This window comes from Sinomonas humi (genome assembly GCF_000802235.1).
Taxonomy (GTDB): Bacteria; Actinomycetota; Actinomycetes; order Actinomycetales; family Micrococcaceae; genus Sinomonas; species Sinomonas humi.
Genome location: NZ_JTDL01000113.1, coordinates 1 through 49,469 on the forward strand (window position 1 = coordinate 1; position 49,469 = coordinate 49,469).

The window sequence follows — 49,469 nt, forward strand, 5'->3', positions numbered from 1 at the left end:
AACGTGGACACGGGCGCCGCCGTCGCCGTCGTTCCCGTCTGGGAGGACGACTCTTCGGCGCGTTCCTTCGCGGTCTTCTATCTGCCGCCGAATGGCGGAATCTGGGTCCTCAGGCCGCCTGGGCTTTCGAGCTACGTCGAGGCCGTGGCGAATGGGACCTCGACGAACGAAGAGGCTGTCGCCCTGCGCAACGATTCCTTCCGCAAAGCGGTCGCCCACGCAGAGGCCTTCATCTACGGCACTTAGCCGCCCATCAGTTCAGCCTGTACCGCTCAATCTGCTTGAGCCGCCGCTGGAGGCTGTCTCGGCGGGGGTGAACGGGAGACTCGGCGGGTTCGGCGGTCAGCTCGATGTGGTCGCGGCCGAACCGCCAGAGCAGGAGGTCGTCGAGGAGCCGGTCGGGGCCGGGGGAGTAGCGGTGGTCGAGCGCCTTGCGCACCTCCGTGATGCGTTCGGCGTCGAGCAGTTCGACGAGCTGCCACGTGTGCGTGAAACCGTGCGCGGCAACGAGCTCCGCCGCCCAACCCCAGTCGTCGTCGACCTTGCGGTCCACGTGCGGGAGGAGTGTCTGCCACACGTCTCGGATGCGGTCGGGAGTGAGCGGCTGCCCGCCCTCACCTGCCTCGTTCCAGAAGCTGCGGACCTTCTCGTACCGCTCGTGCAGCTCGGCGAACTCCTTCTCGACGACCTCGAGCATCGCCGCCGTCGCCGTGAACTGCCGGTCGAACTGCGGACTCCAGGCACGCGGGTCACTGCTCTTGAACCGGATATCGTGCTCAATCTCGCTCCAGGCGTGGGCGAAGATCGTGCGGATCTGGCATTCGAAGAAGTAGCTGCCGTTCGAGGGCAGCTCCGGGTTGAAGACAGCTTGGTAGGCCTTGACGGCGTCGTTCTGGAGGGTGCGGAGGATCAGGTGCCGGCTCGAATAGCCGTAGGTCCCCGATTCGATCGAGCCGATGGCCTTCTCCCTGTCGCCACGGCAGTCGAAGATGTCGCGCTGGCGCTTGATGAGGTTCGCGGCGATCGCGTTGTCGCGCGGCAGCCGCGTGATGACCCGGACACCGACCATGTCATTGAGGATCCGGAAGGGGTCCGGGAACTTGAGGGTCGGGCTGCCCCCGGGCTCCGCGGGCGGATCGAGACGTGAGATCTTCTCCTTGAACGATTCCACGGTCTTGGTACGGCCCGTGATGAAGAGGGGATCAGCCTCGTCGCTGTCCTTGAACATGTCCCGCAGGGTGTGCAGGACGTCGTTCGTGACCGCCTTGAGGGCCGGGCGCACCCGTGCATAGGTCTCGACGGACGCATCGACGATGGCGCGCTGCCCCGCGTCCAAACGGTCATAGTTGGTGGCCATGGCATCACGGTAGCAATCGGCACCGACACGGACACGGCAGCGCAACGTAGGGTGGGGCCGTGGCCAAGCGCGAACGCATTCCGTATGGACCCCATCGCGACCAATGGGGCGAACTCTTCCTGCCGGCCGCCCAGAACGCACCGGCGCGCGGCACCGTCGTCGTGATCCACGGGGGCTACTGGCGCGACCGATGGACGGCGGAGCTCGGCCTCCCAGCCTCTCTGGATCTCGTCGACCACGGCTATGCGGTGTGGAACTTGGAGTACCGGCGTGCGGGCAGCGAGGGAAAGGCGGGCGACGGCGGCTGGCCGGCGACGTTCCGGGACGTCGCCATGGGCATCGACCACCTCGCCAACCTCGCGGAGCTCGTAGGGGGCGCCGTCGACCCACGACGGGTCGCTGCGCTCGGGCACTCCGCCGGGGGCCACCTCGCGGTCTGGGCAGCGGGGAGGGCCGCCCACGCAGCCCGGACGGGCGGCGAGTCTCCGGCGGTCCGGCTCACCGGCGTCGTCAGCCAGGCCGGCGTCCTCGATCTCTCAGCCGCGCATCGCCTGCGCCTGAGCAACGACGCCGCCGCGAACCTCATGGGCGGCCCCGAAACGGTGCTTCCCGAGGAGTACGCTCTCGCTGACCCCATGCGTCGGCTGCCAACCGGCGTCCCGGTGCTCGCGGTCCACTCGCGGGACGACGAGGCCGTGCCGTTCGAACTGTCCGAGGCGTACGTCGCGGCCGCCCAAGCGGCAGGCGATCCGGCTGAGCTCCACGAGACGGTCGGCGACCATTCGGCCCTCATCACCCCGGGCGAGGAGGCGTACGAAACGTGCCGCGCCCTCCTCGGCAGACTGCTACCGTAGGCCCCATGCTCACTGTCATCGGCGAGGGCCTCATCGACGTCGTCCGGAAGCCGACGGGCACAGAGTCGCACCCGGGCGGGAGCCCGCTCAACGTCGCGATCGGGCTTGCGAGACTCGACCATCCGGTGCAGTTCATCGGCCGCTACGGCGACGACGCGAACGGCCGCCTCCTCACCGAGCACCTCAAGTCCTCTGGAGTGCTCGTCCCCCTTCCTCCGGACGAGACTCCGACCTCCACCGCGATCGCCGAGCTAGACCACAAGGGCGCCGCGACCTACATGTTCGACCTCGACTGGCACCTCCCCGATTTGCGGGACCGCCTCTCGACGCTCCTCGGCGCCACGACCCTCCTGCACACCGGTTCGATAGCGACCGTGCTCGAGCCCGGGGCCGCCCAGGTCCTTTCCGCCGTCGAGCACGCCCGGCCGCGCGCCACTATTGGCTTCGACCCCAACTGCCGCCCCACCATCACGACCGATCGTGAGGCCGTCCGCCCGCTCGTCGAACGGTTCGTGGCGCTCGCCGACGTCGTGAAGGCCTCCGACGAGGACCTCGCGTGGCTGTATCCCGGCGTCGAGCCGCTCGATTCCGCGCGCCGCTGGAAGTCTCTCGGCGCGCCTGAGGGGCCTTCGATCGTCGTCGTCACCCGCGGCGGTGACGGTCCTTGGGGCATCTGTGCGGACGGGGAGGCAGAGGTTCCAGCCGCGAAGGTCCGGGTCGCGGACACCGTCGGGGCAGGCGACTCGTTCATGTCGGCGCTCCTCAGCGGCGTCGTCGACCGGGAGCTCGACGGCGCGCAGCGGCGTTCGGAGCTGCGCCGGGTCGACGCCGCCGAGCTGCGGCGCATCTTGGATTTCGCGGCGCGAGCCGCCGCGGTCACCGTCTCCCGGCCGGGCGCCAACCCGCCCAGCCGGGCCGAAGTGAGGGACATCCTCCCGCTGTAGCGGGGCAAACGCGAGCAAGGAGTGTTCATGGCCAAGCACAATCCGTACGACGACCTGCCTCAGGTCGAGTCCTTCAGCGTCACCTCCGAGGACATCGAGGACGGCGGGACGCTCGCACCGAATCAGGTGAGCGGTGTCTTCCAGGTGCCAGGCGGGAAGGACCTCTCGCCCCAGCTCACCTGGTCTGGGGCACCCGAGGGCACGAAGAGCTACTGCGTCACTGTCTTCGACCCCGACGCCCCCACCGCGAGTGGGTTCTGGCACTGGGCTGTCGCGAACATCCCCGCGACCGTCGACGAGCTCCCCGAGGGAGCGGGCGGCAGCGCGGACGCAATGGGGCCGTCCGACTCCGATGCGAGCCTCCCTGAGGGCGCAGTCGAGCTCAAGAACGACGCCGGCTACGCGGGCTTTGTGGGAGCTGCCCCGCCGAAGGGGCACGGCCCGCACCGCTACATCGTCACAGTTCACGCGGTGGACGTCGATCGGCTCGACGTCGGCCCGGACGCGACCCCCGCGTTCCTCGGCTTCAACCTCTTCTTCCACACTCTCGGCCGGGCGCAGCTGACCGGCTACTTCGAGGTCCAGTGAGGCTTGTAGCAAGCGATATCGACGGTACGATCCTGAGCCGGGAGGGCCGGATCTCCGAGCGGACGATCCGCGCGCTGCAGGGGTGCGAGGCGGCCGGGGTCGCCGTGGTCTTCGTGACCGGGCGCCCGGCCCGCTGGCTAACTCCGCTGAGCGAGCAGCTCCGGCACACGGGCACCGTGATCTGCTCGAACGGTGCCCTCGTCTACGACCTCTCGAGTATGTCGGTGGTATCGTCCCAAGGCATTCCCCGCCATACGATGCTCGAGGTACGGGATATCGTCCGTGGGCTGTTCCCGGAGACGACTTTCGCCGCGGAGACGGCAGAAGAGTTCGTCATGGAGACGGGATTCGCCGAGCCTCGCCACCGCCATCTCCTCGGAGAGGTGCGGCACGGCAAGCTCGAAGACCTCGTGACTGGGGACGAGGTCGTGAAGTTCATGGCCAAGATCGAGGACATGTCCGCCGAGGACTACTTCCGCGCCGTTGCTCCCCACGTCGGGCATCTCGTGTCGGTCACGCATTCCGCGCTCGACCTGACAATGCTCGAAATGGCGCCCCTCGGCGTCAACAAGGCCGTGACGCTGGCCGAGTACGCCCACGCACTAGGGGTTTCGGCGGAGGACGTCGTTGCGTTCGGGGACATGCCGAACGACGTCGAGATGCTCACCTGGGCGGGCGAGGGCTACGCGATGTCCTCGGGCCACCCCCGCGCCCTCGCCGCCACGGAGCTTCACGCCCCGGGCATCGAGGACGACGGCGTGGCCCAAGTTCTCGAGCGCAAGCTCGCAGGGCTGCGCAAGGTGGGGTAGCGGCTTACTTCCGAAGCTCCCGAGCCGGGTGCGTGCCCCGCTCGCCGACGGCGGGCTGGGTCGTCACCGCGGTGTGCTCGACTTCTTCGTACCGGTGTGCGCCGGCCCGCTTCATGGCCCAGACGATGAAAAAGCCGATGGCCACGAAGACCACGATGTTGACTCCGACGCCGATATTTCCGATGACGCCGAGGAGCCAGATGACAAAAAGCACGATAGCGATCCAGAGCAAGGTGAAACCTCCTGTGCGGGACTTACTGAAACTGCGGAACCAACCACCACTTTAGGCCGCGTTCCGGCAGAATGGTCCCGAACACGGCAACGCCGAGGTGCGGTCCCCGGAACCTTCAATGCGACGGTCCGGAAACAGCACCTCGGCGAGGCGATCTGGCTGGGGCAGTCAGCGTGCCGCTGCTAGACCGCGCGCCGGCCCCTCACCAAATGGACGATGAGTGCGATCACGGCGAGCACGATCAGGATGTGCACCCATCCGCCCAGCGTCGGAAGGGCGATAAAGCCCAGTAGCCAGAGGACGAAAAGGATAATAGCGATCCACAGCAGCACGGTGGCCTCCTCAGTTCGGTTAGTGGATACGTGTTGAACTGATACCCCGATCGTTTTTACTCAAACGTGGAATCGGCCGAAGATTGCGGTTCGCCTGCGGCGATCAAGGGAATCGGTTCCGGCATCCCGAGCGTTTTCCTCACGTGAGTGATGACGAAGTCCTTGACGCTTATTCCGAGGTGGTCACCGGTGTCGCACGGCATCTGACGCCACGCGTCGCCTCGGTCCGGACCGTTCGCGGCTCGGGCTCCGCCGTCGTCATGAGCAAGGAGGGCCATCTCGTCACGAACGCCCACGTGGTGGGTCGGCTCTCAGAGGGCGAAGTCGCGTTCGCCGATGGCTCGTCCGGCCGCTTCTACGTGGTCGGCCGCGACCCCCTCTCGGACCTCGCCGTCCTGCGCACCACGATTGCCATTCCGGCCCCGCCCGAATTCGGGGACGCGGACCGTCTCCTCGTGGGATCGCTCGTCGTCGCCGTGGGAAGCCCGCTGGGCCTCGAGGGCAGCGTGACTGCTGGCGTCGTGAGCGCGCTAGGCCGCTCGATGCCAGCCCAAGGCCGCACCGCCTCTCGTCTCATTGAGGACGTCATCCAGACCGACGCCGCTCTCAACCCCGGGAATTCCGGCGGCGCGCTAGCCGACTCCAGGGGCCGGGTGGTTGGGATCAACACGGCGGTGGCGGGCGTCGGCCTCGGACTTGCTGTCCCGATCAACGCGACCACGCGTCGCATCCTCCGGGCCCTGCGAGAGGACGGCCGCGTCCGGCGAGCCTACCTCGGGCTCGTGAGTGTCCCGACCCCGCTCGACGATCGCTGGGCAGCGCGGACGGGGCGCAGGCGAGCGCTCCGCGTCGCGGAGGTCGTCGCCGGAAGCCCGGCGGCGTTGAGCGGCATCCGGCGGGGTGATCTGTTGCTCGCCATCAACGGCGCGCCGCTCGCGGATGCCCAGTCGCTCCAGAAGCACATGTTCGAGGACGCGATCGGTCGTCGGACGGAGATCACGGTCCTGCGCGGCGAGGCGATGGTCGATGTGGTCGCGGAGCCAGCCGAGCTCGCCGACTGACCCCACCCCACAGTTAGAGCTCGACCAGTTAGAGCTCGACCGTCCCGCGGATCCCCGCCACTGTGTCTCCGCCGACCCAGATCTCCCCATCGCCTCCGGCCAAGCCGTCCGCGCTGACATGGACGCGACCGCGCCGCCCGAGCGCCGTTCCCTGCTGTGCGATGTACGACGACGGTGCGCGCCCGCTCCCGATGAGCCACTGGGCGAGCCCCGCGTTGAGGCTGCCGGTCACCGGGTCCTCGGGAACGGCGAGGTCGGGGCAGAAGGCGCGGACTTCGAAGGCCACGCTGGGATCCTCGCCCGTGTTGTCGTAGGGGCCGATCACGCCGACCTTGTAGCCGCCCATCGCGGCGAAGTCGGGCCGCAGCTCGAGGACAGTCGTTGCGTCGCGCAGCAGGAGCCCGACCCAGCCGGGCCCGTTGTCAACCCACGCCGCGTCCACGACGTCGTCCGCGGCAAGCCCTAGCGAACGCACGACCAGGGCGAGCTCGGACGGGTCGACAGGGCCCGAACGCAGCAGCGGGGGCGCCGCGAAGGCGAGCCGCCCGCCGTCGTCCGCTAGGGTCACGAGGCCCACGCCGCACTCCTGGACGAGCCGCCCCGAAGCGGCGGGCACGCCGCCCGCTTCGAGCCACGCCCTCGCTGAGCCGAGCGTCGGGTGGCCCGCGAACGGCAGCTCACCGCCGGGCGTGAAGATGCGGAGCCGGTAGTCGGCGCCGGACTGTGTCGGTGGGAGGAGGAAGGTTGTCTCCGAGAGGTTTGTCCAGCGCGCGAACGCGGCCATGTCCTGGTCGGAGACCCCTTCGGCGTCATGGACCACGGCGACGGGGTTCCCGCGCAGGAACTCAGAAGTGAAAACGTCGACCTGGCTGAAGGTGCGGTTCATACGAGCTCGACCCCATCCTCGAGTTCGAGCGTCCGGCCTTCGGCCAGCCCTGTGAGCGCAGAGCCCACGTGCACCGCGCCGTGCGAGCCGAAGTACTCTTCGAACTCGCTCGGCGCCACGAACTTCCACTCGGTCAGCTCCTCCTCTTGGAGGATGATCCGGGCGTCGTCGGGGAGGCTTCTGCCGTCGTACAGGAAGACCAGTCCGTCGCCGACCGGGTCGGGGAAGGCCGAATGCGCGATGAGCAGCAGGGCGCCCGGTTCGATGTCGAGCCCGAGCTCCTCGCGGCCCTCTCGCCGTGCGGCCGTGCGCGGCGCCTCTCCAGGGTCGACGGTGCCGCCGGGCAGCAGCCACCCTTCCTTGTAGTTGGGCTTCACGGCGAGGACGCACCCCTCGTTGTTGCGAATCACGAGGCCGGCAGCCACGCGGCGGCGCGGCAGGGTGCGGAAGTACTCGCGGCTCACCGGGCTGAGATCCTCCAGCTTTTCCATGGTTTTGAGCCTACCCGCGCTACGGTGAGGCGCGTGAGCTATCTGGATTCGCCTCCACTCGCGTTCGCCCACCGAGGCTTCTCGCGCGAGGGGCTCGAGAACACGCTCACAGCCTTCCGCACGGCATGGGACCTCGGCTTCACTCACCTCGAGACGGACGTGCACGCGACGGCAGACGGGGTCCTCGCCGTCTTCCACGATGACACTCTCGACCGAGTGACGGACCGGAGCGGCCCGATAGCGGGCCTCACGTGGTCGCAGGTCTCGCGGGCCCGGATCGGCGCACGCGAGGGGGTTCCTCGCTTCGAGGAACTCGCCGAGGAACTCCCCGGCGCCTATCTGAACGTGGACGTCAAGAGCGCGGGCGCCATAGCCCCGCTCGCCGCGGCCATCGAGCGGATGCGCCTCCATGATCGGGTCCTCGTCGCTTCCTCCTCGGACGCCAGGCGCCGCGCTGTCCTCGCGCGGCTCTCACGCCGTGTCCCGTCGTCGGCCGGCATGCGGACGGTTGCGCTCGTTGCCTACGGCGGCCCGGCCTTCCCGCCCGGGCTTCTCCGCTGGGCCCTGCGCGACGTCGACTGCTTCCAGGTTCCCGAGCACCAGGGGCGCCTCCCCGTCATGACCCCGCGGTTCCTTGCGCGAGCCCACGCCTTAGGGCGTCAGGTCCACGTGTGGACGGTCAACGAGGCGACGGACATGATTCGATTGCTCGACCTCGGCGTCGATGGCCTCATGAGCGATCGGGCGGACGTGCTGCGCGACGTCCTCACCGGGCGGGGAGCCTGGCCGCCAGCGCGGTAAGCCTCTGCGGCCAATGCCGCCCAAAAGGGGAAACTGCTCCGAATTTCCTCACAGTTCTCTGGGAGAACGGCAAAACGAAACCGAAGTCTCGGAGAACTCTCCCGACTGAGCCGTCTTGCGCCGTCGTCCGTTCGTTTGGGGCTGGCACGATCTCTCCGGGTCCCTCCTGAGGGCCGTCAGGCATGAGGCGCCGCGTGCGCCGGAATGGAGAATCATGAAGAGCACTAAGAAACGTGCCGCCGCGGCCGTGCTCGGCGCGGCCCTCACGGCGACGACAGTCGTAGGCGGCGCCGCCACGGCGGCTGTCGCGGCACCTGCGGGCGCCACGGCGCAGGGTGCCAACTCAGGCAAGCACGTCCTCCTCCTCTCGGTGGACGGCCTGCACCAGTCGGACCTCGACTGGTACGTCAAGACACACCCGACCTCTGCGCTCGCCGCTCTCGTGGGCCACGGGACGAGCTACACCAACGCGCAGACGCCCATCCCGTCGGACTCCTTCCCCGGCATGGTCGCCCAGGTCACGGGCGGCAACCCGGGCACCACGGGCGTCTACTACGACGACACGTACAACCGGGCCCTCCTCCCGGCCGGCACCACCAACTGCGCTGGTGCCACTCCCGGCGCCGAGGTCGCCTACACCGAGGCCGCTGACCTCAACCAGAACGCTCTCGACGCCGGCCAGGGCCTCGCCGGGCTGCCGAACAGCATCCTCCAGATGACGGGCAACGCGAAGTCGCTCATCAACCCGGCGGCGCTGCCCGTGGACCCGACCACGTGCAAGCCGGTGTACCCGAACCAGTACCTCAAGGTGAACACGGTCTTCGAGGTAGCCAAGCAGGCCGGGCTGAACACGGCTTGGTCGGACAAGCACGTCGCCTACGACATCCTTAGCGGCCCCTCGGGCACGGGGATCGACGACCTGTTCGCGCCGGAGATCAACTCGGACGCGTCGATCGCCGGCTTCTCGGGCGACTGGACGACGGACAACGCGGCGACCCAGCAGTACGACACGTACAAGGTCCAGGCAGTGCTCAACGAGATCGCGGGCAAGGACCACTCCGGCGCGCAGACCGTGGGCGAGCCCGGCATCTTCGGCATGAACTTCCAGACCGTCTCCACGGCACAGAAGCTCCCGACTTCCGACGGCCTCGTCGGTGGCTACCTCGCCGACGGCGTCACCCCGGGCCCGCTCCTGACGCGCGCGCTCGACTACATCAACACCGAGGTCGGCCAGATGACCGCGGCCATCGCGAAGACCCCGGACGCCAAGAAGACGACCGTGATCCTCTCGGCGAAGCACGGCCAGTCCCCGACGGATTCGGCGTCGCTCAAGCGCGTGGACGACGGCCCCATCATCGACGGCCTCAACGCGGCCTGGCAGGCGGCAGGCCACTCGGGCAACCTCGTCTCCTTCTCCACGGACGACGATGTCATGCAGCTCTGGCTGACCCAGCACACGCAGGCGGCCGCTGACTTCGCGAAGCAGTACCTGCTCTCGCACTCCGCCGCAGGCAACAACGTCAGCGGGTCCTCGCTGACCGTCCAGAACTCTGGCCTCACGACCGTCTACGCCGGTTCGCAGGTCGCGAACTTCTTCCACACGGCTGCCGATGATTCGCGCATTCCGGACATCTTCGGCATCGTGCAGCACGGCGTGGTCTACACGGGCGGCCAGGGCAAGATCGCGGAGCACGGGGGCGCCGACCCCGAGGACCGCCACGTGCCGATCGTGGTCTCACAGGGCACCGATTCGAGCGCATCGACCGTGACGAGCACCGTCGAGACCACCCAGATCGCCCCGACCATCCTCCGCGAGCTCGGTCTCAACGTGAACGCGCTCCAGGCGGTAAAGATCGAGGGGACGAAGGTTCTCCCGCAGCACTGAGATCACTGACGGTCCGCGCTCCCGCCCGGTTGTGTTTTCCCAATCGGTCGGGAGCGCGGCGCGTCGGGGCAGACACCGAAATCGGGCCTCCAGAAATGGGACGGAGCGCGGCGCGGTTGGCAAAGTCAGTCCCCGTCCGCCACTGCCCGCTCGATGCGCCTGTCTGGGATGATCCACATGGCCGCCACCCCCACATAGGCAGCCGCACTGATCCATACCGACACGTACGCTCCGAGACACCCAACCGCGTAGAGAACGAGGGACCACTTGCCCTTCGCATCGCTCTGGATGGCGCGAGCGAGGCGGCTTTCGGCGCCTTGAAGCCTTATGAGCCGAGTCTGGAGGATCGTGTAGGCGACGGCCGCTAGCAAGAGGTTGATTCCGTACACGAGGACGGGCAGCGGGCTGAGGCTGCTCTCGTCCATCCACCTCGTGGTGAACGGCACGATCGAGAGCCAGAACAGCAGGTTGAGGTTCGCCCACAGCGCGCCGCCGTCCACCTTGTCGCTCAGGTGCATGAGGTGATGGTGGTTGCTCCAGTAGATACCGATGTACACGAAGCTCAGGACGTACGTGAGGAACGTCGGCAGAACCTGGGCGACGCCGTGCAGGTCCGGCGTGTCGGGTGTCTTGAGCTCGAGCACCATGATGGTGATTGCAATGGCCATGACGCCGTCGCTGAAGGCCTCGACGCGGTTGGTCTCCACGCAGACGATTGAATCACCAGCTGGCAGGATGATGGAATGCGCATTCTGATCGCCCCCGACAAGTTCAAGGGCTCCCTCACAGCGGCTGAGGCTGCCGACGCGATGGCGGAAGGGGCCCTGAGCGTCTACCCGGACGCGGAGATCACAAGGGTCCCGATTGCCGACGGCGGCGAGGGCACGCTCGAGGCGGCCGTCGCCGCGGGCTTCGAGGAACGGAACAACGCTGTCGTTGGCCCCATCCTCCGGCCCGTCGGCGCTTCCTGGGCTCTCAAGGGAACAACCGCTGTGATCGAGACCGCCCAGTCCTCGGGCCTCGCTGCCCTCGACGGCGAACCCACTGCGGAAACAGCCCGCCGGGCCCATTCGTACGGCGCCGGCCAGCTCATCGCCGCGGCCCTCGACGCCGGAGCGACCGAAATCGTCATCGGGCTCGGCGGTTCGGCGATGACGGATGGCGGCTCCGGGGCGGTTCGAGCGCTCGGCCTCACGCCCCTCGACGCCTCGGGAAACGTTGTACCGCTCGGGGGAGCGGCGCTCGCCGACGTCGTTGCCCTCGACGCCTCAGCCCTCGACCCCCGGCTGGCCCGGACGCGGTTCCGTATCGCCGTGGACGTCCGCAACCCGCTTTACGGCCCGGAGGGCGCGGCCCACATCTTCGGCCCGCAGAAGGGGGCGGACGCCGAAACGGCCCAAGCGCTCGACGCTGGCCTCCGCATCTGGGCCAAAGCGCTCGCCGAAGCGACGGGCCGCGACGTCGACGTCCCCGGCTCGGGCGCGGCCGGCGGCTTCCCCGCCGCCTTCCTCGCATACACGGAGGCCGAGCTCGAGAGCGGGTTCGAACTCGTGGCAGACCTCGTCGGCCTCGATGCCCAGCTCGAGGGAGCCGACCTCGTCATCACGGGCGAGGGCTCGCTGGACGGGCAGTCGCTGACGGGCAAGGCGCCGATCGCGCTCGCTGATCGGGCTCGGGAGCGGGGCATTCCCGTGGTCGCCGTCGCCGGCCGGATCCTCGCTTCGCCGGAGGAGCTTGCGGAGCATGGGATCGAGGTCGCGGGCGCGCTGGTCGACCTCGCCCCAAGCCCGGCCGAAGCAATAGCCGAGGCCGGCGCCTACGTCCGCCGGGCGGTGGCGGAGCTCCTCGCGGGCGTCTAGTCCACCCGCCCTCCGACGAGTGGCCACTTCTCGCCTGACGAGTGGCCACTTGCGGCGTCGGTCAGTCCGCCAGATCGCCCGCCGTCGTCGTATGCCGCGGGCTCTCGGGGTTGAGCAGCGAGTTGCGCCGCGAGTAGCCGAAGTAGATCGCGAGCCCGATCACGAGCCAGACGCCGAAGCGCACCCAGGTTTCCCAAGGCAGGGAGATGATCAGCCAGAGCGAGAACAGGACGCCGACGGCGGGCACGACTGGCATCCACGGCGTCCGGAATGTGCGCGGGATTTCGGGGCTGCGGTAACGCAGGACGATCACCGCCACGCAGACCACAACGAACGCGGACAGGATCCCGATGTTCGTGAGCTCGGCGACCGTGTTGATGGGCAGCACTCCGGCGAGTACGGCGGACCCGATGCCGACGATCCACGTGAGACGAGTCGGGACATGCCGCTCCGGGTGGGTCTTTGCGAACCACTTCGGGAGGAGTCCGTCCCGGCTCATCGAGAACCATACGCGGGTGACGCCGAGCATGAACGTCAGCATCACGGTGATGATCGAGATGATCGCCCCGACCGCGATGACGTCCGCGACGGCCGGCAAGCCCACCGCAGAGAAGGCGCTCGCGAAGCCGGACTTCGGATCGATCTCGGTGTACTTCTGCATCCCCGTCAGTACGAGGGTTGCGAGCACGTAGAGCGCCATCGCGATCGCGAGCGAGTAGATGATCGCCTTCGGCATGTGCTTCGTCGCATCGCGCGACTCTTCAGCGGCCGTGCTCATCGCGTCGTAGCCGAATACGGCGAAGAAGACCGTCGCCGCGCCCGTCATCACGCCGCCGAAGCCGAATGGGAAGTAGGGGGTGTAGTTGGCGCTGTTGATGTGGAACACGCCGAGCACCACGATGACGACGACGAGCAGCACCTTGAGCGCGACGATCACGAGCTCGAAGCGGCCCGTGCTGCGGATTCCCCGCGTGAGGATCCACGCCGTGACGAGGCACAGGATGATGGCGAAGACATCGACGACGTGACCGGGCCCCGTGCCGGCCGCGCCAAGCATCCAGGCGGGCAGGTTGATTCCGAGCTGCCCGACGAGGAAGCCGAAGTAGCCCGAGATGCCGATGGCGACGACGGCGACGATCGCCGTGTACTCGAGGAGCAGGTCCCAGCCGATGAACCAGCCGACGATCTCGCCGAGCGACGCGTAGCCATAGGTGTACGCCGAACCCGCTTTGGGGATCATGCCCGCGAATTCGGCGTAGGAGAGGGCGGCCGCGGCGCTCGCGACGCCCGCCACGAGGAAGGAGATGAGGACGGCGGGGCCGGCGGTCGCGTGGGCAACCGCCCCGGCGAGCGAGAAGATGCCCGCCCCGATGATGCCGCCGACGCCGATCGCGGTGAGCTGCCACAGCCCGAGTGACCTCGAGAGCTGGCCGACCCCCTGCTCCTCCTCGATCTCGCCGATCGGCTTCCGCCGGAGTATGGACTGCTGCCAGCTCGTCATCAGGCTCCCCCTGCTCGCGTTCGGTCTTGCCTCGGTGCGGCGCCAGTCTACGCCGCGAGCGGGCGAAGGCAGCTAGACGCTCTCGCTCTCGGGCTCTCGCACGGTTCCGCGCCACCGCGCGAGCCCGGTCATGCCGTGGTAGATCAGCAGAGCCGCCGCAGAACCGAGCGCGATTCCGGCGAAGCCCAGCTGGCCGACGTTCCACGTGTAATCGGCGACGCCGACGATGAGGGCGACCGCCGCCGTCGTGATGTTGATTTGGTTCGAGAAGTTGACCCTGCCCTGGACCCAGATCTTGACGCCGAGCACGCCGATCATCCCGTAGAGCATGGTCGCTGCGCCGCCGAGCACGCCCGCCGGGACTGTGGCGATGAGCTCGCCGAACTTCGGCGAGAAGCTGAGCGCGAGAGCGCATAGGCCCGCAACCCAGTAGGCCGCGGTCGAGTAAACCTTGGTCGCTGCCATGACGCCGATGTTCTCGGCGTACGTCGTCGTGCCGGAGCCCCCGCCGAAGCCCGCGAGGGTCGTGGCGATTCCGTCGGCGATGAGCGCGCGGCCGGCCACGCCGTCGAGGTTCTGGCCCGTCATCGCGGCGACGCTCTTGACGTGCCCCACGTTCTCCGCGACCAGCACGAGCACAACGGGGACGAACAAGCCGAGGACCCCGACATGGAAGGCGGGCGTCTGGAAATGCGGGAGTCCGATCCAAGCCGCCGAGCCAACCCCCGAGAAGTTGACCTCGCCGCGCGCGATCGCCACGAGATACCCCACCACGACGCCGATGAGGATGCTCAGGCGGCCCAGGATCCCGCGGAACAGGACGCTCGCGAGGATGATCGCGAGGAGCGTCACGAAAGCCGTGATTGGTGCGGCGACGAAGTTCTGCTTGGCGGACGGCGCGAGGTTCAGGCCGATGAGCGCCACGATCGAGCCAGTCACGACCGGCGGCATGACGACGTTGATCCAATGCGCACCGAACGCCTGGACCACTGCACCGACGAGCGCGAGGACGATCCCGGCCGCGACCACCCCGCCGAGCGCCCCCGCGACGCCGAACTGCTGCTGCGAGGCGAGGATCGGTGCGATGAATGCGAAGGAAGAACCGAGGTAGCTCGGCACCCGCCCCCGCGTGATGAGCAGGAACAGCACGGTGCCGATTCCGGAGAAGAAGAGGGTCGTAGCCGGGGGCATGTGGGTGAGGATCGGCACGAGGAACGTCGAGCCGAACATTGCCACCACGTGCTGGAGGCCGATCCCGATCGTCAGCGGCCACGCGAGCCGCTCCTGAGGGGCGACGACCTCGCCCGGGCGGACGGAACGGCCGTCTCCGTGAAGCTTCCAGCCGGTTCCGAGCATGCTCATGGGGGTCGCCTTCCGGTGAGGGTGGGGGTGCGTGCCAGAGAGAAATCTTACGTGTGCGTACGACGGCGGGCCGCGCACCCGTGTGGTCAATCTCACCGCGCATTGCGGAAGGGGAGCGGACGACGGCGGGTTTCACCCTTTGAGAGGGCGGCCGGCTCGGCCGCCGTCGGATCGTGGAGAAGGAGATTCAATGAGCATCGCCCATCAGGAAGCCGCTCTGGACGCCGCCGCCGTCGACGCCCTGTTCGTCGAGGCGCGCACGGCGAACTCGTTCACTGGCGAGGTGACCGAGGAGCAGGCGCAGGCGATCTACGAGCTCACGAAGTTCGGCCCCACCGCCTTCAACAACCAGCCGCTCCGCGTCACGTACGTCCGTTCAGCGGAGGCCCGCGAGCGGCTCGTCGCGCACATGATGCCCGGAAATCAGGAGAAGACGCGCAACGCTCCGCTCGTCGCCGTCCTCTCGTTCGACACCGAGTGGCACGAGAAGTGGGATCAGTTCCTCCCGGCTGCTCTCCGGGCCAAGGCGATGTTCGATGCCGATGAGTCGCTCCGCTACGGCACCGGCCGGGACAACGCCCACCTTCAGGCGGGCTACTTCATCCTCGCCGTGCGCGCGCTCGGCTTCGCGGCCGGCCCGATGACCGGCGCCAACTTCGATGGGATCGACGCCGAGTTCTTCCCGGAGGGCGGCCGCAAGAGCTTCCTCGTGGTGAACATCGGCCTCCCGGGCGTCGACGCCTTCGGTCCCGTGAAGACGAAGTTCGCGTACGAGGACGTCGTCGAGACCCTCTGACCCCTCGAGCTGACCCCTCGAGACAAGTGGCCCCTCGTTGCAGCAGCAACGAGGGGCCATTTCTTTCCCCGCACGTGGCCACTTCTTAGGGCTTCGGCACCCGGTCCCCGCGGTCGCGCGGGCCCGACACGCGCGGAATGCTTCCGGTGGCAGCGCGCTGAGCGGCCGGACGAGGGCGTCCTGCGGGGGGAGTCTTGCACTCAGGGCGCCCACCGCGGGAACTCTGGCCAGTCGTGGGAGCTGTTGCGGTGAGCACCGGAGAAGGTCCCGTGACCGCCGGGGCCAACGCGCCGCCGTCGTCCGCGCCGTCGTCCGCGCCGTCGTTCGCGTCCTCGTCTCGCCGCGCGGCCCAAACCGCACGCAGCTGCTCGCGGATCGTTCCCTCGCCCCACCGGGTGAGCGCCACGATGCCGAGAATGCCCGCCACGAGCGCGGCCGCGCCACCTATGAGCAGCGACCAGCGAGCTCCACCTGTGTTGGCGACCCACCCGATGATCGGCGCCCCAATCGGCGTTCCGCCTTGGATGACCGCCATGTAGAGCGCGAGAACACGCCCTCGGTACTGAGAATCGGTGCTGAGCTGCACGATGGTGTTGCAGAGGTTGAGGAACGTCATCGACGTGAGACCCACCGGGACGAGCATGACGGCAAACCACACGTAGGCGGGCATGATCGCGGCGACGATTGTGGCGAGCCCAAGCAGGACGGCCGCTGCAACGAGGAGGCTCATGCGCGGGTTCCGCCGTCGTGCGGAGAGCAGCGCGCCCCCGAGGGTGCCGACTGCCATGACGGAGCCGAGGAGGCCATAGGCATCAGGGCCGGTGTGGAAGACGTTCGCAGCCATGAGGGCGTTGGTCACCTGGAAATTCAGAGTGAACATCCCGACGACTCCGGCCATCGCCATGATGAGCAGCGTCCGCGGTTGGCTCCGCACGTAGCGGAGGCCCTCGACGATCTGGTGCTTCCCCCGCGGAACCGGGGCGGAACGGTGCAGAAGATCCACACGGAGCTTGATAAGCGAGGCGATGACGGCCGCGAAGGAGGCCGCATTGATCAGGAACACCCAACCGGTGCCGACGACGCTGATGAGGACACCCGCAACGCCGGGCCCCGCGAGGCGGGCGAGGTTGAAGGACGCGCTGTTGAGTGCCACGGCGTTCGGCACATCCTGCCGCCCGACGAGCTCGGAGACGAAGGCTTGCCGCGCTGGCGCGTCGAAGGCGCTCGCGACGCCGAGGAGCAGGGCGATCGCGTAGATGTGCCAGAGCTGGGCAACGCCCGAGAGCACGAGGACAGCCTGCAGGAGGGCGAGCGCCCCCATGGCGGCCTGCGTGCCGATGAGCAGCTTCCGCTTGTCGAGCCTGTCGCCGACCACGCCTGCGTAGGGTCCGAGGACGAGGATGGGGAGGAACTGGAGCCCGGTCGTGACGCCTACGGCAGCGCCGTCGTGGTTGGTCAGGGCGGTCAGGACAAGCCAGTCCTGAGCGACGCGCTGCATCCAGGTTCCGACGTTCGAGACGACGGCGCCGCTGGCCCAGAGGCGGTAGTTGGGGTGACGGAGTGCACTGAACATCTTGCTCATCGGGCAGACATCTCCACGAGAATCTCCGCGGCGCGGTGCATGACGGCTCTGTCGCGTTCAGGCAGTCCCTCGAGACGGCTGGCGAGCCATTCGGACCGCAGGCTGCGAGACTCCTCGAGGACGGCGGCGCCCTGCGGCGTGAGGGAGACGACGACTTGGCGGCCGTCCGTCGGATTCTCAGTTCGTTCAACGAGGTTCTGCGCGGAGAGCGCGTTGACCGTGCGGGTCATGCTCGGTGCCTGGACGCGCTCTGCATCGGCGAGCTGGCGCATGGTCTGCGGTCCGCGCTTTGCGAGGAGTCCGAGCACAGTCGTCTGGCCCGGGGTGACGACGTCGCTGCCCGCCTGAGTCCGTAGCACGCGAGACGTGCGCATGATCGCGACGCGCAGTTCGACGGCGAGCTCGCCGAGATCTGGGACGGCTTCGGTATCTGAAGTGGTTGCTGGAGTGGTCATCGTTACTTAGCATAGCTCATTACCTTTGCTAAGCATATGATCTCGCTCACCCGGTGGCAGGAGTCACCTCGAGCGGACCCGGCTGCGCCGTCAGGCGATGACCGAGTCGACGAGCGCCTTCGCCTCAGCCTGCACCTGCTTGAGGTGCTCCTCGCCCTTGAAGGACTCCGCGTAGATCTTGTAGACGTCCTCGGTCCCCGAGGGACGCGCTGCGAACCAGGCGTTCTCCGTCGTGACCTTGAGCCCGCCGATCTTGGCACCGTTGCCTGGCGCCTCGGTCAGTTTCGCGGTGATGGTTTCGCCTGCGAGTTCCGTTGCCGTGACGTCCGCGGCGGAAAGCTTCCCGAGCTTTGCCTTCTGCTCCCGGTTGGCGGCGGCATCGATTCGAGCGTACGACGGCGACCCGTACTTCGCGGCGAGGTCGGCGTAGCGCTGGGAGGGGCTCTGCCCGGTCACGGCTTGGATCTCCGAGGCGAGGAGGCACAGGAGGATGCCGTCCTTGTCGGTCGTCCACACTCCGCCGTCGAGCTTGACGAAGCTCGCGCCGGCGCTTTCCTCACCCCCGAACGCGCCCTCGCCGCTCAGCAGGCCCGGCACGAACCACTTGAAGCCGACCGGAACCTCGACAAGCTTCCGGCCAAGGCCCTCCGCAACGCGGTCGATCATGGATGAGCTCACGAGCGTCTTGCCGACGACGGCGTCCGGGCGCCATCCAGATCGGTTGCGGTAGAGGTAGTCGATCGCTACCGAGAGGTAGTGGTTCGGGTTCATGAGGCCAGCATCGGGCGTGACGATGCCGTGCCGGTCGGCGTCGGCGTCATTGCCAGTGGCGATGTCGAACTTCGTATCTCCCGAGTTGACCTTCGAGATGAGGCCGGCCATGGCAGACGGGGAAGAGCAGTCCATCCGGATCTTCTCGTCCCAGTCCAGCGTCATGAAGGCCCACCGCGGGTCGACGGTCGGGTTCACCACAGTGAGGTTGAGGTGATGGCGCTCGCCGATCTCGCCCCAGTAGTCCACCGAAGCTCCGCCCATCGGGTCGGCCCCGATCCGGACTCCAGCGTCCCTGATCGCCGCAATGTCGAGCACGAGGGGCAGGTCGTCGACGTAGCTTGAGAGGAAGTCGTACTGGCCCGTCGTCTCCGCCGAGAGCGCCTCCTGGAGCTGGACGCGCCGGACGCCTTCAAGGTTCGCCTCGAGGAGGGCGTTGGCGCGGTCCGCGATCCAGCTCGTCGCGTCAGTGTCCGCGGGACCGCCGTGCGGCGGGTTGTACTTGAAGCCGCCGTCCGCGGGAGGGTTGTGGCTCGGGGTCACGACGATGCCGTCTGCCCTCCCAGGATCGTCCTGAGAGCGGCCGGCGTTGTACTTGAGGATGGCGTGGCTCAGCGAAGGCGTTGGCGTGTAGCCGTGGCGCGCATCTACGAGGACTGTCACCCCGTTCGCCGCGAGCACCTCGAGTGCGGTGTTCGTCGCCGGCTCGCTCAGTCCATGGGTGTCCTTCGCGAGGAAAAGCGGACCGCGGATGCCTTGGCCCGCCCGGTACTCGACGATCGCCTGGGTGATTGCGGCAATGTGCTTCTCGTTGAAGGAGGCCCTGAGGCTTGAGCCCCGGTGCCCCGAGGTGCCGAACGCCACACGCTGACCCGGGTCGCTGAGATCCGGGGAGATGTCGTAATAGGCATCGAGAAGTGCCGTGATGTCGACAAGGTCACTGGGAAGGGCAACGGTGCCTGCTCGGTTAGCCATGCCCATAGCTTGGCAGAGAACACCGACAGTACGTGCCGTCCGCCTGAAGATTTCCGGCAGTGACCTCCGCGATTTTTTGCCATTCCAGGCCCACAGCGCCCTGACGGGCGGCGCGAGTAGGCTGGTGCCAGCATCCCGTCGGAAGTATTTCGAGGCAGAGGGGGAGACGTGTCCGAGACCAACGAGGGCCGCCATGAGGGCGAGCCGCCGCTCGAGCCGGCGGACGAGCGCCCGACCGAACCGATCGCGCGCGAGCACCGCCACGCGACTCGTCCGATCCCTCCTGTTCCCCAGGCGCCGACTGTTCCCGGTGCCTCCGCCTCTCCCTACGGCACGCACCAGAGCCCCTACGGGCAGGGCCAGTTCGGGCAGAGCCCATACTCTCAGGGCCCGTATTCCGAGGGCCCATACTCTGAGAGCCCCTACTCCCAGCAGAACGCCTACTCCCAGAACCCCTACGGGCCGGGCGCGCCCCAGCAGTACCCGCCGTCGTACGGCTATCAGCAGCCCCAGTATCCGCAGCCCTATTCCTATGCCCAACCCGAGCCGCGGACTCTGAGCATCGTCTCGATGGTCTGCGGCATCGCGTCGTTGCTCGGCTTCGGCTTCCTGCTCCTGCCCCAGCTCGCGGCGATCGTGCTCGGCCACCTCGCGCTCTCCCGCGAGCCGGCCGGCCGCGGTTTCGCGATCGCGGGCCTCGCGACCGGCTACTTCTGCCTGCTCGTCAGTGTGGTGGTCATTGCGTTCCTCGTGATCGGGATCGCTTCGATCAGCCAGTACAGCTACAACTACTGACCCGTACGGGCCGCCGCCCCCGCCTTCGCCGTCTCAAGGATCCGCGCGAGCTGGAGGAGCCGCGCCTCCGACCCCATCGGCCCCACAAGCTGCACCGCCATCGGCAGTCCGAGTTCGGTCCACACCGTGGGCACGCTGACCGCGGGAAGGCCGCAGACGTTGACCATCGACGACCACGGCGCGAACTCGCATTGCCTCGCGTAGTCGTCGTCCGCCGTCGTCTGCCATTCCGGCCCGGAAAACCAGCCGATGGGGCGCGGGGTCTGCGCAAGCGCGGGCATGAGGATGGCGTCCCACCGCCCGTACTGTGCGACCGTGTCCCGTTCGAAGCCGTGCAGGAACCGGAGCGATTCGTCGAGCTTGGCGCGGCTCCTCTGCTGCGCGCGGCGCCGGAACGCTCGGGTGAGTGGCGTCAGGAGCGGTTCGCGGGAAGGGGAGAGGCGGAGCGTTCCTACTCCCGCTGTCCAGACGGCCGTGAACGCGTCGGGGTACCGGTTGTCGTATCGCACCTCCGCCTCGCCCACTCGGTGACCCTCGGCCGCCAACCGCGTGGCCGCGGAGTCGAGCGCTGCGAGGGCCTCCGGCTCGGGCTCAATGCGGTACCGATGGTCCCAAGGGCTCGCGAGTGCCACGCCGATGCGGAGTCTCGCTGGGTCACGCATCACGGCGTCCGCGTACGACGCCGTGTGGCGGCCCTGGTGGTCCCCGTCGACAAGCGCATCGAGCAGCACGGCGGCGTCTTCCGCGCTCCGAGCGAGCGGGCCCGCGACAACGAGCCGTCCCGGATCGCCAGTGCTCTCACCCTGGGGGACGAGTCCGCGCCCGGGCTTGAGCCCCACGATTCCACAGGCGGCCGCGGGGATCCGGATCGATCCGCCGCCGTCGCTCCCAGGCGCGAAGGGCAGCAGGCCAGCCGCCACCGCCGCCGCCGAGCCTCCCGATGACCCGCCGGAGCTGAGCGCCGGCGCATGGGGGTTGCGGGAGGGCGGGGCGATGCGGTTCTCGGAATATGCCGTGAGCCCGAACTCGGGCACCTGCGTCTTTCCGAGGGAGATCACGCCCGCCGTCCTCAGGGCGGTCACGAGCGGCGCGTTGTGTGGAGCGGGTCGGGGCTCGACGGCGGCGCTCCCAAAAGTTGTCGGCACCCCGCTCACATCGACGAGGTCCTTGAATGCCGTCGGCATCCCATGGAGCGGCGGCAGCGCGTCGAGGGCGCCAGCGCGGCGAGCGGCTGCGTGCGCCTCGTCCGCCGCCGAGGCCTCCGCCAGCGCGGACTCGGCGGTGACCGTCACGAACGCCCCGAGGTGGGGGTTGCGGGTGCCGATCGCGTCGAGGAAATGCACGACGGCGTCCCTCGCCGAGAGCTCGCCGGTGCGCAGCGCGTCGCGGAGGCCGCGCGCGGAAAGCCGGGCTACGCCGTCGTCCATGCCGCCTCCCTCCCGGCATCGCCACCGGCCTTCCCACTATAGGCTGGAAGGAGAATCCAACTTCTGCGCCTGTTAAGTGGAGGAACCGCAATGGCGAACTTCGAATCCGTCCGCGTCGAGACCCTGCCCGCTGGCACGCTGCTCGACGTCCGCGAGGACTACGAATGGGAGGCCGGGCACGCCGAGGGCGCCGTGCACATCCCAATGGACCAGTTGCCCGCCCGCCTCGGCGAGCTCGATCCGGACGAGGACCTCCTCGTCGTCTGCCGTACGGGTGGCCGCTCCGCGCGGGTGACAGGCTGGCTTGTGGACCAGGGCTATTCGGCAATGAATGTCGCCGGAGGCATGGATGCGTGGCTTGAGTCCGGGCGGCCCCTCGTCTCCGAAAACGGGCAGCAGCCCACGGTTCTCTAGTGCTCTATACGTTCCTCGGGCCCGCCGGGACGTTCACCGAGGCTGCGCTTCTCAAGGTGCCGGGCGCCCGCGACGCAGAGCGCGTTCCATCTCCGAGCGTGCCCGAGGCGCTCGACCTCGTACGTTCGCATCGCGCAGACGCTGCGATGGTCCCGATCGAGAATTCAGTCGAAGGCGGCGTCACCGCAACCCTCGACGCGATCTCGACAGGGCCCGAGTTGCGGATCGTGCGCGAGGAACTCGTGCCCATCACGTTCGTGCTCGTGGCTCGGCCTGGGACGAGGCTTGAGGACGTGCGCCGGGTTTGCACTCACGGCCACGCATGGGCGCAGTGCCGCCGCTGGGCGCGAGAGAATATTCCTCTCGCGGAATACGAACCTGCCTCCTCGACGGTAGCCGGAGCGCTCGCCCTTCTCGGGGCTTCCTCCCGCCCCGGGGACGCCGCCATCTGCGGCCCGATCGTGGCCGAGGAGCACCCTGAGCTCGAGGTTCTCGGTGCAGGCATCGGCGACAATCCGGGCGCCGTGACGCGCTTCATCCTCGTCTCGCGGCCGGGCTCCCTCCCGCCGCGCACAGGGGCCGACAAGACGACGGTCGCTGTGCCGTTGCCGCAGGACCGTCCGGGGGCGCTCATGGAGATCCTCGAGCAGTTCGCTTCGCGCGGCGTGAATCTCTCCCGCATCGAATCGCGGCCCACCGGAGAATACCTGGGCCACTACTTCTTCAGCATTGACGCCGAGGGCCACGCGGGGGACGCCCGCGTTGCCGACGCGTTGGCCGGCCTGCACCGCCTCAGCCCCCAGACCCGCTTCCTTGGCTCGTACCGCCGCGCCGACGGCGTGGAGCCGGTGGTTAGTCCCCACAACAGCGACACCGCGTTCAACGCCGGCGCCGCATGGGTGAGGACGATTCTCGGCGACTGATTGGCCCGGATTACGCTCTCAGTGCGTGACCCGCACGAGGAGCGAGAGCGGATGCACCTCGACCTCGATGTCGGTGGCCGGCCCCGTGGGGTCGCCGTCTGCCTGGGTCTCGAGCGGCTCGGCGCTCCGGAGGCGCACCTTCTGCGCGCCGTAGAAGGACATGACGGGGAGCGGGTGGTTGTGCTGGAACAGGATCTTGATGTACATCGCGACCCAGCCGATGAGGCTGCGCGGGCTCATGACGACGATGTCGAGCACGCCGTCGTCGATGTACGCCTCAGGGATGAAGTCGACACCACCGGGGAGCTTGCTGCAGTTCGCGAAGAGCACGCTGCGGACACGCCGGGTCTGGAAGTCGCCGTCGTTCAGCGAAATCTCCACGCGTTTGCGCCTCCGGCCCGGCATATGGCGGATTCCCGCCTCCGTGTAGGCGATCCAGCCCACGGCACGCTTGAGGTCCTCGTTGGTGTCGCTCAGGATCTCTGCGTCCATCCCCATGCCCGCAATGACGAGGAAAGTGTGGGTGGACTTCCGGCCGGTCGTCCGATCCTCGAGGGACATCGTGGCTGTGTCGATGCGCCGCTGCCTGCCGAACAGGGCCGTGTGCACGCACTGCGAGATGCGTGTGATGTCGAGGTCGATGTTGCGCGCGAGCAGGTTTCCCGTGCCGAGAGGCACGAGACCAAGGGCAACGTCGCTCCCGGCGAGGGCTTCCGCGACGACGCGCACCGTTCCATCGCCGCCGCACGGGATGACGACGTCGGCCCCCGCCTCGAGCGCTCGCTGGGTCATCGAATGGCCCGGGTCCTCGGCTGTCGTCTCGAAGACAAGGGGCCTGGGCCAGCCGGCCCCGCGGCAGGCCGCCTCGATGAGCATCTCGGCCTCGGCCGCCCGCGCCTTCGTCGGATTCAGAATGACGGCCACCTGTTGGTGGCCCGGTGGGGGCGCCTGCGCGGGTTCCCCCACAGCGCTCCGGCTGTGCTGCTCACGGAGTCTGCGCACTCCCCACCAGCTGGTGACCGCGACGGCCCCAGCCGTCGTGACGGCTCCAGCGATGATCCAATTGCGCATGGTTTCCTCACTCTATCCCGCGGCGGCGGGACGGACGGGCGCCTCCCGCTAGGCTAGGGGGCGTGATCGACGTTCGAGAGCTCAGCGAGAACCCCGAGAAGTTCCGGGCCAGCCAGCGTGCGCGCGGCGCGGACGAGTCCCTCGTAGACCGGCTTCTTGCTGCTGATTCCCGCCGGCGGGCGGCCCTAACCCAGTACGAGACGCTTCGCGCCGAGCAGAACGCCTTCGGCAAGAAGGTTGCAGCGGCCAAAGGCGAGGAGAAGCAGGCACTGCTCGCCGAGGTGAAGGAGCTCGCCGCGAAGGTGAAGTCCTCCTCAGCGGACGCTGACGCGGCCCAGGCCGAGCAGGACGAGCTGCTTCGGGTGTTCCCGAACCTCGTGATCGACGGCGTTCCGGCCGGAGGCGAGGACGACTACGAGGTCGTCAAGACTGTGGGCACGCCCCGCGATTTCGCTGCGGAGGGCTTCGAGCCCCGCGATCACCTCGAGATCGGCGAGCTGCTCGGTGCCATCGACATGGAGCGCGGGGCGAAGGTCTCGGGCGCCCGCTTCTACTTCCTCAAGGGAGTCGGCGCGCGCCTCGAGCTCGCACTCCTCCAGATGGCGCTCGACCAGGCGATCGCTGCCGGTTTCACGCCGATGATCACCCCGACTCTCGTTCGTCCCGAGACAATGCAGGGCACGGGATTCGACGTCAAGCACGACGCCGAGATCTACCGCCTCGCCGAGGATGACCTCTATCTTGTGGGAACCTCGGAGGTCCCGCTCGCCGGCTACCACTCCGACGAGATCCTCGACCTCTCGGGTGGTCCCGTCCGCTACGCCGGTTGGTCGTCCTGCTATCGGCGTGAGGCCGGTTCGCATGGCAAGGACACCCGCGGCATCATCCGCGTGCACCAGTTCAACAAGGTCGAGATGTTCTCCTACGTCCCGCTCGATGAGGCCCAGGCCGAACATGCCCGTCTCCTTGCGTGGGAGGAGGAGATGCTCGCCAAGGTGGAGCTTCCCTACCGCGTGATCGACACGGCCGCTGGTGATCTGGGGATGAGCGCGGCCCGCAAGTTCGACTGCGAGGCCTGGGTCCCTACTCAGGGCCGCTACCGCGAGCTGACGTCGACGTCGAACTGCACGGGCTTCCAGGCACGGCGGCTCAACATCCGGGAGCGGATGTTCGACGGCGACGGCGCATCGAAGGGCACGCGCAGCGTCGCGACGCTCAACGGCACCCTCGCGACGACGCGGTGGCTCGTGGCCATCCTCGAGCACCATCAGAACCCGGACGGCTCCGTCACGGTGCCCGCAGCGCTCCGCCCCTACCTCGGCGGACTCGAGGTGCTCCCGGTCCTCTGACCGGCCGGTCTCGTTCTTCCCGCGTCCGCGGGGCTCCGCCCCCGGGCTGCGCCCTGGGACGCCCTCGCTCCCGGGCCGTCCTCGGCCCTTAAGACGCCTTGTGGCGGAGAAGACGCACTCAAGCGATCTTCTCCGCCGTAACGGGTCTCTGCGCCGAGCGTAACCCCACCGCGAGAAGCTTCGCTCGCAACCGCATTGGCTGCTCCAAGTCCGCCCAATCCCATCGGATCACCGGATGGCCAAGAGCGAGAAGGCGATTCTCGCGGCGCTTCTCGTTGCGAATGATCTCGCGAGGGTCTTGGCCTCCGGTGAGCTCTTTCTCGAAGTACTTGCCCCAACCATCGAACTCCCCCACGGGGCTGGGTTCGAGGTCCCAGAAGAAATCCGTGCGGCCCACGAAACCGAGGGCGTCGAAGTGCTGCTTCTGGAGAATCGGCTCAGGGAACCCGAATTGATGCATGAGGGCGCGGCTCACAGATTCTCCAGGAGACTCGGCTCCCGCCCGCGCAAGCGACCCAATGAGTTCGGCGCGTCGGCGGTGGGACTTGGCCTTGAGACAAGCGATCGCGGACCTGACATCCTCTTGGTCGAGGAGCAAACCACAAGCACGTTCGCGGAGCACGCCGTCGGCCACGGCGAGAGCTCGGGGAAACTTCCCCGTAGCGAGAACCTCCACGAGGGCCTCGGCGAGGGGCACGGTGAGGTGTTCGCCGGCGTCGTCGGCATTGAGGCTGCTGTGAAGGTGTCGTCGGACCCGGGGAGGCGGGCACCGGCGAGCCCGCTCGGCGGCCTCGCCTTCTCCACACACCGAGAAGGTACTGGACCCGACTCCGAGCCGCCCCTTGGTGGTGGTCGCAACGTCGATGGCCGGCGGCGCCTTGACGGTCGGAATTCCTCTCAGGAACAGGGCGGTCTCCCCGCAGAACACCGCTTTCGGATTCGCCCGCGCGAACGCTGCGACGGCCATCCGGAATCGTTGGTCGGGACGGGCGCCGACCCATACTTGGGTCGGAACGTAGAAACCTCGACGGAGCCGGACGAGTTGCCCCGACGCAAAACCGCGGCGGGGGTCTTGGGCTGGAACGAGGAGATCGCGCCGCGAGGTGTCGAGGAGATAGCCGAGCATGTCCACGGTCTCAGTCTCGCCCGTCCGGAGGCCCCGCCAGCAGGACTCCAGGCCCTATGTGGAGAACCTCCTGCAAGAGGACGCCTTGTCGGGAGGAGGACGCACTAAGCGCGTCTTTCCGGCGGTAGCCCGTCTCCCACAGCACAAAGTCCGGGACCGTCCCGGAAGGTTGTCGGCGCGGAGTGGTTCACTAGATGCATGACAACAACGATCAGGGCTGGCATCGATGACCAGCCGATTCCAGCACTTCCCAAGCTCGTCGCTCTCGATGTGGACGGCACTCTCGTGGATCACGACGGCCACATGAGCCAAGCTGTCCGTGCGGCTGGGCAAGCTCTCGTAGCCGCCGGTCACGAGGTGGTCGTGGCCACAGGTCGCTCCCTCGGCGCCACCCTCCCGATTGTCGAACTGCTCGGGATCGAGCGCGGATACGCCGTCTCCTCCAATGGCGGCGTCGTGGCGCGTATCGAAGCCGGTGCGAATGGCGGGTACACCATCATCGACCGGCGCGTCTTCGACCCTTCCGTCGCGCTCCTCGCACTGCGCCACCGGCTCCCCGGCGCGAAGTATGCGATCGAGGATGACCAGGGGAACTTCTACTCGACCGAGCGGTTCCAGGATCCGAGTTTTGGCGTCGAGGCCAAGGGCGTCTCCTTCGAAGAGCTCCTCGAACTCACGGCCGTGCGCCTCGTGGTGTTCTCGACCGACGCGACCGCCGAAGAGTTCGGCGACGCCGTCGAGGCGATCGGCCTGCATGGCGTCACCTATTCGGTCGGCTGGACGCCATGGCTCGACATCGCGGCGCAAGGGGTCACGAAGGCGAGCGGCCTGGAACTCGTCCGGCACCACGTTGGGATCGGCGCGGCAGATACCGTCGCCGTCGGCGACGGGCGCAACGATATCGAAATGCTCCAGTGGGCCGAGCGGGGCGTCGCGATGGGCCAGGCCCCCGAGGAGGTCAAGGCTGCCGCCAACGAGGTAACGTCAGCAGTCGAGGATGACGGACTGGTTGCGGTGCTGCGATCGCTCGTGTGACCGCGCTGACCGACGAGTTCGGTCAGCGCGGTTCGAGCATGAGTCGCATCAGGTGCGCAACGGCTGGCCGCGCGTCGAACTCCTCGTTCAAGTGGGCTCGGGCGATCGCCTTCGAAACGGCCTGGGTGGTGATGCCCAGCGCCTCCGCGACCGCCTTCTGTTGCCCCCGCACCCCAGGTGTGAGGAGCTCGAGGACCCGCCATTCCGCCGTCGTGCGCCGCGCTACCGTGAGCGCCAGCAGCCGGAGGACGGCCCCGGCCTCGGCGGCGAGGCCGCGGTCCGGACCGTCGACGGCTACCGCCGCCTCGTCCTTGATGTGCTGGGCGCGTTCGACGGCGCGGCGCGAGTAGACGAGCCCGAGGCCGGTGACGTCCTGCATTTCCTTGGGCAGCGGTTCCCCGAGAGGGCCGACGCCGATGCCGACGTTCCAGCGGACGCCGCCGCACGCGTCGGCTCGCATGGCGGAAAGGGCGGCGTCGAGCGCGGCTTCGGGGGTCGAGAAGACGCCTTGGACTTCGTCGCCGATCGTCCGCGCCAGAGGGACGTCGGGAGTGAGTCGGGCAAGCGCACGGAGGAGCTGGGGCACGCGGTCGCCCGGTGCGCGGTCGCGCTGGTTGATCGTGACCGTGTACATGGCCCTGAGCCTATCGACGTAGGTGGGCTTGGAAGCCTGTCAAGGAACGAGAAGCGGCCCCGTGTCGAGCGGTCAGTGGCCCTGTTCCCCGAAGCGCTTGATCGACGCCTCGAGCTCGGCCTCGGCCGCCGCGCGGTCCGCCCAGCCAGCCGGCTTGACCCACTTGCCCGGCTCGAGGTCCTTGTAACGGCTGAAGAAGTGCTCGATCTCCTTGACGAGCCACTCATCGAGGTCCGACGCCTCCTGGATGTGGTCGAAGCGCTTGTCCGCGGGGACGCAGACGAGCTTGGCGTCTCCGCCGGACTCGTCCTCCATGTTGAAGATCGCGATCGGGCGCGCCTCGAGCAGGATGCCGGGGAAGAGGTCGACGTCCGGGTACCACACGAGCGCGTCGAGCGGATCGCCGTCCTCGCCGAGCGTGTTCTCGAAGTATCCGTAGTGCGTCGGGTACTGCATCGAGGTGAAGAGGACGCGGTCCAGGCGGACGCGGCCGGTCTCGTGGTCCACCTCGTACTTCACGCGGGAACCACGCGGGATCTCGATGGTGACGTCGTGCTTCATGTTGCTCCTTGAGGTCGTGCCGGTGGCGGCATTCAGTGTCTTGGGCGGCAATTAGTATTGAGGATATCTGCACTGGGGGTGCGCACCTCCCTCCGCACAAGCCCGAACCCCAGGACCACTACGCATGATTTCGTCGCCCGACCGCGCCCATCAAGCCGTGACGTGGGGCCTCGTCTCCTTCCTCGTGGTGGTGGTCGCCGCGCTCGTCGGCGCGGTGCTCGGGCCCGTATTCCCGGGCCCGCTCGTGCCTCACCCGACCCCCGCGGTGAGCACGCCGCCGTGGCTGGCGCCGTCGTCGTCGGATGCGTCTCTCGCCGGGGCAAGTCCGCTCACGAGTTCGGCGGCGGAGCCGGCCCCCGCGGCCGTCGCGAAGCAGCTCGACGGCCTTCTTGTCTCGGACGGGGGAAGCTTCAGCGGCGAGGTCGCCGATGGGCTGACCGGGCAGACCCTCTACAGCCGGACCGGCGACCAGCCTGTTGCCCCGGCGTCGAACCTCAAGCTCCTCACCGCCGCGGCAGTTCTCACGAGTCTGGGCCCGGATGCCGTCCTCCAGACGCGAGTGGTGCGGGGGAGCACCCCGGGAAGCGTCGTGCTCGTGGGTGGCGGCGACGTCTTCCTCGGCGCCGGCGAATCCCAGCCGGGGCAGGTTGTGGGGCACGCGGGCCTCGCGACGCTCGCGCGCGAGACGGCCGCTGCGCTCGGGCCCGTGCACGGGCAGGTCTCGGTCCAGCTTGATACATCCCTCTTCACCGGCCCCGCGATCAACCCCGCGTGGGCCCCCGAGGATGTTGAAGCCGGGCAGATCGCGCCTATCGCACCGATTGCCCTCAACGTCGCCCGCACGCAGCCCGGCGACGATTCCGGTCCGCGCCCCGCAGACCCAGCGATGGCCGCCGGGACCGCCTTCCGCGACGCACTCGCCGCCGCGCTCGGGCCCGGGGAGAGCGTGGCCGACGGCGTCACACTCGCCTCCGCATCGAAGGGCGCGCAGCAGCTCGCGAGCGTCGCCTCGTCTCCCATCGCAGACCAGCTCGACTACACGCTGCAGGAGTCGGACAATTACGCGGCGGAGACGCTCGCTCGCCTCGCGGCAGCAGCGAGCGGCAAGGAGGCGAGCATCGCGGGCGCCCGCGCAATGCTCGAGGCTACCGCGCAGCGGATCATCGGCACGACGGCGGGACTGCAGCTCGACGACGCGTCCGGACTCGCGATTACTGACCGCATTTCGCCTGCCGACCTCGTCACGCTCATGCGCGCCATGACGACGGGCGACGACGCGCGGCTCCGGAGCGCGCTCGACGGCCTCCCGATCGCGGGCCTCAGCGGGACCCTGGCCAAGCGGTATCCCGCCAATTCGCCGGGAGCGGGCTTCGTTCGGGCCAAGACGGGCACGCTCAACACGGTGATCGGCCTCACCGGCTACGTGGTCGACGCGGACGGCAGGCTCCTCGTCTTCTCGTTCGTGGGGAACGGGCTGACGCCGGGAATTCCAGCCAACGTGACGGCCGTAGACGCCGCCGCCTCGGCGCTCGCGGGCTGCGGCTGCAGGTAAGCACCAGCGGGATCCCCGTGTGCTGCGCGCCCGCGTGTGGTCTGATGGGGTGTATGGATGTCCATGAGACGGCCCCGCAGCTCATCAACTGGGACCTCGCGGCCGCCACGGCGGCGCGCCTGAGCCCTCCCGGACCGCAGCTCGAGCCGTGGGAGGCCGCCGACGCCGTAGCGAGCCTCCGCCGGCTCGCGGACGCCGCCGTGCCCCACGTGCACCGCATTACCGGCCTCGCCGCGGCCGAGGACCTTCGCGACTCCCAGGTGCTCGTCGTCGACCGCGCTTCCTGGGCCAAGGCGAACACCCAGGGGTTCCAGGTCATGCTCGGACCGGTCCTCACGCAGCTCGTCGAGAAGAAGGCGAGTGAGATCACCCCGTCCGCGGCACGCATGGGCGGCGCAGTCACGGGCGCTCAGCTCGGGGCGGTTCTCGCGTTCCTCTCGAACAAGGTCCTCGGCCAGTACGAGCCCTACTCCGCGCTCGCCCCGGGTTCGACCGCCCCTGAGGCTGGCCGCCTGCTCCTCGTCGCGCCGAATATCGTCCAGATCGAGCGCGAACTCAATGTCGACCCGGAGGACTTCCGGCTCTGGGTATGCCTCCACGAGCAGACCCACCGGGTCCAGTTCGCCTCGGCCCCGTGGCTCCGGAGCCACATCCTCGAGCAGGTCGCGCAGCTCTCCGACAGCCTCATCGGCAACATGGATTCGCTCATGGAGCGCGCCACGGCCGCGGCCAAGTCACTCCGGGATCGCCCTTGGGCGGGCGTGAGCCAGCCGGTTCCGAGTCGGGGAGCCATCCTCGATCTGCTCCAGGACCCTTCGGAGAAGGCCGCAATCTCGCACCTGACCGCGATCATGAGCCTGCTCGAAGGACACGCGAGCGTCGTGATGGATGCGATCGACGCCGCCGTGGTCCCGAGCGTCAAGACGATTCGCCAGCGGTACAACGCGCGCAGCGAGAACCGCGGCGTGCTCGAATCGTTTGTGCGGCGGCTCCTCGGGCTCGACGCGAAGATGCGCCAGTACACGGACGGCGCGAAGTTCGTGAACGCGGTCGTCGACCGCATCGGCATGGACGGCTTCAATCAGATCTGGGATCGGCCCGAGAACCTGCCGACCGAGGAGGAGATCCACGCCCCCGAAGCGTGGGTCGCGAGGATGGGGTGAGCTCGCGAGACTCTGCCTCGCCCTCACGTCGCCGGCTCAATCCCGCTGTCGGGCGCGCCCGGAATGCCGTCAAGGCCGCTCTCGAGGAGGCTGGCTGGCCGCACCGCGTCCTCGTCGGCTGCTCGGGCGGCGCTGACTCGCTCGCACTCGCGGCCGCCGTCGCCCATTTCGCCCGCCGTGGCGGCGTGGAGGGGCACCCGCTCGAGGTGGGCGCCGTCGTCGTCGACCACGGGCTTCAAGAGGCAACGGCGGAAGTTGCGCGCACGACGGCGGGAGTCCTCGTTGAGCTCGGGCTCTCACCCGTGCGCGTGGTCGCCGTGGAGGTGCGCCGCTCGGGCGAGGGCCCGGAGGCCGAGGCCCGCGCTGCACGGCTCGCGGCCTTCGAGGCTGAGGCCGCCGAGTGGGGCGCCCAGAGGGTATTGCTCGGGCACACGCTCGACGATCAGGCCGAGCAGGTCCTGCTTGGGCTCGCCCGCGGCTCCGGCACCCGCTCGCTCGGCGGGATGCGTCGAGTCCGCGGACCGTACGTGCGCCCGTTTCTCGGACTTCGGCGCGCGGACACGGTCGAGGTGTGCAAGGCCGAGGGCCTCGAGCCGTGGTTCGATCCGACGAACTCGGACCCGCGCTACATGCGCTCGCGGGCGCGCGCCGTCATCATGCCGTTCCTCGAGGCAGAGCTCGGTCCGGGCGTCGCCGAGGGCCTTGCCCGGACGGCTGCGATCCTCGGCCGGGACGCCGACTACCTCGACTCCGAGGCCGCCCGGGTCTATGGCTCCCTCGTGGAGCGAGGGGAGCGAGGGGAGCGCGGCACATTGCTCCTGCCCGACCGGGAGGTCCGCGACCTGCCGGGCGCCATCCGCAGCCGGGTCCTCGCGCTCGCCCTCGTTGAGCTGGGCGGGCAGCCGACATTCGAGCGGCTCGCCGCCGTCGAACGCCTCCTCGACCGCCGCGGATCGGCGGGGCCGATCGAGGTCCCCGGGCACGTGAGCGTCCACCGGCAGCCGCGGCGGAAGGATGCGCCGCCCGGAACCGAGTATGGGAAGCTAGTCTTTGTATCGCATCCCCGACGCTGAGCTTGGGCCGTGGCCCTTTTTGGCATTGGCCGAGCCGCAGCTGAGACCGAGTCCCAGGAGCCCAAGTGGATTCTCAAGACGTCCAGGCAGACCTCAAGCACGTCCTCTACGGCCGGGAGCAGATCCAGCAGCGGATCTCCGAGCTCGCCGCCCAGATTGACGAGGACTACGCAGGTCGAGACCTGCTGATCGTCGGAGTGCTCAAGGGCGCCGTGATGGTGATGGCCGATCTCGCGCGCGCCCTCCACAGCCACGTCACGATGGACTGGATGGCGGTCTCCTCCTACGGCTCCGGGACGCAGTCCTCCGGCGTGGTCCGGATCCTCAAGGACCTCGACACCGATCTCATGGGCAAGCACGTGCTGATCGTCGAGGACATCATCGATTCCGGCCTCACGCTCTCGTGGCTCAAGACGAACCTCGAGTCCCGGGGCACCGCCTCGGTCGAGATCTGCACTGCTTTCCGGAAGCCCGGGGCCGCGAAGGTCAAGATCGATGTGAAGTACGTCGGCTTCGACATTCCGAACGAGTTCGTGGTCGGCTACGGGCTCGATTATGCGGAGAAGTACCGCAATCTCGACTTCGTCGGCACTCTCGCGCCGCACGTCTACGAGTAGGCGCTGAAGGCGAGGCTTCGGGCCGGCCGCCAAGCAGTTCGCCGTGGGCGCACGCTCCGGGGAACTTTTGTCCACCACTGTGCGTGAAGGTCTGCGAACGGTATAGCTTGTTGCGGTACTGCTCGAGATCAGAAGGCAGCAGGGTCAGGGGACCCCAGCAGTTACTGGCGCCGCGGCACAACAGAAGGGACGGGGCTCGGCCCCGAGTTCATGAACGTCAAAAGCTTCGTCAAGGGTCCGGGGATCTGGATCCTCGTCGTGATCGCCCTCCTCCTCATCGCCTTCGGAACCCTGGCTCCGGGCGGAAGTGCGACGGTCGACACGAATGTGGGCATGCAGCTCATCAAGGACGGCAAGGTCCAGTCCGCGAAGATCAACAACGGCGAAGAGCGCGTTGACCTGACGCTGAAGAACGACTACGTCGATCCCAGCGGCTCGGACAAGGGCAAGAGCGTCCAGTTCTACTATGTGGATCCCCGCGGCAACGAGGTCGTCCAGGCGATCGACAATGCGAACCTCCCGGGCGGCTACAACGACGTCCCGACGGGGAACAACTGGTTCGGTTCGATCCTCTCGCTCATCATTCCCGTCCTCCTCCTCGGGGCCCTGTTCTGGTTCCTGCTCTCCCGCATGCAGGGTGGCGGTTCGCAGGTCATGAAGTTCGGCAAGTCCCGAGCGAAGATGATCACGAAGGACATGCCGCAGGTCACCTTCGCTGACGTCGCCGGTGCTGACGAGGCCGTCGAGGAACTCCAGGAGATCAAGGAGTTCCTCCAGGAACCGGGGAAGTTCCAGGCCGTGGGCGCGAAGATCCCGAAGGGCGTGCTCCTGTACGGCCCTCCCGGTACCGGCAAGACGCTCCTCGCCCGGGCTGTCGCCGGCGAGGCCGGTGTTCCCTTCTTCTCGATCTCCGGTTCTGACTTCGTCGAGATGTTCGTCGGCGTCGGCGCGTCCCGCGTTCGCGACCTCTTCGAGCAGGCGAAGTCGAATTCGCCGTCCATCGTCTTCGTGGATGAGATCGACGCCGTCGGCCGGCATCGCGGCGCGGGCATCGGCGGCGGCAACGACGAGCGTGAGCAGACCCTCAACCAGCTCCTCGTCGAGATGGACGGCTTCGACCCGAAGACGAACGTCATCCTCATCGCGGCAACGAACCGCCCCGACGTCCTCGACCCGGCCCTCCTGCGGCCCGGCCGCTTCGACCGGCAGGTGCCCGTCGAGGCGCCGGATCTCGTGGGCCGCGAGCAGATCCTCGCCGTGCACGCGAAGGGCAAGCCGATGGCGGGCAACGTGGACCTCAAGGCGGTCGCGAAGAAGACCCCGGGCTACACGGGCGCAGACCTGGCCAACGTGCTCAACGAGGCTGCCCTGCTCACCGCGCGCTCCAATGCGCAGCTCATCGACGACCGCGCCCTCGACGAGGCGATCGACCGCGTCATGGCCGGCCCGCAGAAGCGCAGCCGGGTCATGAAGGACCTCGAGCGCAAGATCACGGCCTACCACGAGGGCGGCCATGCCCTCGTTGCGGCAGCGCTGCGCAACTCGGCGCCGGTCACCAAGATCACGATCCTTCCGCGCGGGCGCGCCCTCGGCTACACGATGGTCGTCCCGGAGGACGACAAGTACTCCGTAACCCGCAATGAGCTGCTCGACCAGCTCGCGTACGCGATGGGCGGGCGTGTCGCCGAGGAGATCGTCTTCCACGATCCGTCCACCGGTGCGTCCAACGACATCGAGAAGGCGACCTCGACGGCCCGCAAGATGGTCACCCAGTTCGGCATGAGCGAGCGTGTGGGCGCGGTCAAGCTCGGCCAGGGCGGCGGCGAGCCGTTCCTCGGCCGTGACGCAGCCCACGAGCGCAACTACTCGGACCAGGTCGCGTACGTCGTGGACGAGGAGGTGCGCCGGCTCATGGACCAGGCCCACGACGAGGCGTACGCGATCCTCACCGAGAACCGCGACATCCTCGACCGGCTGGCCGGTGCGCTGCTCGAGCACGAGACCCTCAATCAGCGCGAGATCGCCGCTATCTTCAGTGACGTGCGCAAGCGGGACTTCCGCGAGGTGTGGCTCTCCAAGGCGTCACGGCCTGTGCAGCACATTCCGCCGGTAGAGACCGAGAACGAGCGCCGGGTTCGCGCGGAGCTCGAGGCAAAGGCCAACCACGATCACGATGAGACCGACGCCGAGATCAAGGCCCAGGAGGAGGCGAACGACGCGCGGCGCAACCAGCCGCTCGACGCGCAGCATCCGCATGTGCACACCGGGGGTGAGCAGGAGTTCTCCGGCAACCCGGAGCCCCCGCACGAAGGCCAGTCCCGAGGACCGCGACACGGGGCGTGAGCAGCGCCCGATAGGATTCATTCCGTGACCCACATTGACGACGACGACGTTGCCGCCGCCGCCGACTTCGACTCGCGCATGGACTTGCCGCGGATTGAGGCCGCAGTTCGCGAGATTCTGCTCGCTGTAGGAGAGGATCCGGACCGGCATGGGCTGCGCGACACCCCGAAGCGGGTTGCGCGTTCGTTCGCCGAGACGTTCGCGGGGCTCCACCAGACTCCCGAGGACGTCCTCGGCGTGACCTTCGACCTCGATCACGAAGAGCTCGTGCTCGTGAAGGACATCCCGTTCTACTCGACGTGCGAGCACCATCTCGTCCCGTTCCACGGTGTCGCGCACGTCGGTTATATCCCCTCGCACGACGGTCGCGTCACGGGGTTGAGCAAGCTTGCGCGGCTCGTGGACATCTACGCCCGGCGCCCTCAGGTCCAGGAGCGGCTCACAACTGACGTTGCGGAGGCGCTCGTGAAGCACCTCAAGCCCCGCGGGGTGATCGTCGTCGTCGAATGCGAGCACATGTGCATGTCGATGCGCGGTGTCCGCAAGCCTGGAGCAAAGACGGTCACTAGCGCCGTCAGGGGGCAACTGCACGACCCGGCGACTCGCGCCGAAGCCATGAGCCTGATTCTCGGAAGGTAATCGCGACTATGGACACCCTCGCCGCCGCGCCCGGGACCGGGCCCAACACGACCCCGCTGCCTGTTCTCCGCAAGCCCCGTCCGAGGGCCACATTCGAATCACTCCCGACGGACCGCACGGTCGTCATGGGAATCCTCAACGTCACGCCGGACTCCTTCAGCGATGGGGGCGAGCACGAGTCGGTGGATTCCGCGATCGCTGCCGGCCTCCGCATGTTCTACGCCGGGGCTGACATCATCGACGTGGGTGGCGAGTCGACCCGCCCGGGCGCTGAGGAGGTGCCCGAGGGCGAGGAGGAGCGCCGGGTCCTCCCTGTCGTCGAGGCGCTCGTCAAGGCTGGAGCCCTCGTATCGGTTGATACCCGTCGCGCCACTACGGCTTCCAAGGCCCTCGACGCGGGAGCGCTCATCATCAACGACGTGTCCGGTCTCGAGGTCAGCCAGGACATGGTCGACCTCGTTGCCGATCGCGGCGCCTACTACGTGCTCATGCACAACCGCGGCAACTCCCGCATCATGACCACCCTCACCGATTACGAAAACGTGGTGGACGACGTTCTCGCCGAGACGGTCGCCGTCCGGGATCGGCTGCGGGCCGCGGGTGTCGCGGACGAGAAGATCATCGTCGATCCCGGCATCGGCTTCGCGAAGAACGGCGAGCAGAACTGGGAGCTCGTGGCAGGCATCGAGCGCTTCGTGCAGCTCGGTCACCGGGTCCTTGTGGCGGCATCCCGCAAGCGCTTCCTGGGCGAGTTGCTCACGACGGCCGGCAAAGCCGCGGAACCTCAGCAGCGCGACGCGGCGACGGCGGCGATCACCACGCTCGCCGCGGCGAAGGGCGTGTGGGGTGTTCGAGTGCACGACGTCGTGCCGAGCCTCGACGCGGTCAAGGTCGTCGCCCGGGCGCGGACCTGAGGCGGGGCGTGTGGGCACCCGAGCTGACCTCATCACGCTTCGCGGCGTCACCGCCGTCGGCCACCACGGCGTCCTCGACTTCGAGCGCCGCGACGGACAGCCGTTCGTGGTCGACGCCGTCCTGCACTCCGATTTCGCGGCGGCGGCCGCGGGGGATGACCTGACCCAGACGGCGAGCTATGCCGAGGTCGCCGAGCGCATCACCCAGATCGTCTCGGGCGAACCCGTGGACCTCATCGAAACGCTCGCCGTCCGCATCGCGAACACGATCCTCGCGGAGTTCGGCGCCATCGCCGCCGCGGAAGTCACGGTCCACAAGCCGCAGGCGCCGATCGCGGTCCCGTTCGACGATGTCGCCGTCACGGTCTTCCGGGAGCGCTGACGTGAGCGCCGAGACGCCCGCAATCCAGTCGGACTACACGCGCGCCGTCCTCGCACTTGGGAGCAACCTCGGTGAGCGCGCCGAGACCCTTGCCGAGGCCGTCTCGGACCTCGTGGATCGCCCGGAGGTACGGCTCGTCGACGTTTCCCCCGTGATCCAGACCAAGGCGGTGGGCGGTCCCGAGGGCCAGCCGGACTTCCTCAACATGGTCATGATCGTGCAGACGAGCCTGGGCCCCTATGAGCTGCTCGCGCACTGCCAGTCGGTCGAGGCGAAGCACCTCCGCACGCGCGAGGTCCGCTGGGGCCCGCGCACGCTCGATGTCGACATCATCACCTATGGCGACTTGGCCCAGGACGATCCGGTCCTCACCCTGCCGCACCCGCGGGCAGCCGAGCGCGCGTTCGTGCTGTTCCCGTGGCTCCTGATCGACCCGACGGCCGTGCTCGAGGGGCACCCGATTGTCGAGCTGCTCGAGGACTGCGGAGACGCGGACAGCATCGCGGACTACGACATGCTGCTTGACGAGGGGCTCGCATGAAGCCACTCCGCCTCACCGCCTTGGGTCTCATCGGCATCGTTCTGGGACTCCTCGGCTTCGCGGCCGCACATCTCTCGGACCGTGCGGGGGCGAGCACCCCAGTCCTTCCGTACAGCGCATTGGGAAGCATGGCGGTGATCGCGGTCTTCACGCTGGCCCTTGGGATCCGGGTGCTGCGCTGGCGCAACGAGGAAACACGGCAGCGGATGATCGACCCGATCTTCGCCGCGCGGACGCTCGTGCTCGCGCACGCGTGCGCCTACGCGGGTGCGGTCCTGCTTGGCTGGCATGCGGGAGTCCTCGCCGATCAGATCCCGGTCTGGGCTGCGCGTGCTACGAGCCCAGTCGTCCTGCAGGCCGTCGCCATGATGGGCGGCGGCGTCGTCATGGTCGCGATCGGGCTCCTCGTAGAGCGGTTCTGCAAGATCCCGCCAGAGGACAACGACGAGGGCGGCGAGCCTGACAAGGCGCCGAAGCGGAAGACGGGCGACGCCGAGGGGGGCTACGCGCGTCGCGCCGACCCGGGCAGTTCTGCCGTGAAGGGAGGCGTCAGGTGATGCGTCCCGGCCGTTTGGGGGTCGGCGTCGTCGGTGCGGGCAAGGTGGGTGCCGTCCTGGGTGCGGCCTTGCGCGCAGCTGAACACGCCGTCGTCGGCGTTTCCGCCGTCTCCGAAGCGAGCCGCGACCGCGCCGAGGCCCTGCTCCCCGGCGTACCTGTGCTTGAGATCCCGGACATCGTGGAGCGTTCTGAGCTCGTGCTCCTCGCGGTTCCCGATGACGCGCTCGCGCCGCTCGTCGAGGGGCTCGCGAAGCTCGGGGCATGGCAGGCGGGCCAGCTCGTGGCCCACACGTCCGGCAGGCACGGGGTCGGGGTGCTAGCGCCGGTGCGCAGCGCCGGGGCGATCCCGCTTGCGATCCATCCGGCCATGACGTTCACCGGCATGAGCCTCGACCTGGGGCGCATCCTTGACTGCCGTTTCGGGGTGACGGCGGATCCGGCGATGCTGCCGATCGCCCAGGCGCTCGTCGTCGAGATGGGTGCCGAACCTGTCGTCATCGCCGAGGGTGACAGGGTTGCGTACCACGCTGCACTCGCCCACGGCTCGAACCATCTCGTCACGCTCGTCGCTCAGGCGGCGGAGGTCCTGGGCCGCATCGGGGTCGACGAACCGGACAGGCTCCTCGGCCCGCTCCTTCGCGCGTCGCTCGAGAACGCGCTCGCCGCGGGCGAGTCGGCGCTCACCGGGCCAGTGGCTCGAGGCGACATCGGCACTGTGGCAGCACATGCTGAAGCACTTGTGGAACTTGCCCAGGAGACGGGCAGCGCGAACGACGCCGGCACCGCCGATATCCTTGAGGCCTACCGCGCGATGGCGCTCGCCACGGCCCGCCGCGCGGAGCGGCGCGGCCTCTTCGGCGCTGACGTCCGGGCCCGGCTCGAGGCGGCACTCCGGCCGGAAGACGAGCCCGGGCCGGAGAACGCACGAGAGGAACCGTAGATGCCCATCACCGTCGTCCGCACGAAGGCCGAACTGCGGTCCGAGATCGCTCGCCTCACCGCGGAGCATGGGGGGCGGCGGGGCGCGACTCCCTCGTTGGGCCTGGCTCCGACCATGGGCGCCCTCCACAACGGCCACCGGATGCTCGCCGAGGCCGCCGTCGCGGCGAACGATGTCGTCGTCGCAAGCGTCTTCGTCAATCCGCTCCAGTTCGGCGATCCGAAGGACCTCGAGCGCTACCCCCGCACGCTCGATGCGGACGCCGCGCTTCTCGACGCCATCGGCGTGGACCTCGTGTTCGCCCCGTCGGTCGAGGAAATGTACCCCGGAGGCGAACCACTCGTGCGCGTGACGGCGGGGCCGCTTGCCGAGAAGTGGGAGGGTGCCTCCCGCCCCGGGCATTTCGACGGCGTCCTCACCGTGGTGTCCAAGCTGTTCCACCTCGCCTCCCCGGGGCCGGTGGCGGGGCGTCCCGTGGCGTTTCGAGCCTACTTCGGACAGAAGGATGCTCAGCAGCTGGCTATCGTGCGGCGAATGGTCAAGGACCTTGACTTCCCGGTCGACGTCGTCGGGGTGCCGATCGTTCGGGCTGAGGACGGCCTCGCCCTCTCGAGCCGGAATCAGTTCCTGAACGACGGCGACCGCGAGGCCGCCCTCGTTCTCTCGCGCGCACTCCGGCTCATGGACGAGCGCGCCACGGCGCACCAACCGCTCGAGCCGGACGACGCCGTCGCCCTCATCAAATCGCAGCCGGGCGTCGAGCTGGACTACTTCGAGGTCGTGGACGCGGACACCCTCGAGCCGCTCGCCTTCAACTGCCGCGAGACGCCGTTCACCGGGGAAGCCCTCGCGATCGTAGCCGCCCGCGTCGGCGAGGTCCGCCTCATCGACAACATGCCCCTCAAGGCAAGCTGACCCACCGCCCTCATTCGTTTCGGGTACGCCAACTCGCGCTCCTGGTCGTTTCGGGTACGCCAACTACCTCGCTTCACAAGGGCGCGGGCGACGACGAAGGCGCTGTCCGCCGTCGTCCTCCTTTGGTCTGCAATACCTGTACCCGGAAGCTCCGTGGAGAGAATTAGCCGTACCCGAAACGGGAATGAAGGGGAGTTGGCGTACCCGAGTTGGGAAGGGCCGGGGTTAGCTGGCGAAGAACTCAGCGAGACGGTCGACGAGTGCCCTCGCTGGGCGCTCGGGCGCATCGTGGGCAAGGCGCGGGAGGACGCCGAAGTCTGAGGCGGGCAGGACGCCGTCGAGCGCTTCCGCGGCCTCGGCGAAGTATTCCGGGCTGGCCCCGCCAACGAGCAGGAGCGTCTCGAGCGGGAGCTGCTCGAAGGGCTCGGCCTTCGAATCGGCGGCGACGACGGCACGGATCTCCCGCGGCCCCGTCGGCAGGAGGCTCGTGAGCACTTTGCCGGGCTGGGTCCGGCTGCCGATCCGGTTGAGGACGGTGAGGATCGGCAGTGGGAGCTTCGCGACGGGGCCTGTGGTCTGGAGCCCGCGGAGGAGGACCGCGAGTGCCTTCTCCTCATCTCCGCTGCTGAGCGCGGACTCGTAGTCGGCCAGCCAGTCGGCGTTGAAGTTTCCGTTGAAGGAGATGATCGGGTCGTAGACGGCGAGCTGCGTGATGTCGAGCGTCCGCCCCGCGTTGAGCGCGATGCACCCGCCGTAGTTGTGCCCGAATACCGCCTGGGACCCGGTATGGGCGAGGACCGCCCCGAGATCGGAGATCTCGATGCCGAGCGAATAGTCGTCTGGCTGGGGCGACGACGCCCCACGGCCACGGCGGTTGTAGACGTGTACGGGAGCCTTGAGCGCTTCGGCCAAGCGCTGCGCAAGTTCCCGGTAAAGCTCAGCGGTCACCATGGAGCCGTGGACGACGACGACCCCGCCTTCCGCGCGATCCTCGCCTGCCGAGGCGGTGAACAGCTCGAGAACTGCGCCGTCTGGTGTGGGGACGGTGGAAGCGACGAACTGTGAGGCTGCCATACGATGAGCCTAGCCCACAGGCAGCTGGCCTAGAATTGAACACTGTGACTGCGCAGAACACCGTCCCTGGAGCCGAGCAAGCCCTTCCGAACGGAATCGAGCCCGCCGACGCCAGTGAGCAGATGCATGTTCGCCTTGACAAGCGCGGCAAGCTTCTCGCGCGGGGCGAGGAGCCCTATCCTGTCACGCTCGAGCGTACCCACTCGCTGGGTGAGGTGCGCGCGAAGTACCCCGACCTTGAGCCGGATACCGCGACGGGAGACGTCGTCGGCGTCGTGGGTCGCGTCGTCTTCGTCCGCAACACGGGCAAGCTCTGCTTCGCTACCCTTCAGGAAGGGGATGGCACGCGTCTGCAGGCCATGCTGAGCCTCGCCAATGTCGGAGACGAACGCCTCGCCGACTGGAAGTCCTTCGTCGATCTCGGCGACCACGTCTACATCCACGGCGAGGTCATCTCGTCCAGGCGGGGCGAGCTCTCCGTCATGGCCGACGACTGGAAGATGGCGTCGAAGGCGCTCCGCCCGCTTCCGACTCTGCATGCCGAGCTCAATGAGGAGACGCGTGTTCGCCAGCGTTATGTCGACCTCCTCATGCGCGAGGAGGCCAGGCAGATGGTGTTCACGCGGGCGAAGATCACAAAATCCGTGCGTGACACCCTCGATTCCCACGGATATGTGGAAGTTGAGACACCTATGCTGAATCTCATCCACGGAGGCGCGGCCGCGCGGCCGTTTGAAACGCATCTCAACGCATTCGACCAGCGGATGACGCTGCGCATTGCGACCGAGCTCTATCTGAAGCGCGCGGTTGTGGGCGGAATCGAGCGGGTCTACGAGATCGGCCGGGTGTTCCGCAACGAGGGCGTGGATTCGACGCACAGCCCCGAATTCACGACGCTTGAATGCTATGAGGCGTACGCCGACCAATTCACGATGGCCGAGCGGATGAAGGAGATCATCCTCAACGCCGCTGATGTGGCGGGAACGCGTCAGATTGAGACTCCTCAGGGAACGATCGACCTTGATGGGGAATGGCGTTGGCTCGCGGTCTATCCAGGACTCTCTGAAGCAGTGGGCGAAGAGATCACGCCCGATACCCCGCTTGAAAGACTTCTGGAGATTGGGGACCGCCACGGGGTGAAGACGGATCCGCTCTGGACGGCAGAAAAGGCCGTCGTTGAACTCTTCGGGGATATCGTCGAGCCAACACTGATGAATCCGACCTTCGTCTACGATTACCCGCCCTCCGCTCAACCGCTCGCGCGTCCGCACCGTGACGATCCCCGTCTCATTGAGGCGTGGGACCTCATTATTGGCGGAATGGAGCGGGGCACCGCATTCTCCGAGCTCATCGACCCCGTGATCCAGCGCGAGCGGCTTACGGAGCAGTCGCGCCTTGCCGCAGAGGGCGACGACGAAGCGATGCAGCTGGATGAAGACTTCCTTCGCGCCCTCGAATACGGTGCACCCCCTATGGGTGGCATCGGTCTCGGCATCGACCGTCTCGTGATGCTCTTCACGCAGGCAGGGATCCGAGAGACCATCCTCTTCCCCTTGCTCAAGCCGGAGGCCAACTAACCATGCTTTACATAGAAAACCTGCTCCCGCCGGTCGTCGTCGGCCTCATTTTCTGGTTCGCGATCCGCGCAATTTTCAACGCGGACAAGTCCGAGCGCGAGGCCCTGGCTGCGGCTGAAAGGGAAGCGGAGCTCCACGAACAAGGAAAAAGCTCTCCCTCTGGCGAGTGATTCGTTTTGACGGTGTCGTCGCCCGGCAGCATAATGGCAGTGCAATAAGGACGCCAGCACGAATTGTGCGCTCTGCATGAGTAGTGCCTGTCAGACATGCCGTCAATCCAGCGCCGACAGAGAGAGAATGCCATGGCACAGAAAGTCAAGATCATCCTCGTTGACGACCTCGACGGGGGTTCCGCGGACGAGACCGTCCGTTTCGGGATCGACGGCTCGAGCTATGAGATCGACCTCTCGCATGAAAATGCCTCAAAGCTGCGCGAATCCCTTCAGGGATACGTGACGGCAGCGCGGAAGTCGTCCTCGCGGAACCAGCAGGCCCCCCGCGCCCGTGCTGCTTCCGGTGCCGGTGGTTCCCGGAATTCCGAATCCGCGAAGATCCGCCAGTGGGCCCGCGACAACGGCTACAACGTCAACAGCCGTGGCCGCATTCAGGCCGAGATTCAGGACGCGTACCGCAAGGCGAACGCCTGATTTCGAACTCTCTCTAGCCAGCGAAAAACCCGGCGCCACAAGGCGCCGGGTTTTCTGCATTTGTTGGGCAAATTTGGGGGCCTTTATCAGGACGCGGACGACGGCGGATGAAGGCGGCCGACGCACACGTCTCCGAGGGCTCTTCGGGTACTTCCGCAACGACGGCACGGTTCACCCTGTGGCGAACAGCGCTGTGCGGGCAGCACCCGCCACGTAGCATCGAACTACTTGCCAGTGCTGTCTTTGGCAGCCCTGCACCCAATCAGCAACACCGGGGAGTTCGAGCGATGTTCGAGAGATTCACAGACCGCGCCCGCCGCGTGGTCGTGCTGGCCCAAGAAGAGGCCCGCATGCTCAACCACAACTACATCGGCACCGAGCACATCCTCCTGGGTCTTATCCACGAGGGGGAGGGAGTGGCCGCCAAGGCGCTCGAATCCCTTGGTATCTCCTTGGACGGTGTGCGGGAGCAGGTGCAGGAGATCATCGGCCAGGGCCAACAGGCGCCGTCTGGTCACATTCCGTTCACGCCGCGCGCCAAGAAAGTGCTCGAGCTGTCCCTGCGCGAGGCGCTGCAGCTCGGCCACAACTACATCGGCACCGAGCACATCCTGCTCGGCCTGATCCGTGAGGGAGAGGGCGTCGCGGCCCAGGTTCTGGTCAAGCTCGGCGCAGACCTCAACCGCGTCCGCCAGCAGGTCATCCAGCTCCTGTCCGGCTATCAGGGCAAGGAGACGGCCTCGGCCGGCTCCGGCTCTGGGCAGCCCGAGGGGAGCCCCGCCGGATCCGTGGTGCTTGACCAGTTCGGCCGCAACCTCACGCAGGCAGCGCGCGAGAACAAGCTCGATCCCGTGATCGGGCGCGAGCACGAGATGGAACGCGTCATGCAGGTCCTCTCGCGCCGTACCAAGAACAATCCTGTGCTCATCGGCGAGCCTGGCGTCGGCAAGACGGCCGTCGTCGAGGGCCTCGCTCAGGCGATCGTGCGCGGCGACGTCCCGGAGACCATCAAGGACAAGCAGCTCTACACGCTTGACCTCGGCTCGCTCGTCGCAGGTTCCCGCTACCGCGGCGACTTCGAAGAGCGGCTCAAGAAGGTGCTCAAGGAGATCCGCACGCGCGGCGACATCATCTTGTTCATCGACGAGATCCACACCCTCGTCGGTGCGGGCGCCGCGGAGGGCGCAATCGACGCCGCGAGCATCCTCAAGCCGATGCTCGCCCGCGGCGAGCTCCAGACGATCGGTGCGACGACGCTCGACGAGTATCGCAAGCACATCGAGAAGGACGCCGCCCTCGAGCGCCGCTTCCAGCCGATCCAAGTCGCCGAGCCGACAGTGGCCCTGACGATCGAGATCCTCAAGGGTCTCCGCGACCGCTACGAGGCACACCATCGGGTCACGATCACGGACAGCGCCCTCGCTGCGGCGGCGAACCTGTCCGAGCGCTACATCAGCGACCGCTTCCTCCCGGACAAGGCGATCGACCTGATCGACGAGGCGGGGGCGCGCCTGCGCATCCGCCGGATGACCGCTCCGCCGGAGCTCAAGGCGCTCGACGAGCGCATCTCGAGCCTCAAGCTCGAGAAGGAATCTGCGATCGACGCGCAGGACTTCGAGGGTGCGGCGGCGCTCCGCGACAAGGAGCAGAAGCTCATCTCCGAGCGCGCCGAGCGCGAGCGGGCCTGGAAGTCCGGCGACATGGACGGCGTGGCCGAGGTGGACGAGGAGCTCGTCGCCGAGGTGCTGGCCAACTCGACGGGCATTCCGGTCTTCAAGCTCACGGAGGAGGAGTCCTCGCGTCTCCTGCATATGGAGGGTGAGCTCCACAAGCGTGTTGTCGGCCAGGACGACGCCATCAAGGCGCTCTCCCGCTCGATCCGCCGCACCCGCGCAGGCCTCAAGGACCCGAAGCGTCCGGGTGGCTCGTTCATCTTCGCGGGCCCGACCGGCGTCGGCAAGACGGAGCTCGCCAAGGCCCTCGCCGAGTTCCTCTTCGGCGAGGAGGACGCGCTCATCACGCTCGACATGTCCGAGTTCTCCGAGAAGCACACCGTCTCGCGGCTGTTCGGTGCCCCTCCGGGCTACGTGGGCTACGAGGAGGGCGGCCAGCTCACCGAGAAGGTGCGCCGCCGGCCGTTCTCGGTGGTCCTCTTCGACGAGGTCGAGAAGGCCCACGCGGACCTCTTCAACTCGCTCCTGCAGATCCTCGAGGACGGGCGCCTGACGGACAGCCAGGGCCGGGTCGTGGACTTCAAGAACACGATCATCATCATGACGACCAACCTGGGCACCCGGGACATCTCGAAGGGCGTCATGACCGGCTTCCAGTCCGGCACCGACACGAAGACCACCTACGAGCGGATGAAGGCCCGCGTGACGGAGGAGCTCAAGCAGCACTTCCGCCCCGAGTTCCTCAACCGTGTCGATGACGTCGTCGTGTTCCCGCAGCTCACCCAGGAAGAGATCATCGAGATCGTGGATCTCATGATCGAGCGGCTTGAGAAGCGGCTCAAGGACAAGGACATGGGGATCGAGCTCACGCAGAAGGCGAAGGTCCTGCTCGCGACCCGTGGCTACGATCCCGCGATGGGTGCCCGGCCTCTGCGCCGTGTGATCCAGAGCGAGATCGAGGACCAGCTCTCGGAGAAGATCCTCTTCGGTGACCTCTCCTCCGGCGACATCGTGCTCGTCGACGTCGAGGGCGAAGGCGACCTCGCCAAGTTCACCTTCGTCGGCACGCCGCGCCCGCATGTCCCCGAGGTCGTCTCGGCCGGCAAGGGCGGCTCCAAGGAGCTCGGCGCCTGACGCAGGCAACAATGGCTAGCGGACGACGGCGGCCCCTCACCTCGCGAGGTGAGGGGCCGCCGTCGTCGGTGGAAAGTCTGGGCGCGGCCAAAGTTCTCTGTGGGGTATGGAGTTGAGCGGGTACCTCTGCGTACGGTCGGAGTGCTCGGCGACGCCGGGCGCCGTCGGCGGGTCCGGCGGTCTCGTGACGGAAAGGGGAAAGCCATGACGAGCAGCAGCGGGCCGGAGGATGCGAACGTCGAGCGCGAGGAGGAGCAGGGCGGCTACGGCAGCCCGACTCCAGAACAGGAAGCGGGCGGTCAGGCCGGCGGCGGTCAGGCTGGCGGGGAGGGCGCCGCGACGGGGGAAGAAGACGACGAGGACCAGGGCGAGCACGACGTCGACTGACCGAGAAGGCCGAGCGACCGGATAGGGAGCAGGGTGAAGAAGCTCATCAACGACCCTAGGGCAGTGGTGGATGAGTCCCTTGAGGGCTTCGGCCTTGCCCACGCGGACCTCGTCGAGGTGCATTGGGACCCCGTCTACGTGACGCGCAGGGGCGGGGCCGTGCAGGGCAAGGTCGGGCTCGTCTCGGGCGGTGGGAGTGGCCATGAGCCGCTCCACGCAGGCTACGTCGGGCAGGGCATGCTCGACGCCGCAGTCCCGGGTGCCGTCTTCACCTCGCCGACGCCGGATCAGATCCTCCCGGCGACCCAAGCGGCTGATGGCGGTCTCGGCGTTGTGCACATCGTGAAGAACTACACGGGCGACGTGCTCAACTTCGAGACCGCCGCCGAGCTGTGCGCGTCCGAGGGCGTCGACGTGCGGACCGTCCTCGTAAACGACGACGTCGCGGTCGAGGACTCCCTCTACACGGCCGGGCGGCGCGGGGTCGCGGGCACGGTGCTCGTCGAGAAGATCGCGGGCGCGGCTGCCGAGCGAGGTGAATCGCTCGACGCCGTGGAGGCAGTTGCGAAGCGGGTAGTTGCCAACGTTCGCTCGATGGGCCTCGCACTGGCTCCCTGCACCGTTCCCCACGCGGGGAAGCCGAGCTTCGAGCTCGCGGACGGTGAGATCGAGATCGGGATCGGGATCCACGGCGAGCCTGGCAGGCAGCGCGTGGGCCTCGAGCCGGCGGATGTCCTCGCGGAGCGCCTGCTCACGCCGGTTATGGAGGATCTGGGCTTCGAAGCGGGGGAGGAGGTTCTCCTTATGGTCAATGGCATGGGCGGGACCCCGCTCTCCGAGCTGTACATCGTGTACCGGCGGGCCGCCCAGCTTCTTTCGGATCGGGGCGTGAGCGTCGAACGGAGCCTTGTGGGCAACTACACAACGTCGCTCGAGATGCAGGGCTGCTCTGTTACAGTTCTGCGCCTCGACGACGAGCTGACGTCTTTGTGGGATGCTCCGGTCAAGACACCGGCGCTGAGATGGGGGGTGTGACGGTGACGGCTTTGGATGCCGCGTGGGCGGATCGCTGGCTCAGGGAGTGTGCCCGGGTGCTCGCGGACCGCCGAGAGGAGTTGATCGACCTCGACCGCGCGATCGGCGACGGCGATCACGGGGAGAACATGGATCGCGGGTTCCGCGCGGTGGTCGCGAAGCTCGACGAGGGGCCGAGCGAGTCCGTCGCGGCGGCCCTCAAGCTCGCCGCGATGACGCTCATGAGCAAGGTCGGGGGAGCGGCCGGGCCACTGTACGGGACCGCGTTCCTGCGCGCCTCCGTCGCGGCTGGCGACCGGGACAAGCTCGACGGCCCAGCGGTCGAGGCTGTGCTCACTGCTGCGAGGGACGGCATCGTTGCCCGCGGCAAGGCCGAACCGGGGGACAAGACGATGGTGGATGCGTGGACCCCCGCGGTCAAGGCCGCTGCGGCACCGGCCGACGGCGAAGCTGCGCTTGAGGCCGCGGCGTCGGCCGCGGAAGCGGGCGCCCAGGCGACGAAGCCTCTCACGGCCCGGAAGGGCAGGGCGAGCTACCTCGGGGCCCGCAGTGCGGGGCACCTCGATCCCGGCGCCGTCTCGACGTCGTACATCCTGCGCGCGGCGGTTACCGCCGCCGTCTCCGAGATCAGCGCGGGAGACGTCGCGTGAGCCCTGTCGGTCTTCTCATCGTGTCCCACAGTGCGCGTCTCGCGGAGGGAGTCGTCGAGCTCGCCGCGCAGATGGCCGGATCGGTGCCGTTGGTTGCCGCGGGCGGGACGGACGAGGGTGGCGTGGGCACGAGCTTCGAGAAGGTCATGAAGGGGATCGCCGAGGCGGATCACGGAGCCGGCGTCGTCGTCCTCGCGGATCTGGGTTCCGCGATCATGACCGCGGAATCCGTGCTCGAGTTCCTTGACGACGAGCAGCGCTCTCGCGTTCGCATCGCTGACGCGGCGATCGTCGAGGGCGCCGTGGCGGCTGCGGTGGCGGCTGAATCGGGTGCGGGGCTCGACGCGGTCGTGCGCGCAGCAGAGGAAGCAGTTCGTGGAGCCGAGCCCGAGGAGGGGGCGGAGGAGGCACCCGAGGTGGCGGAGCCCGCGGAGTCCGCGGTCCTCACGCTCTCGAACCGTACCGGCCTGCATGCCCGTCCGGCCGCGGTCCTCGCGGGAAGGCTGTCGCAGCTCGATGCGGAGGTCACCATCAACGGTGCCGACGCACAGTCCGTCATGGCGCTCATGGCTTTGGGGGCGAAGAAGGGTGAGCAGATCGTCGTTGAGGCGTGGGGGCCGGAGGCAGCGAGGGCCGTGAGCCTCGTGCGGGAACAGGTAGAGCACGGCTTCGGCGAGGTGTGAAAGAAGTGTTTCACCATAAGTGAACGCCTCTGTGCTCCGCGCCACAGAACAGGTTGAATCGGTGCCATGAGTGCTGATGTCCAAGAAGAGCGCGAG

At 68.0% G+C, this 49,469-nt stretch carries 51 protein-coding genes and 1 pseudogene; 35 read left to right on the forward strand and 17 right to left on the reverse strand.

What is annotated here, in order from left to right:
* A pseudogene (locus tag LK10_RS22300) lies at positions 1–246 on the forward strand (hypothetical protein); the annotation flags it as partial.
* Positions 247–253: 7 nt separating this feature from the next.
* On the opposite strand, the gene LK10_RS11265 reads toward LK10_RS22300, so the two are convergent.
* Complete coding sequence (locus tag LK10_RS11265; protein WP_043123709.1) at positions 254–1,357, reverse strand: GTP pyrophosphokinase; 1,104 nt, start codon at positions 1,355–1,357, stop codon at positions 254–256.
* A 59-nt stretch (positions 1,358–1,416) separates the two neighbouring features.
* On the opposite strand from LK10_RS11265, the gene LK10_RS11270 reads away from it, so the two are divergent.
* The 4 genes from LK10_RS11270 to LK10_RS11285 are packed head-to-tail and all read left to right on the forward strand — an operon-like array spanning position 1,417 to position 4,552.
* A complete protein-coding gene (locus LK10_RS11270) occupies positions 1,417–2,211 on the forward strand; it encodes an alpha/beta hydrolase family protein (RefSeq protein WP_043123712.1) in 795 nt (264 codons plus the stop codon).
* Between the two features lie 5 nt (positions 2,212–2,216).
* The gene (locus LK10_RS11275; RefSeq protein ID WP_043123714.1) at positions 2,217–3,155 is read left to right on the forward strand and encodes a carbohydrate kinase family protein; all 939 of its coding nucleotides are present in this window, start codon (positions 2,217–2,219) and stop codon (positions 3,153–3,155) included.
* A gap of 27 nt (positions 3,156–3,182) precedes the next feature.
* The gene (locus LK10_RS11280) at positions 3,183–3,743 is read left to right on the forward strand and encodes a YbhB/YbcL family Raf kinase inhibitor-like protein (RefSeq protein WP_043123716.1); all 561 of its coding nucleotides are present in this window, start codon (positions 3,183–3,185) and stop codon (positions 3,741–3,743) included.
* Positions 3,740–4,552: a Cof-type HAD-IIB family hydrolase gene (locus LK10_RS11285; RefSeq protein WP_043123718.1), complete on the forward strand. Its 813-nt coding sequence runs from the start codon at positions 3,740–3,742 to the stop codon at positions 4,550–4,552. Before LK10_RS11280 ends, LK10_RS11285 begins: the two co-directional genes overlap by 4 nt.
* A gap of 4 nt (positions 4,553–4,556) precedes the next feature.
* Here LK10_RS11285 and LK10_RS11290 read toward each other — a convergent pair whose 3' ends face one another.
* Together LK10_RS11290 and LK10_RS21915 are read right to left on the reverse strand one after the other, a co-directional pair.
* Positions 4,557–4,784, reverse strand: coding sequence for a hypothetical protein (locus tag LK10_RS11290; protein WP_043123719.1), 228 nt, complete (start codon positions 4,782–4,784; stop codon positions 4,557–4,559).
* A 182-nt stretch (positions 4,785–4,966) separates the two neighbouring features.
* Positions 4,967–5,116 (reverse strand): lmo0937 family membrane protein, encoded by a 150-nt coding sequence (locus LK10_RS21915; RefSeq protein ID WP_197061919.1) that lies wholly within the window; start codon positions 5,114–5,116, stop codon positions 4,967–4,969.
* 143 nt (positions 5,117–5,259) lie between these two features.
* On the opposite strand from LK10_RS21915, the gene LK10_RS11295 reads away from it, so the two are divergent.
* Positions 5,260–6,177 carry a S1C family serine protease gene (locus tag LK10_RS11295; RefSeq protein WP_043123721.1) on the forward strand — a complete coding sequence of 306 codons (918 nt, stop codon included), beginning with the start codon at positions 5,260–5,262 and terminating at the stop codon, positions 6,175–6,177.
* Between the two features lie 28 nt (positions 6,178–6,205).
* Here LK10_RS11295 and LK10_RS11300 read toward each other — a convergent pair whose 3' ends face one another.
* Positions 6,206–7,063 carry a PhzF family phenazine biosynthesis protein gene (locus LK10_RS11300; RefSeq protein WP_043123723.1) on the reverse strand — a complete coding sequence of 286 codons (858 nt, stop codon included), beginning with the start codon at positions 7,061–7,063 and terminating at the stop codon, positions 6,206–6,208.
* Positions 7,060–7,554, reverse strand: a complete 495-nt coding sequence (locus tag LK10_RS11305) for an NUDIX domain-containing protein (protein WP_043123724.1) — start codon at positions 7,552–7,554, stop codon at positions 7,060–7,062. Before LK10_RS11305 ends, LK10_RS11300 begins: the two co-directional genes overlap by 4 nt.
* A gap of 33 nt (positions 7,555–7,587) precedes the next feature.
* Here LK10_RS11305 and LK10_RS11310 point away from each other — a divergent pair, with 33 nt between their 5' ends.
* Together LK10_RS11310 and LK10_RS11315 are read left to right on the forward strand one after the other, a co-directional pair.
* Positions 7,588–8,355, forward strand: coding sequence for a glycerophosphodiester phosphodiesterase (locus LK10_RS11310; RefSeq protein WP_231567734.1), 768 nt, complete (start codon positions 7,588–7,590; stop codon positions 8,353–8,355).
* A gap of 214 nt (positions 8,356–8,569) precedes the next feature.
* Positions 8,570–10,240: an alkaline phosphatase family protein gene (locus tag LK10_RS11315; RefSeq protein ID WP_043123728.1), complete on the forward strand. Its 1,671-nt coding sequence runs from the start codon at positions 8,570–8,572 to the stop codon at positions 10,238–10,240.
* Between the two features lie 125 nt (positions 10,241–10,365).
* On the opposite strand, the gene LK10_RS11320 is transcribed toward LK10_RS11315, so the two are convergent.
* Positions 10,366–10,947 carry a TMEM175 family protein gene (locus tag LK10_RS11320; RefSeq protein ID WP_043123730.1) on the reverse strand — a complete coding sequence of 194 codons (582 nt, stop codon included), beginning with the start codon at positions 10,945–10,947 and terminating at the stop codon, positions 10,366–10,368.
* Between the two features lie 36 nt (positions 10,948–10,983).
* Here LK10_RS11320 and LK10_RS11325 point away from each other — a divergent pair, with 36 nt between their 5' ends.
* Positions 10,984–12,099, forward strand: a complete 1,116-nt coding sequence (locus LK10_RS11325; protein ID WP_043123732.1) for a glycerate kinase — start codon at positions 10,984–10,986, stop codon at positions 12,097–12,099.
* 61 nt (positions 12,100–12,160) lie between these two features.
* Here the strand turns inward: LK10_RS11325 and LK10_RS11330 are convergent, their stop codons facing one another.
* Together LK10_RS11330 and LK10_RS11335 are read right to left on the reverse strand one after the other, a co-directional pair.
* Positions 12,161–13,600: an amino acid permease gene (locus tag LK10_RS11330; protein WP_043123733.1), complete on the reverse strand. Its 1,440-nt coding sequence runs from the start codon at positions 13,598–13,600 to the stop codon at positions 12,161–12,163.
* Positions 13,601–13,672: 72 nt separating this feature from the next.
* Positions 13,673–14,962: a uracil-xanthine permease family protein gene (locus LK10_RS11335; RefSeq protein WP_043123735.1), complete on the reverse strand. Its 1,290-nt coding sequence runs from the start codon at positions 14,960–14,962 to the stop codon at positions 13,673–13,675.
* Positions 14,963–15,152: 190 nt separating this feature from the next.
* Here LK10_RS11335 and LK10_RS11340 point away from each other — a divergent pair, with 190 nt between their 5' ends.
* Positions 15,153–15,758 (forward strand): malonic semialdehyde reductase, encoded by a 606-nt coding sequence (locus tag LK10_RS11340; RefSeq protein WP_043123737.1) that lies wholly within the window; start codon positions 15,153–15,155, stop codon positions 15,756–15,758.
* Between the two features lie 85 nt (positions 15,759–15,843).
* Here the strand turns inward: LK10_RS11340 and LK10_RS11345 are convergent, their stop codons facing one another.
* From LK10_RS11345 to pgm, 3 genes are all read right to left on the reverse strand, one after another.
* Positions 15,844–17,340, reverse strand: coding sequence for an MFS transporter (locus LK10_RS11345; RefSeq protein WP_081998468.1), 1,497 nt, complete (start codon positions 17,338–17,340; stop codon positions 15,844–15,846).
* Positions 17,337–17,795 carry a MarR family winged helix-turn-helix transcriptional regulator gene (locus LK10_RS11350; RefSeq protein WP_043123738.1) on the reverse strand — a complete coding sequence of 153 codons (459 nt, stop codon included), beginning with the start codon at positions 17,793–17,795 and terminating at the stop codon, positions 17,337–17,339. Before LK10_RS11350 ends, LK10_RS11345 begins: the two co-directional genes overlap by 4 nt.
* Positions 17,796–17,885: 90 nt before the next feature.
* Positions 17,886–19,541, reverse strand: coding sequence for a phosphoglucomutase (alpha-D-glucose-1,6-bisphosphate-dependent) (gene pgm, locus LK10_RS11355; protein WP_043123794.1), 1,656 nt, complete (start codon positions 19,539–19,541; stop codon positions 17,886–17,888).
* 168 nt (positions 19,542–19,709) lie between these two features.
* On the opposite strand from pgm, the gene LK10_RS11360 reads away from it, so the two are divergent.
* Positions 19,710–20,336: a DUF4190 domain-containing protein gene (locus LK10_RS11360; protein ID WP_043123740.1), complete on the forward strand. Its 627-nt coding sequence runs from the start codon at positions 19,710–19,712 to the stop codon at positions 20,334–20,336.
* Here the strand turns inward: LK10_RS11360 and LK10_RS11365 are convergent.
* The gene (locus LK10_RS11365; RefSeq protein ID WP_043123742.1) at positions 20,330–21,763 is read right to left on the reverse strand and encodes an amidase; all 1,434 of its coding nucleotides are present in this window, start codon (positions 21,761–21,763) and stop codon (positions 20,330–20,332) included. The genes LK10_RS11360 and LK10_RS11365 overlap by 7 nt on opposite strands.
* 90 nt (positions 21,764–21,853) lie before the next feature.
* Here LK10_RS11365 and LK10_RS11370 point away from each other — a divergent pair, with 90 nt between their 5' ends.
* Both LK10_RS11370 and pheA read left to right on the forward strand, forming a co-directional pair.
* Positions 21,854–22,177, forward strand: a complete 324-nt coding sequence (locus tag LK10_RS11370) for a rhodanese-like domain-containing protein (RefSeq protein ID WP_043123744.1) — start codon at positions 21,854–21,856, stop codon at positions 22,175–22,177.
* Positions 22,177–23,100, forward strand: coding sequence for a prephenate dehydratase (gene pheA / locus LK10_RS11375; RefSeq protein WP_043123746.1), 924 nt, complete (start codon positions 22,177–22,179; stop codon positions 23,098–23,100). Before LK10_RS11370 ends, pheA begins: the two co-directional genes overlap by 1 nt.
* A gap of 18 nt (positions 23,101–23,118) precedes the next feature.
* Here pheA and LK10_RS11380 read toward each other — a convergent pair whose 3' ends face one another.
* Positions 23,119–24,171: a diacylglycerol/lipid kinase family protein gene (locus tag LK10_RS11380; RefSeq protein ID WP_043123748.1), complete on the reverse strand. Its 1,053-nt coding sequence runs from the start codon at positions 24,169–24,171 to the stop codon at positions 23,119–23,121.
* A 62-nt stretch (positions 24,172–24,233) separates the two neighbouring features.
* Between LK10_RS11380 and serS the strand changes: the two genes are divergently transcribed.
* Positions 24,234–25,520 carry a serine--tRNA ligase gene (serS, locus tag LK10_RS11385; RefSeq protein WP_043123751.1) on the forward strand — a complete coding sequence of 429 codons (1,287 nt, stop codon included), beginning with the start codon at positions 24,234–24,236 and terminating at the stop codon, positions 25,518–25,520.
* Between the two features lie 118 nt (positions 25,521–25,638).
* Here serS and LK10_RS11390 read toward each other — a convergent pair whose 3' ends face one another.
* Positions 25,639–26,652, reverse strand: coding sequence for a hypothetical protein (locus LK10_RS11390; RefSeq protein ID WP_043123753.1), 1,014 nt, complete (start codon positions 26,650–26,652; stop codon positions 25,639–25,641).
* A 192-nt stretch (positions 26,653–26,844) separates the two neighbouring features.
* Between LK10_RS11390 and LK10_RS11395 the strand changes: the two genes are divergently transcribed.
* On the forward strand, positions 26,845–27,681 hold the full coding sequence (locus tag LK10_RS11395; protein WP_043123755.1) for an HAD family hydrolase: 837 nt from the start codon (positions 26,845–26,847) through the stop codon (positions 27,679–27,681).
* A gap of 22 nt (positions 27,682–27,703) precedes the next feature.
* On the opposite strand, the gene LK10_RS11400 is transcribed toward LK10_RS11395, so the two are convergent.
* Together LK10_RS11400 and LK10_RS11405 are read right to left on the reverse strand one after the other, a co-directional pair.
* Entirely contained in the window at positions 27,704–28,315 is a 612-nt protein-coding gene (locus tag LK10_RS11400; protein ID WP_043123757.1) for a hypothetical protein, read from the reverse strand.
* 72 nt (positions 28,316–28,387) lie between these two features.
* The gene (locus LK10_RS11405; protein WP_043123759.1) at positions 28,388–28,876 is read right to left on the reverse strand and encodes an inorganic diphosphatase; all 489 of its coding nucleotides are present in this window, start codon (positions 28,874–28,876) and stop codon (positions 28,388–28,390) included.
* 124 nt (positions 28,877–29,000) lie between these two features.
* Between LK10_RS11405 and dacB the strand changes: the two genes are divergently transcribed.
* The 12 genes from dacB (at position 29,001) to panC (ending at position 40,513) form a co-directional block, all read left to right on the forward strand.
* Positions 29,001–30,428: a D-alanyl-D-alanine carboxypeptidase/D-alanyl-D-alanine endopeptidase gene (dacB, locus tag LK10_RS11410; RefSeq protein ID WP_043123761.1), complete on the forward strand. Its 1,428-nt coding sequence runs from the start codon at positions 29,001–29,003 to the stop codon at positions 30,426–30,428.
* Positions 30,429–30,481: 53 nt separating this feature from the next.
* A complete protein-coding gene (locus LK10_RS11415) occupies positions 30,482–31,591 on the forward strand; it encodes a zinc-dependent metalloprotease (protein ID WP_043123764.1) in 1,110 nt (369 codons plus the stop codon).
* Positions 31,588–32,664 carry a tRNA lysidine(34) synthetase TilS gene (tilS, locus tag LK10_RS11420; RefSeq protein WP_052207239.1) on the forward strand — a complete coding sequence of 359 codons (1,077 nt, stop codon included), beginning with the start codon at positions 31,588–31,590 and terminating at the stop codon, positions 32,662–32,664. Before LK10_RS11415 ends, tilS begins: the two co-directional genes overlap by 4 nt.
* 65 nt (positions 32,665–32,729) lie before the next feature.
* The gene (gene hpt / locus LK10_RS11425; RefSeq protein WP_043123765.1) at positions 32,730–33,281 is read left to right on the forward strand and encodes a hypoxanthine phosphoribosyltransferase; all 552 of its coding nucleotides are present in this window, start codon (positions 32,730–32,732) and stop codon (positions 33,279–33,281) included.
* Between the two features lie 210 nt (positions 33,282–33,491).
* Entirely contained in the window at positions 33,492–35,624 is a 2,133-nt protein-coding gene (gene ftsH, locus LK10_RS11430) for an ATP-dependent zinc metalloprotease FtsH (protein WP_043123767.1), read from the forward strand.
* A gap of 24 nt (positions 35,625–35,648) precedes the next feature.
* Positions 35,649–36,263: a GTP cyclohydrolase I FolE gene (gene folE / locus LK10_RS11435; RefSeq protein ID WP_043123769.1), complete on the forward strand. Its 615-nt coding sequence runs from the start codon at positions 35,649–35,651 to the stop codon at positions 36,261–36,263.
* Between the two features lie 8 nt (positions 36,264–36,271).
* A complete protein-coding gene (gene folP, locus LK10_RS11440; protein WP_043123771.1) occupies positions 36,272–37,177 on the forward strand; it encodes a dihydropteroate synthase in 906 nt (301 codons plus the stop codon).
* Positions 37,178–37,187: 10 nt separating this feature from the next.
* Positions 37,188–37,559 carry a dihydroneopterin aldolase gene (folB, locus tag LK10_RS11445; protein WP_043123772.1) on the forward strand — a complete coding sequence of 124 codons (372 nt, stop codon included), beginning with the start codon at positions 37,188–37,190 and terminating at the stop codon, positions 37,557–37,559.
* 22 nt (positions 37,560–37,581) lie between these two features.
* Positions 37,582–38,100 carry a 2-amino-4-hydroxy-6-hydroxymethyldihydropteridine diphosphokinase gene (folK, locus tag LK10_RS11450; protein WP_043123798.1) on the forward strand — a complete coding sequence of 173 codons (519 nt, stop codon included), beginning with the start codon at positions 37,582–37,584 and terminating at the stop codon, positions 38,098–38,100.
* Positions 38,097–38,657 (forward strand): DUF3180 domain-containing protein, encoded by a 561-nt coding sequence (locus LK10_RS11455; protein WP_052207236.1) that lies wholly within the window; start codon positions 38,097–38,099, stop codon positions 38,655–38,657. The genes folK and LK10_RS11455 overlap by 4 nt, the downstream gene beginning before the upstream one ends.
* Positions 38,654–39,598: a Rossmann-like and DUF2520 domain-containing protein gene (locus LK10_RS11460; protein WP_043123774.1), complete on the forward strand. Its 945-nt coding sequence runs from the start codon at positions 38,654–38,656 to the stop codon at positions 39,596–39,598. The genes LK10_RS11455 and LK10_RS11460 overlap by 4 nt, the downstream gene beginning before the upstream one ends.
* Positions 39,599–40,513 carry a pantoate--beta-alanine ligase gene (gene panC, locus LK10_RS11465; protein WP_043123776.1) on the forward strand — a complete coding sequence of 305 codons (915 nt, stop codon included), beginning with the start codon at positions 39,599–39,601 and terminating at the stop codon, positions 40,511–40,513.
* A gap of 225 nt (positions 40,514–40,738) precedes the next feature.
* Here panC and LK10_RS11470 read toward each other — a convergent pair whose 3' ends face one another.
* Entirely contained in the window at positions 40,739–41,587 is an 849-nt protein-coding gene (locus LK10_RS11470; RefSeq protein ID WP_043123777.1) for an alpha/beta hydrolase, read from the reverse strand.
* Between the two features lie 122 nt (positions 41,588–41,709).
* Here LK10_RS11470 and lysS point away from each other — a divergent pair, with 122 nt between their 5' ends.
* The 8 genes from lysS (at position 41,710) to dhaM (ending at position 49,373) form a co-directional block, all read left to right on the forward strand.
* A complete protein-coding gene (gene lysS, locus LK10_RS11475; RefSeq protein ID WP_156144141.1) occupies positions 41,710–43,164 on the forward strand; it encodes a lysine--tRNA ligase in 1,455 nt (484 codons plus the stop codon).
* Between the two features lie 2 nt (positions 43,165–43,166).
* On the forward strand, positions 43,167–43,334 hold the full coding sequence (locus LK10_RS22305; RefSeq protein WP_197061920.1) for a hypothetical protein: 168 nt from the start codon (positions 43,167–43,169) through the stop codon (positions 43,332–43,334).
* A 132-nt stretch (positions 43,335–43,466) separates the two neighbouring features.
* Positions 43,467–43,811 carry a histone-like nucleoid-structuring protein Lsr2 gene (locus LK10_RS11480; protein WP_043123782.1) on the forward strand — a complete coding sequence of 115 codons (345 nt, stop codon included), beginning with the start codon at positions 43,467–43,469 and terminating at the stop codon, positions 43,809–43,811.
* A 287-nt stretch (positions 43,812–44,098) separates the two neighbouring features.
* A complete protein-coding gene (locus LK10_RS11485) occupies positions 44,099–46,618 on the forward strand; it encodes an ATP-dependent Clp protease ATP-binding subunit (protein ID WP_043123784.1) in 2,520 nt (839 codons plus the stop codon).
* Between the two features lie 204 nt (positions 46,619–46,822).
* Positions 46,823–47,005 (forward strand): hypothetical protein, encoded by a 183-nt coding sequence (locus LK10_RS11490; protein WP_043123786.1) that lies wholly within the window; start codon positions 46,823–46,825, stop codon positions 47,003–47,005.
* Positions 47,006–47,038: 33 nt separating this feature from the next.
* Positions 47,039–48,040, forward strand: a complete 1,002-nt coding sequence (gene dhaK / locus LK10_RS11495; protein WP_043123787.1) for a dihydroxyacetone kinase subunit DhaK — start codon at positions 47,039–47,041, stop codon at positions 48,038–48,040.
* Positions 48,028–48,690, forward strand: a complete 663-nt coding sequence (gene dhaL, locus LK10_RS11500; RefSeq protein WP_043123788.1) for a dihydroxyacetone kinase subunit DhaL — start codon at positions 48,028–48,030, stop codon at positions 48,688–48,690. Before dhaK ends, dhaL begins: the two co-directional genes overlap by 13 nt.
* The gene (gene dhaM, locus LK10_RS11505; RefSeq protein ID WP_043123789.1) at positions 48,687–49,373 is read left to right on the forward strand and encodes a dihydroxyacetone kinase phosphoryl donor subunit DhaM; all 687 of its coding nucleotides are present in this window, start codon (positions 48,687–48,689) and stop codon (positions 49,371–49,373) included. The genes dhaL and dhaM overlap by 4 nt, the downstream gene beginning before the upstream one ends.
* Positions 49,374–49,469: the final 96 nt, after the last annotated feature.

Coding starts and splice junctions, on each gene's coding strand:
- LK10_RS11395 (WP_043123755.1), top strand. CDS start 26,845: ATGACAACAACGATCAGGGCTGGCATCGATGACCAGCCGATTCCAGCA.
- LK10_RS22305 (WP_197061920.1), top strand. CDS start 43,167: ATGCTTTACATAGAAAACCTGCTCCCGCCGGTCGTCGTCGGCCTCATT.
- dacB (WP_043123761.1), top strand. CDS start 29,001: ATGATTTCGTCGCCCGACCGCGCCCATCAAGCCGTGACGTGGGGCCTC.
- folP (WP_043123771.1), top strand. CDS start 36,272: ATGGACACCCTCGCCGCCGCGCCCGGGACCGGGCCCAACACGACCCCG.
- LK10_RS11490 (WP_043123786.1), top strand. CDS start 46,823: ATGACGAGCAGCAGCGGGCCGGAGGATGCGAACGTCGAGCGCGAGGAG.
- dhaL (WP_043123788.1), top strand. CDS start 48,028: ATGGGGGGTGTGACGGTGACGGCTTTGGATGCCGCGTGGGCGGATCGC.
- pgm (WP_043123794.1), bottom strand. CDS start 19,541: ATGGCTAACCGAGCAGGCACCGTTGCCCTTCCCAGTGACCTTGTCGAC.
- LK10_RS11330 (WP_043123733.1), bottom strand. CDS start 13,600: ATGACGAGCTGGCAGCAGTCCATACTCCGGCGGAAGCCGATCGGCGAG.
- LK10_RS11455 (WP_052207236.1), top strand. CDS start 38,097: ATGAAGCCACTCCGCCTCACCGCCTTGGGTCTCATCGGCATCGTTCTG.
- panC (WP_043123776.1), top strand. CDS start 39,599: ATGCCCATCACCGTCGTCCGCACGAAGGCCGAACTGCGGTCCGAGATC.
- LK10_RS11370 (WP_043123744.1), top strand. CDS start 21,854: ATGGCGAACTTCGAATCCGTCCGCGTCGAGACCCTGCCCGCTGGCACG.
- LK10_RS11340 (WP_043123737.1), top strand. CDS start 15,153: ATGAGCATCGCCCATCAGGAAGCCGCTCTGGACGCCGCCGCCGTCGAC.
- lysS (WP_156144141.1), top strand. CDS start 41,710: ATGCATGTTCGCCTTGACAAGCGCGGCAAGCTTCTCGCGCGGGGCGAG.
- LK10_RS11305 (WP_043123724.1), bottom strand. CDS start 7,554: ATGGAAAAGCTGGAGGATCTCAGCCCGGTGAGCCGCGAGTACTTCCGC.
- LK10_RS11280 (WP_043123716.1), top strand. CDS start 3,183: ATGGCCAAGCACAATCCGTACGACGACCTGCCTCAGGTCGAGTCCTTC.
- LK10_RS11485 (WP_043123784.1), top strand. CDS start 44,099: ATGTTCGAGAGATTCACAGACCGCGCCCGCCGCGTGGTCGTGCTGGCC.
- LK10_RS11380 (WP_043123748.1), bottom strand. CDS start 24,171: ATGCGCAATTGGATCATCGCTGGAGCCGTCACGACGGCTGGGGCCGTC.
- LK10_RS11350 (WP_043123738.1), bottom strand. CDS start 17,795: ATGACCACTCCAGCAACCACTTCAGATACCGAAGCCGTCCCAGATCTC.
- LK10_RS11265 (WP_043123709.1), bottom strand. CDS start 1,357: ATGGCCACCAACTATGACCGTTTGGACGCGGGGCAGCGCGCCATCGTC.
- LK10_RS11415 (WP_043123764.1), top strand. CDS start 30,482: ATGGATGTCCATGAGACGGCCCCGCAGCTCATCAACTGGGACCTCGCG.
- LK10_RS11300 (WP_043123723.1), bottom strand. CDS start 7,063: ATGAACCGCACCTTCAGCCAGGTCGACGTTTTCACTTCTGAGTTCCTG.
- LK10_RS11315 (WP_043123728.1), top strand. CDS start 8,570: ATGAAGAGCACTAAGAAACGTGCCGCCGCGGCCGTGCTCGGCGCGGCC.
- LK10_RS11275 (WP_043123714.1), top strand. CDS start 2,217: ATGCTCACTGTCATCGGCGAGGGCCTCATCGACGTCGTCCGGAAGCCG.
- LK10_RS11335 (WP_043123735.1), bottom strand. CDS start 14,962: ATGAGCATGCTCGGAACCGGCTGGAAGCTTCACGGAGACGGCCGTTCC.
- LK10_RS11365 (WP_043123742.1), bottom strand. CDS start 21,763: ATGGACGACGGCGTAGCCCGGCTTTCCGCGCGCGGCCTCCGCGACGCG.
- LK10_RS11345 (WP_081998468.1), bottom strand. CDS start 17,340: ATGAGCAAGATGTTCAGTGCACTCCGTCACCCCAACTACCGCCTCTGG.
- LK10_RS11470 (WP_043123777.1), bottom strand. CDS start 41,587: ATGGCAGCCTCACAGTTCGTCGCTTCCACCGTCCCCACACCAGACGGC.
- LK10_RS11325 (WP_043123732.1), top strand. CDS start 10,984: ATGCGCATTCTGATCGCCCCCGACAAGTTCAAGGGCTCCCTCACAGCG.
- LK10_RS11480 (WP_043123782.1), top strand. CDS start 43,467: ATGGCACAGAAAGTCAAGATCATCCTCGTTGACGACCTCGACGGGGGT.
- ftsH (WP_043123767.1), top strand. CDS start 33,492: ATGAACGTCAAAAGCTTCGTCAAGGGTCCGGGGATCTGGATCCTCGTC.
- LK10_RS11400 (WP_043123757.1), bottom strand. CDS start 28,315: ATGTACACGGTCACGATCAACCAGCGCGACCGCGCACCGGGCGACCGC.
- LK10_RS11405 (WP_043123759.1), bottom strand. CDS start 28,876: ATGAAGCACGACGTCACCATCGAGATCCCGCGTGGTTCCCGCGTGAAG.